This window comes from Acetobacter sp. AC2005 (assembly GCF_037901235.1).
Lineage (GTDB): Bacteria > Pseudomonadota > Alphaproteobacteria > Acetobacterales > Acetobacteraceae > Acetobacter > Acetobacter oryzoeni.
Genome location: NZ_CP149625.1, coordinates 56,571 through 113,520 on the forward strand (window position 1 = coordinate 56,571; position 56,950 = coordinate 113,520).

Genomic DNA, 56,950 nt, shown 5'->3' on the forward strand with positions numbered 1-56,950 from the left:
TGGGCATCGTCGGACCTCTGGGTCTGGGCGTTGAAAACGTATGGTCACGTCTGATTGCAGGCGAAAGCGGGATTGGTAGAATCACGCAGTTCGACCCAAGCGATCTGCCGGCCCATGTGGCTGGGGAAGTGCCGGAAGGGCCGACCGCAGAAGGAAAGCTTACACTTTCCGAGTGGATTTCCCCCAAAGACCAGCGCAAAATGGACCGCTTCATTCACATGGGGCTGGTGGCAGCAACGGAAGCGGTTGAGGATTCCGGTTGGAAACCCGAAACCGAAGAAGATAAATGCCGCACCGGTGTGATGATTGGCTCTGGCATTGGTGGTTTGCAAACCATCTATGATGCCTCCATTACCGTGCATGAAGGTCGGGCACGGCGTCTTTCGCCGTTCTTTATCCCGTCCGCTCTCATCAATCTGGTTTCTGGCCATGTTTCCATCAAATATGGTTTTCAGGGGCCAAATCATTCAGTTGTGACAGCTTGCGCCACCGGTGTGCATGCCATTGGTGATGCCGCGCGCATTATCATGTTTGGTGATGCCGATGTAATGGTGGCAGGTGGTGCAGAAGCAACCGTTTGCCCATTGGGTATTGCTGGTTTCTGTTCAGCCCGCGCGCTGTCCACCGGCTTTAATGACACACCCGGAAAAGCCTCCCGCCCATGGGATAAAGACCGTGATGGTTTTGTAATGGGTGAAGGTTCCGGCGTTGTGGTGCTGGAAGAATACGAACACGCCAAAGCTCGTGGCGCCAAGATTTACGGCGAAATTATCGGCTACGGCATGTCTGGTGATGCATACCACATTACCGCACCGGCAGAAGGCCATTACGGGGCATACCGCGCCATGCGCGCTGCACTGAAAAGTGCAGACCTTACCCCGGCAGATATCAACTACGTTAATGCTCACGGCACCTCCACCATGGCGGATGATCTTGAGCTGGAAGCTGTTGAACGTCTGTTTGGTGATGATGCCCGTAAGCTGGCCATGTCTTCCACCAAATCTGCAACAGGCCATTTGCTTGGCGCAGCTGGTGCAGTGGAAGCCATTTTCTCCATTCTGGCTATTCGGGATAACGTGGCACCGCCTACGCTGAACCTGGATAATCCATCGCGTGAAAGCGTGATTGACCGCATTGCCCACACGGCGCAGCAACGGGAAATCAACGTGGCTCTTTCCAACAGCTTTGGATTTGGCGGCACAAATGCCAGCCTGATTGTGCGTGGCGTCTAAACCGAAAAAGAAGCCTGCAAAACAGCCTGCCAAAAAAGGCCGTGCTGCCCTGAAATGGCTAGGGGGCCTGTTTCTTCTTTCTGCTTTAGCAGGGGGAGGAACAGGTTTTTTTGCATGGTATAACTATACAAAACCGGGGCCTCTGCCAGTAGCTACGGATGTTGTGGTGCCACATGGTGGCTACGCCAGCACGATAAGCGCGCTACAACAAGCACAGGTTCTACCTTCTGGCTGGTTTACAGATAAGCTGTTTGTAACAGCTATTTCTCTTACGCGTAAAAGTGGCCAGCTACACGCAGCAGAACTGCATTTTCCACAACATGTTTCCATGCAGAATGTGCTGTTTATTCTGCGGCACGGCAAACCTGTTTTACATAAGCTGACCATTCCTGAAGGGCTTTCTGCCCACCAGATTCAGGCCATTATTGCCTCTGCCCCTTTTTTGGAAGGCGAGGCGCCTCTGCCAGCAGAAGGCAGCACATTACCGCAAACCTATAATTATCTGCGAAATAGCCAGCGTGCGGATATTGTAAAGCGTGCACAAAACGCCATGCAAACAGCACTGGATACTATCTGGCAAAAGCATGATCCGGCTTTGGATGGCACCATATCCTCACCGCAGGTTCTGCTTGTACTGGCTTCCCTGATAGAAAAAGAAACAGCCTTACCCGCAGAAAGGCCCATGGTTGCGCGTGTTTTTCTAAACCGCCTGCAAAAGGGCATGAAACTGCAAACAGACCCAACCGTGATTTATGCCATAACACATGGCAATCCACCGCTGGGGCGCGCACTTACACACACAGATCTCGCTACGCCAGATCCGTATAATACGTATGCTGTTACGGGGTTACCTCCCGGGCCTATTTGCTCACCCGGCATGTCTTCATTAGAAGCAGCGGCACATCCAGCCAGTGGGGATGCTCTTTTCTTTGTGGCAAACGGCAATGGTGGGCATAATTTTTCCACCACTCTGGCCGAACATAATCGGAATGTTTCTGCTTTTCGGCAGCATAATACGCATTAAGCACTTTCCACCCTCACAGGTAAAAAGCGCTTAATACTTCACCATAAAAAAAACTTATCTAGAGGGGCTCAGGCTTTCCTGCTTGATGCCACCACCGCCAGATGCCCCAACCGTATCTGCTGCCAGAGCATCTGCATCGCTCTGAGAAACCGTGTTGCTGTTAGATGCGCGTGAGGATGTAGAAGACGCGCTGACATTTTTTGCCATAGCGGCATAACGCATCAGCACACTCCGCAGGGGGTCTGCATCCGGGTTGTTCACACGCATGCTCACCACAATATCTTCCGGCCCAACGCTCTGCTTGTAGTATTCACGGTTGGCATCACTGTTCACGGTCAGCTTGCTGCCGCCCAAGGAAGCTCCGGCAAACACACCCTGAGATTTCTGGGCAATCAGAATATCCGTATTGCGTGCGCCCGCATTTCCCTTAGCAACTGCCGTGCTCATGCTGGCAAAAGAGGCCCCAGCATTAGAAGAAAACTGGAACTGGCTATCAAGCAGGGCCTGCAAGCCGCGATCTGTCATGACAAAGAAAACAATCTCGGAACTCTGCACCCCAAACTGCAAACCAAAGGATGCGGTGCTAAGGGTGTAAAATGCCGGGTCAGACCATGAACCACGCGCATCGCGCGCCAGCAGCAGGCAGCCACCATGCGCGCCACCAAATGCAATAGACATGCGGAACATATCTGGGCACACCATCACGGCACGCGCCTTGGCCAAATTGGTTACCATCGGACTTTGGCCGGTTGCGCCTACAAAAACATCCTGTACGCTCAGGGCAGCCTTATCAACCAGCGCCTGCGGCTTATCAGCCGCCTGAGCCGGTGCCGCAACGCACAGAGAAAACGCAGCAGCCAAAGCCAGAGAAGCAGAAGAGAGGTGAGTAACCAGACGCATGCCGGAATTCTCCACAATAAGCCGGTAAATATGATCTGCTAGAAAGCACGCTTTTGTGGCCGCAGAAAGGCCCAGCGTGCATGTTTTTTATTTATGCCAGCGGAATGGACACAGCCTCGGAAAGAGCCTGCGCAATATGCGGGTTTGCAGCCATAATTGTAGCTGGCCCCGTAAGCCCACCTTCCTGCAAAAAGGGTGAAACACGCGCGCCAGCTTCTGCCAGCAAGGGCAGGGCTGCGGCTACATCCCACAGGTTGATAACGATTTCGATATAGCCATCCAGCCGCCCGCTTGCCACATCAGCCAGCGCCAGCGCACCACAACCGCCAGAACGGGGCATGGTGCCCATTGCCATAATGGCATCCATTTTTTCCATGAATACAGGTTTGGGCACTCTGTTGCTCCAACCCATTTCAATCATGGAACTGGCGGGGTCCTTTACCGGAGAGGCCTGAATACGCTTGCCATTTAAAAATGCGCCATATCCACGCAGGGCAGTGTAAACTTCACCCAATGCTGGGGCATCAATCACACCGGCCACGGGTTCATCCCCATCTAGCAGGCCGAGTGAAATACACCACCGACAACGGCCACGGGCATAGTTGGATGTGCCATCAATAGGGTCCACCACCCAACGCAGGCTACCTGTACGGGCCACGCCACCTTCTTCACCCTGAAAGCCATCATCAGGGAAAAGAGCTTTCATGCGGTTGGCAATAAAGGCTTCTACCGCGCCATCTGTTTCTGTCAGCCAATCCTGCGCAGATTTTTGCGAGGCCTGCGGCCCCCCCGGTGGCGGACGCATGGCCATGGCCATTTGTGCGGCATCATGCACCACAGCCCGCGCGGCTTCCAAACGTGTGGCAAGGGCTGGGCTAGGTGAAGACATATTGCTGTAACTCCTGATAAAATAAGGCATTAAAGACTGAGCGCATCATACGCCTTTACGTGTGGCAAGACGAGCGCGCAGGCCTGCATTCGGCCCATGCCTTACATGCACACACCCAAAAAACTAGGCCTTGCGCTTATAAAGTTCCTTGGGCCAACGCCGGTGTAACCACAGCCAGCTTTCTGGCTTGCGCCTTATCCATGTTTCAAGGCGATCATTGATCATCTGCGCCAATGTGTGCAGATCTTGCTTGCGGTCTCCCGTATCCGGCAAATCCAGCGGTGGCTCAACCACAATACGCAAACGGGCAGGGCCAAGGCGTTCCACATAGCCAGGAATAACCGGGCAGCGATAACGCAACGCCATGGCGGCAAGGGCAGGAGCTGTCATGGCTGGGCGACCAAAGAATGAGACCTCAATGCCGTCATTCATTTTCTGGTCAACCAGCATACCCAGCCTGCCTCCCTTGGAGACATAAGAGAGTGCCTCACGCGCACCTTTGGCGCCTTTGGCAAACAATGGCACAGGCGTGTTGCCCATGGCTTTATCACGCAAACGGCGGATCATGCCATCTATCAGCGGATTGCCTGCGGCCCGGTAGAAAGAGGCAAAAGGCGTGCCATGCCGGGCTACTCCGGGGGGCAGCATTTCCCAATTTCCGATATGGCCAGATACAAACAGAACAGACCCACCCTTGCGCGCCTGCTCCTCCAGATACTCAGCTCCCTGAACCTCAAACCCCGGGCCAGAAGGTGTGTTTTCCTGCAAGGCCGCAATATGAGGCAGTTCCCCCACCGTGCGGCCCAGATTTTCCCACACACCATGCACAATCTGGCGGCGCTGCTGAGGGCTGAGCTCTGGCATAGCGAGTTCCAGATTGCGATATGCCACATTAGAAACCGGCAGTTTAGGGCCAATAAAACGGCAGACATTCCCCGCAACATTGGATGCGGTGGCAGGGCCAAGCCATGTCAGAAACTTCAGCAAACCGCTTGCTAAAAGAGCCTCTGCCTGCAGCAAGGCAGCGGTGAGGGCTTTGCTGCTCATTCTGCTGCCCCGTTCAAAAACTGGTCCAGCAAGACTTCTGGTGCAGCAGGGTCCTGCCATACCAGTTCTACACCTACGGTTATCACTTTCTGGCGGAAGTATTCAGGCAAACGCACGGCATCCTTGGGTGTTGTCACCAAACGCGCCTGCAGAGAAACAGCCATGTCTGCCAGACGCGCCAAATCCTGTTGTTTATAAAAATAATGATCAGGAAAGGCTACGGTCTGCGCTAATGCAACATTGCAGTTTTTAAGCCCTTCAAAAAACTTTTCTGGCCGCCCCAACCCGGCAAACGCCACACAACGCTGCCCTTGCAACATTCTAACCGTATCAGACTGCCGAAGTTCTGCCCGCATAAGATGCGGTGCCATTTTGCCAAATCGTTCCTGAAAGCCTGTTTTATCCGGCCCGATCAAAACTGTAGCCTGTGCCCGCGCAAAGGCCTGCACTGGCTGCTCCCTTAACGGGCCGGCTGGCAAAACATGGCCATTACCCAAGCCAACACCACCATCCACCACCAGCAAGGAGAGATTTTTGTGAAGGGATGGATTTTGAAAGCCATCATCCATCAACAGGCAATCCGCGCCAGCAGCCACAGCCATACGCGCAGAAGCTGCACGGTCTGCCCCAACCCATACAGGGCAAAGCTGTGCCAGCAACAAGGGTTCATCCCCCACATCCTGCGCGGTGTGTTGTGCAGGGTTTACCTGTGTTGTGGTGCGTAGGCGCCCACCGTATCCGCGCGTGAGGATGTGAGGGGTTTTGCCCCGCTGGAGCAGGCGAGATGCCAGATCCAGCACCACCGTAGTTTTACCTGTGCCGCCTACAGAAATATTCCCGCAACACAACACGGGCACCGGTGCCGCCCAGCCCATCTGGCGCTGTTTACGTGCGGTTATTGCCGCCACAATGGCAGAAAAAGGAGATAACAGGAGCGGCCTTATTTTGGCAGAAGGCTGGCTCCAAAACGCAGGGGCACGCAGCCTTACCATATCTGCGCTAGAATATGCTTTGCCAGACGTTCTGGCAGATCTGCATTGGCCGTAGCAATGCGCTGCACATTATCTGCAAGCTGCTGCCGTTTGCCAGGATTTGTGAACATATCTCGCACCCATGCAGCCAGTTCCTGCGCAGTGCTTACAATTGTAATGCCTGTGGCCATGTGCGCAAAGGCATCTACAAAGTTCTGCACCAATGGGCCAGATGCAATGGCACATCCTAACCGAGCAGGCTCGTACGGATTATGTCCGCCACCACCACCCAATACACCGGGCAGACTGTTGCCAATAAACACGCACGATGCCAGACGGAAAAACAGCCCCAATTCACCCAGCGTATCGCACACCCAAAGCAGATCATCTTCTGTAGGCATTTGCCCGGCACCACGGCGCGGTACATAGCCCAGCATCACACTTAAATCTGCCCCGCGCTCTGGATGGCGCGGAATAACCAGAACCAGCACATCCGGGTAATCTCGCCGGATCAGCTTGGCAGCCTGCGCAATCTGCTGTTCTTCACCCTGATGGGTGGAAACCGCAGCAAAAATCCTGCGGCCTGCCAAACGTTCTTTCAGACGCGCCAATTCAGCCTCATCCACCGGCAAAGAGGGGGCTGCGGTTTTCAGGTCTCCCGTTTCAAGCAGCTTGGTGGCGCCCAGTTGTTTCAGGCGCTGGGCATCTTCATCCGAGCGCGCGGAAACCCATGCAAAACGCTCCAGCATCCGCCGCGCCACACGCCCCATACGCTGCCACCCCTTAAAGGAAGATGCAGACATACGGCCATTAACCAGCATGACGGGAATATTACGCGTATGGCACAGCCCCAGCATGTTGGGCCATAATTCGCTTTCCGTAAAAACAGCGGCTTTTGGCTGCCAGTAATCTAAAAAGCGCTTGCCCCAACGCGGTACGTCCAGCGGCATGAACTGATGTACCACACGCGGGTGCGTAAGACGCTGCGCCAATAGCCGCGCAGCCGTAACCGTGCCAGTTGTAACCAGCACTTGAAAATCTGTTTTCTGCGCCAGACATGCGCAAACAAGTGGCAGGATAGAAACGGTTTCTCCCACACTGGCGGCGTGGAACCATATCAGATTAGCGTTACCCCGAGAGCGTGAAGGAAAACCCATTTTTTCCCGCACGCGGGATGGAATTTCCTTTCCCTTGGTTTGCCGCCATCTCAGAAAAAAGGGCAGAGCAGGGGAAAGAACCGTAGCCGCCACCTGCCACACGCGCGAAGGCATAAGGGAAAGCGGGCTAAGGGCCACCTTTTCCTGCGAGTAGCCTGCAGGAGAAGACATGCTGGAAGGCTGTTGCGCAAGATGCATCATGTTATCCAGCGCGTGTTCCAACTTTTGGGTAAATGTTTCGCCGCCGCTGCCTTCTTCCTGATTATGCCGCTGCATATCTATAGGAGGCGCACAGGCCATGGTGCCGTGCCCAAAAGGCAAGGGGAAAATCATCTTATCCCATGTTTTCAGCCGTATGCCTGTGCATGTTGCACCCACCAGCACAATCGGTTTGCCTGCCAGTTTGGCAAGGGCCAGCGTGCCCTGCTGCGCCTGCCGGCGCGGGCCACGCGGGCCATCGGGCGTAATGGCAACAAGGGTGGCATTGCGCAAGCTTGCGCGCATCCGCCTGAGAGCTGCGGCCCCACCTTTGTTTTTTCCTTTGGAATCTGATGATCCGGCAATGGACCAGATACGCCACGGGGCCACCACATCTGCAATCATGCGGCCATCACGGTTGCGGCTTATCAGCACACGTAGGCGGATATGGGGGTTTTGAGGTTCAGCCCACCACCACAAGGCTGGTGTAAGGGGCAATATTTCGTGCCAGAAAGCTACAACCGCTGTTTGCCCGTTCTGGCTGGTTAACAGCGGCCATGCCTGTTCGTTTACCCGAAATGTCCATCGCGTTGTTTTAAGGGCAAACCCCAAGTACTGGCGTAAACTCCATACGCCAGCCTTGCGGGCCATATTTTTGCAATCTGTCTTCAGGACGCGCAGCATAATCACGCAGCCTGATTAGGAGAGAAATCTCCTGAACGCAAAGCCTTCCGGCTTTTCGTTCAACACAGAAGGCTGATAGGCGATGGTGAAGCGATGATGCGCTTTTTCCCACACATCAATCTTGCTGCCTTCAGGAATAACCACCTGATCAACCCCGCAACGCAGCAGGAATTCGTATTGATCGGGCAGGAAATGCCCGGTTACACGAATTTTTCCCGCATAATGCAGATGTTCACGTAAGCTGCGCGCCTGCGTGAAGGCCCGTCCATCACGGAAAATGGGGAATGTCAGGCACACAACATCAAGCCGGGGCAGGGCGGCTTTCAGGTCTTCCACCTGTTCATCCTGCTTGAGCAGAACGCCCAGACGCCCATTGCCATTACGGCCCAAACCTTCTGCCAGACGCGCCAGCGGCACCAGCACATCACCTTCCGGCAATGGCTGATCATCCTGTGCGATCAGCCATGTATCTTCAATAATCTGGCCGTTTTCAAACAGGGGCATAAGCTGCATCCTTGAAGGGGGCTGTGCCAAGACGGCGGCACGTATCAATAAACCGTTCTCCGGCCTCACGCTGGGCCAGATATGTATCTATGATCCGCGCCACGGCATCAACCGTTTCATCTTCAGAAAGTGCAGAGCCCAGAATCTGCCCGACAGAGGCATCTTCCATCGCGCTGCCACCCAGAGTGATCTGGAATGCTTCCTCACCCCGTTTATCAACCCCCAGAATACCGATATGGCCCGCATGATGGTGCCCGCAGGCATTGATGCAGCCAGAGATATTCAAACGCAGGTTGCCAATTTCCTGCTGGAGTGTGGCATCTCCAAAGCGTTCGCTTAGCTTTTGCGCAATGGGAATGGAACGCGCATTGGCCAGTGCGCAATAATCCAGACCGGGGCAGGCAATAATGTCTGTCACCATCTCGATATTGGCCGTGCCCAGCCCGTTTGCCTTAAGGATCTGCCACAATTCATGCAGCGCATCCTGGCGCACATGGCCCAGAACCACATTCTGCAAATGCGTAATGCGCAGTTCACCAAAGCTGTATTTATCTGCCAGATCAGCCAGCAGATCCATCTGGGCAGATGTTACATCCCCCGGAATTCCGCCAACCGGCTTGCAGGATATGGTAACGCATGCGTAGCCGGGCTGTTTGTGAGCATGCGTGTTGGTGCGCACCCATGCATCAAATTGCGCATCGGCTTTCTGTTGGGCAGCCAAAGCATCTGCCGCGCCATTTTCTGCCTGAAACTCTGGCGTGCCAAAACGGGCCTGAATGGCCGCAACAATTTCTGCTGGCAGGCGATAGCGCGCCCGATCCATAGCCGCAAATTCTGCGTTTACCTTGGCCAGAAAAGCCTCTGCGCCCAAAGCCTGCACCAGTATCTTGATACGGGCCTTGTACATATTATCGCGCCGGCCGTATTCGTTATAAACACGCAGCACGGCTTCCAGATACGCAATCAGGTCTTCTTCTGGCAGGTCATCACGCAGCTTTACACCCACAATAGGGGTGCGGCCCAAGCCACCGCCAACGTACACTTCAAACACGGCACGACCGTTTTCACCCTTACGGGCCAGCAGGCCGATATCATGAAAGCGTGCAGCAACGCGGTCCTGCTTGCTGCCAGAAATGGCAATCTTGAACTTACGCGGCAGGAACGTGAATTCCGGGTGCAGGGTGGACCACTGACGCAAGATTTCAGCATGCACGCGCGGATCCAGCACCTCATCCGCCGCAGCGCCAGCAAACTGGTCTGACGTAACATTACGGATGCAGTTACCGCTGGTTTGAATGGCGTGCATTTCTGCATCAGCCAGCACGTTCAGGATATCGGGCGTATCTTCCAGCTTGATCCAGTTGAACTGGATATTCTGCCGTGTGGTAAAGTGCCCGTAATCCCGATCATACGTTCTGGCGATATGTGCCAAGGCGCGCATCTGGGAAGAGCTGAGCGTGCCATAGGGAATGGCCACACGCAGCATATAGGCATGCAACTGAAGGTACAGGCCGTTCATCAACCGCAGGGGTTTGAACTCTTCTTCGGTCAACTCCCCAGCGATACGACGCTGAACCTGATCCCGAAACTGCTCAACACGCTGCTTGAGAAACGTACGATCAACATCATCATACGCGTAACGGCCAACCGGAAGGGCAGGCTGGGTGGAATAAGACATGGCTTTAACTGTGTCCGTCTTGCTCTGCTGGTATCAGGCGCTGGCGTGTTGCGCAGCCTGCCATGCAGGTGTGAATTCGGCATGAACGCTTGGCCCAAGGGCACGAATACGCTCCCGCGTGGTTATGGGCAGCAGGCCAGACGATGTTTGCTCGACCTGTACACCATACACCCCAACCACTTCATCCGCGGCAGCTTTTGCGTTCTGGCGGGCCAGAACCTGTTCCATTTCCGCATTGGGGAAAGGATGCGCCTGCTGGATAAAAAGCTGCCACTTACCTTGCGCATCCAACCATACAATACGCCCATCAAGCAGACGGTTGGCTGTAACAACGCTCAGCCCCTGTTCATCCCGCCGATTATTTCTCCGATCCAACGCTTATCCCTTTCTGCCCCGTGTGCAGGTTCAGAATTACACAACAGATGCGAGAATATCAATATACCACGAATCAAAAACGTATCTTGAAGCACCCCCGGCACCTCAAGATACACATATGCTCTTAACAACCACCTGCAAGGGCAAATAAGGCGGGTATTTTACACCCGCCTTATCAAACCAGAACGCAATCAGGACTGCGCGCGAGCACCCGTTTTGTTACGCACGGTGTCTTCTACAAAAGTCACTAGCGTTTTTGTGGCTGCTTCTACGCTATCCTTACCTGTTACCAGCCGCAGAGCAGGTGCGGCAGGGGCTTCATACGGGGCATCAATGCCCGTAAAGCCGCTGATTTTTCCTGCACGGGCGGCTGCATACAGGCCTTTGGGGTCACGCTGTTCGCAGGTGCCAAGATCGGCATCTACAAACACTTCCTCAAACCCGTCCCCAATAATCTGGCGGGCCAGATCGCGATCAGAACGCAGTGGGGAGATCAGAGCCACAATCACAACCTGACCAGCATCACGCAGCAGGCGTGCCACTTCCGCAGCCCGGCGCACGTTTTCTGTCCGATCCGCTTCAGAAAAGCCCAGATCCTTGCACAGCCCAGCACGTAGCGTATCACCATCCAGCACGGTCACATCCACACCATCTGCAAACAGGCGGGTTTCTGCCGCACGGGCCAGCGTGCTTTTGCCAGAGCCAGACAGGCCTGTCAGCCAGAACACAGAGCCTTTATGGCCCTTGGCGCGTTCACGGTCCTGCACGGTAACGGTGCTGGCACTTGGGTGAATAACCTTTTCACCATCTGCAATGCTGGCTGGGCCAATAATGGGCGCACCACCCACAATACGCTGCTGGCGGTCAACCAACACACCGCGGCCATCCGTTGTACCGGGGGTGAACGGGTCAAACTGAATGTTTTCTGCCGCAGACAGCACGATTTCCGCAAAGCCTTCGGGCGGAACTTCGGTGCCGGGATGTTCTGTCAGATCATCCAGATCTACCACTTTATCAATAGCCGTCACGGTAACGGCATGTTCTGCCGTGGCCAGACGCAGGCGGAAATGCTCACCCACACGCAGCGGTTCCTGACGCAGCCAGAACAGACGCACCCGCACGCGGGAGGCTTCCATAGGCGCAGCATCGGCATGGTGCAACAAGTCACCACGATCGGGAATAACGTCTGGTTCCAGCGTTACTGCAATGGACTGCCCGGCAGAGGCAGACACATGCGGTGCCGTATGCCAGCTTTCAATCGAAGCAATGCGGGCAGGGGTTTTTTGCGTGCCGATAATAACCGTATCGCCCACACGTACACGGCCACGCTCAACACGGCCAGCCACATAGCGGGTGTTATCAAAACGATACACATCCTGCACGGGCAGGCGCAGCGCCAGTTCGGAACGGGAAGCGGGTGAGGGCACGCTGGCCAGAGCTTCTGTGAGCGTAGGGCCTTTATACCACGGAGAGCGTTCTGAGCGGCTGGCAATGTTATCACCATCACGCGCAGAAGCCGGAACAAACAGAGCAGCTTCTAGCCCCAGCTTGTTCAGCAGTTCCGTTACGGATTTTTCGACCGCTTCCACCTTGGCCTGATCGAAATCAAGCAGATCCACCTTGTTCAGCAGCACAATAACGTGGCGAATGCCGATAAGGTGCAAAAGCATGGCATGGCGGCGTGTCTGTTCACGCGCACCTTCCTGCGCATCCACCACCAGCACGGCGGCTTCTGCATCGGCGGCTCCTGTAATCATGTTACGCAGGAACTGGCGGTGTCCCGGTGCATCCACAATGACAAATTCGCGCTGGCCCAAACGGAACGGAATACGGGTGGAATCAACCGTAACGCCCTGATCGCGCTCGATCTGAAGGGAGTCCAGCAGGAAGCTCCACTCAATCTTCAGGCCACGCTTTTTGGATGATTCAATAATCTGGGCAACCTTGCCATCCTGAAGGCTGTCCGTATCGTGCAGCAAACGCCCAATAAGGGTGGATTTGCCGTGGTCAACATGCCCCACAATCACGATTGGCGTGGCGGCATCCTGAGATGAATAAACTTTTTCGCTCATGATATTCTATTTCCAGTCCACGCCGTAATCAGAGGTAACCCGCCACACGCAGGCGTTCAAAAGCATCTTCGGATTCATGATCCATTGCGCGGCCTGCGCGTTCAGATGTTTTGGTTGTTTCCAGTTCTTCAATCACTTCCGCCAGAGTGGAAGCGTTGCTTTCTACCGGGAAGGTGATGTCTGAATCACCCAAGGAGCGGTAACGCTTGCCGTTTTTAGCGAAATACAGATCAACCAGCGGAATGCCTTCACGCTCGATATAGCGCCAGATATCGATTTCACGCCAAGCCAGCAGCGGATGCACGCGAATGTGCATGCCTTCTTCGTGCGGCGTTGCGTACTGATCCCAGAATTCGGGCGGCTGGTTGCGGATATCCCATTTATGGCTAGCACCACGCGGGCTGAAAACACGTTCCTTGGCGCGTGTGCCCTGCTCATCACGGCGGATACCGGCAATAACGCCCTGCAACTTGTGCTTTTCGATCATGGCGGCAAGACCTGCCGTTTTACGGGCAGCAGAACGGGCAGCAGGAGGCAGGGAGGGGTCCATATCTTCTACCGGCGGGCACTCGCCCAGCAGTAGGTTGAGGTCCCACTTTTTGGCGTATTCATCGCGGAATTTGTACATTTCCGGGAACTTCTTGCCGGTATCAACATGCATGACAGGGAAGGGAACCCGGCCCAGAAACGCCTTTTTGGCCAGCCAGACCATCACATTGGAATCTTTACCCAAAGACCACAGCATGGCCAGAGGTTTGAGCTTTCTGTACGCTTCTCTCAGAATGAAAACGCTCTGAGCTTCGAGTTGATCAAGATGATCCATGTTTCCGTTTCCGTAACCCTGTGTATGACACGATGCGGCTGAGGGTAAAATCAGCCAAAACCCGTTAGTGTTTGATGTGGATACCGCATTCGGTTTTGTTCAACCCGGCCCAGCGTCCGGCCCGTGCATCCTGCTCACCATTGACGGGTTGCGTGCACGGGGCGCAGCCGATGGAAAGATAGCCTTCCGCCACCAACGGGTGAGGAGGCAGCCCCCGGCGCTGCATTTCCTGCGTAATGTCTTCCGCACTCCAAAATGCAAGAGGGTTAAGCCGTAGCTGCCCATCTTCTCGTAATTCCACAATTTCCAGCGTAGATCTTGTAACGGCCTGCCCACGCTTACGCCCGGTCACCAATGCCTCATAGGGCAGAGAGGCCACTTTTAGGGGCTCCACCTTGCGCAAGGCGCAGCAGGCATCAGGATCAAACGCCCATAATTCCCCGGTAGGATCTCGATTTTCGACCTGCTGGGGCTGGGGCGCTACATCCTGAACGTTGGAAAGATGCAGAAAATCCGCCAAATTCCGCCGATATTCGAGGGTTTGCGGGAAGTGTTTTCCGGTATTCAGAAATAGCACTTTCATGGCCGGATCGGCCTCTGCCACCATTGCCAGAAGCAGCGCAGATTCCGCCCCGAAAGAGGAGAGAACAGCCAATCTGTCTCCCAAAAGCTCACTTGCCTTGCGCAGCAGCAGAACTGGGTTCTCCTGCACAGGCACAAGCTGCTTTGCTATGGTCGCTGTATCATCAGAAAGAGCGGTCACTACACACAAACCCGTATGACAGAAAATGTAATTAACGACGTGATACAGATATAATAAGGAACCCACAACCCAAAATTCAACGCATCAATGGTCACATTCCCAAATTAACCATCATAATGAATAGTTATATAAGCGATCCCTCACGCACTCATGTTTTATAGTGCGTTTTGTTGGCATAATATATCTTATACAATTTATGGCCGTTTCGAAAATACTCCGGTCGATCCATCATATCCACACCGCATGCTTTCACACGCTCATTCTAACGCCCTAAAATCCTGAAATTGATCCACCCTATTGCCTAAAGCGCTCAAAATACCCGATGCAAAGCCCCCTCACGGGTCAAAACGCTCTGCATCGGGCCAAAAATCATGTTCGATCGATCAGATCACTTTTTGGGCGCTGGATTGTCCCTGCGGAACAGTTCCCATTCTTCCATCACGCTGCCGTCTGGCAGATGGCAGTAGCTGATCTGCCCCTTGTCTGTGCTTTCGGTGCTCAGCGTGCCGCCTTTCTTGATACAATAGACTGCAGCCGGATTTGGCATCCGCAACGGCCGTACCGCACGGTTGGCATTTTCTTCATGCTGTTCATGACAACCACCCAGAAGTCCGGTAATTGCAACAGCAAGAACCGCGCCGGAAACGCCTTTTTTTGCAGACATTTTGTTCTCCTTCATTCCAGCCGCATCATGACAAGCTGAATTATAAACATTTAGTATGGCGTATAGCCCTGAATATGTCTTTAACACGCAACGTGAAAACTGGCCTTACTGCGATAAAAAGGCTATAAATCACTTTCCTTCTCTATAAATCTGGTTCGGTTTGCACTCCATGCCTGATGGTTCTTCCCCGCTCGCTCACTCTTCTGTCACCTCCTCTTCGGAAGTCCGCCATGATTGGACGGTCGCAGAAGTTCAGGCTCTGCTTAACCTGCCGTTTCCTGAACTGATGTTTCGAGCGCAAACCCTGCATCGCGCTACGTTTGACCCCACGGAAATCCAGATTTCCACGCTACTTTCCATCAAAACGGGTGGCTGCCCGGAAGATTGCGCCTACTGCCCACAAAGCGCCAAGCATGAACAAGGCGTAAAGGCAGATAAGCTGATGGCTGTTGAAGCCGTGTTGACCGAAGCCAAAAAAGCCAAGGCCGCTGGGGCCAGCCGTTTTTGCATGGGTGCGGCCTGGCGCTCCCCCAAGGAGCGTGATCTGGATACCGTGTGCGCCATGATTGAAGGCGTAAAGCAACTGGGCATGGAAACCTGTGTCACGCTAGGCATGCTGGATAATGCGCAGGCCCATAAATTGCATGATGCCGGGCTGGATTACTACAACCACAATCTGGATACTTCCCCCGAATATTATGGGGAAATCATCAGCACCCGTACCTATCAGGAACGGCTGGATACGCTTTCCAACGTGCGGGATGCTGGCATCAATGTGTGCTGCGGCGGCATTGTGGGGTTGGGTGAAAATGAATCGGATCGCGCTGGTCTGATTACCGCCCTCGCCACCCTGCCCGCACATCCTGAAAGCGTGCCGATCAATCTGCTGGTTAAGGTGGAAGGCACACCACTGGCCAAAGCGGACGAAGTAGAACCGCTTGATTTTGTGCGCATGATTGCCGCTGCACGCATTACCATGCCCAAAAGCCGTGTGCGCCTTGCCGCTGGCCGTGAAAACATGAGTGATGAAACACAGGCACTCTGCTTTTTGGCTGGCGCCAACTCCATCTTCTATGGTGAACGCCTGCTGACCACCCCCAACCCACAGGCCACGCGTGACAGAGCCCTGCTGGATAAGCTTGGTATGCACACAACAGGCATTAGCCTGCCTTCTGCATAATTCATGACATATTCGGTTAAAGAAATTTTCCTTACCCTTCAGGGTGAAGGTGGACAGGCTGGTCGTACGGCTGTTTTCTGCCGTTTTACGGGCTGCAACCTCTGGTCTGGGCGGGAGGAAGATCGGGCTAAAGCCATCTGTCAATTTTGCGATACCGATTTTATCGGCACAGATGGCGTAAACGGCGGCAAGTTTGAAAATGCGGCCGAACTGGCAGCAACCATTGCCAGTTTCTGGCCGCAGCCTACGCAGGATGCAAAAGCAACCGGTCAAAAACTGGTTGTTTTTACAGGGGGTGAACCCCTGCTCCAGCTTGATACCGCCTTGATAGACGCCATGCATGCCCAAGGCTTTAGCATTGCAGTGGAAAGCAACGGCACAGTAACCGCGCCCGCAGGCATAGACTGGCTATGCATCAGCCCCAAAGCCGGAGCTGAGCTGGTGCAAAAAACGGGAACTGAGTTGAAGCTCGTATTCCCGCAGCCGGGCATTGACCCTGCCACTCTGGAAAATCTTGATTTCCAACATTTCTGGCTTCAGCCTATGGATGGGCCGCAACAGGCCGCCAACACGCAGGCCGCTATTGAATACTGTCTGGCGCACCCTTTATGGGGGCTTTCACTGCAGACCCACAAGCTTATCGGAATACCCTAATCATGCCCCTTCCTGCCCGTGATAAACAGGAATCTGCCCTTGTTCTTTTCTCTGGTGGCCAAGATTCTGCAACCTGTCTGGCATGGGCGCTGGAACGCTATGGGCGCGTAGAAACACTGGGGTTTGATTACGGCCAGCGCCATGCGGTTGAGCTGGAATGCCGTGCCAGTATTCGCCAAGGGCTTGCGCGACAGAATCCCGTCTGGGCTGAACGCTTGGGAGAAGACCACACCCTGCCCTTGCACGCGCTGGGCGAGGTTTCTGAAACATCCTTAACGCGAGATGCTGAAATCAGCATGGCAGAAAACGGCCTGCCCAATACATTTGTGCCGGGCCGAAATCTGATTTTTCTCACTTTTGCGGCTGCTTTGGCGGCACGGCGTGGCATTAAGCACATTGTTACCGGCGTGTGCGAAACTGATTATTCGGGCTACCCGGATTGCCGGGATGATACCATCAAGGCCCTACAGGTTGCGCTCAACCTTGGCATGGAATCCCGCTACGTTCTGCACACTCCCTTGATGTGGCTGGATAAAGCCGAGACATGGGAACTGGCGGAAGAGCTTGGCGGGCAACCGCTTGTTGAGCTGATCAACAAAGAAAGCCACACCTGTTATTTGGGAGAGCGCGGCACATTGCATGCATGGGGGCATGGGTGCGGCACCTGCCCCGCCTGCCAACTGCGCAAATCTGGGTGGGATGACTACGCAGCCCACAAAAAAGGCACACAGACACATGCCTGATCTTGTTTTTACCCGCCGTTTTTCCATGGGCCATCGGCTTATTCATGGTGCGAGTGAAAGCTGCGCCCTGCCCCACGGCCATAATGAGTTTGTAACCGTACGCCTGAAACCCACATCTTTTGCGCCGCTGGATGGCAAAGGCAACATGCCGGTTTCCTTCCAGAAAGCCAAAAGCACATGGCATCGGTTTGTAGATGAAAAGCTGGATCACGCCCTACAACTTGCAGAGGATGATCCATTGCTGGCGTGGTTTCAAACCAACGAGCCAGCCCGCGCGGCCCGTATTGTCATTACGCCGGGAGACCCCACCACAGAATTGATGGTCTGCCTGCTTATGGCCAAGATCAACGCCTTTCTGGCAGCAGAAGGCGGCCTGCTATGGTGTTCTGAACTGAGTATTCAGGAAACACCCACCAACACAGTCTCTTTTTCCGGTAATCCGGCAGAGTTTATCCCTGCCCCACGACCGCCAGAAAATTGCTGGTGGAACCGGGCGGATATGAGCATATCCGACACCAATAGCCCGGTTACCTTTATCTGATAAAACGCAATAAGAGCCTGCCGTAATCACTGGCAGGCTCTATGCAGTATCAGGCTTCTTTCAGCCCCAGAACACTGGTGGTTTTATCAAATAGCTGCGCACAGAGTGTCGGATTATCTGCCAGTTTCTGGTCGTAAGATGGGATAATCTGCTTCAGCTTTTCTTCCCACTCAGGCAGCTTGCTGGCAAAGCACTTTTTCAGAACTGTCAGCATAATTGGGGCGGCAGTTGATGCACCCGGAGAAGCTCCCAGAAGTGCAGCTACAGATCCATCTGCGCTGGAAATAACTTCCGTACCAAATTGCAGAACACCGCCTTTTTTGGCGTCTTTCTTGATAATCTGCACGCGCTGGCCAGCCACAACCAGTTCCCAATCCTTGGCCTGCGCATCGGGAATAAAGTCCCGCAGCGCCTTGATCCGATCATTGTGGGACTGCATGACCTGTTCGATCAGATACTTGGTAAGCGGCCAGTTATCACGGGCCACAGCCAGCATGGCGCTGATGTTGCTTGCCCGAATGGAACGCGGCAGATCCATTAAGGAACCATTTTTCAGGAACCGGGTAGAAAAGCCCGCATATGGGCCAAACAGCAGCGCTGGGGTGCCGTCTATCATGCGTGTATCCAGATGCGGAACAGACATGGGCGGTGCACCAACAGAAGCCTTACCGTAAATCTTGGCATGGTGCTGTGCAATCAGGTCCGGGTTGGTGCAACGCAGGAACTGCCCGCTAACCGGGAAGCCACCCACACCGCGAGATTCCGGGATACCCGTTTTCTGCAACAGCGGCAGAGCACCACCACCACCACCGATAAAGACAAACCGCGCCTTAACCTCACGTTCCGTATTCAGGCGCGTATCCTGTACCTTGATAACCCAGCGGCCATCTGCATCACGGCGGATATCATGCACCTCGTGCTTGGTGTGCAATGTGCAGGCTGGCGTGCTGACCAGATAGGTAAACAGCAAGCGCGTGAGTGCACCAAAGTTTACATCCGTGCCGCGCAGGCTGCGCGTGACAGCCAGATTTTGCCCCGCGGGGCGGTTGCGCATAATCAGTGGCGCCCACTGCGCAATCTGTGCCTGATCCTGCGTAAACTCCATGCCGGAAAACAGCGGGTGCTCACTCAGCGCCTTATAACGCGCTTGCAGGAAGGATACGTTTTTATCCCCCCACACAAAGCTCATATGTGGCACAGGGGTCAGAAAATCTCGCGCAGAAGCCAGAATGTTCTGCTCAACCAGATACGTCCAGAACTGGCGGGAAACCTGAAACTGCTCGTTTACGTTGATAGCCTTGGAGATATCAACGCTGCCATCTGCCTGCTGTGGCGTGTAGTTTAGCTCACACAAAGCAGAATGGCCTGTGCCGGCGTTGTTCCAGGCGTTGGAGCTTTCTTCCGCCACGCTATCCAGGCGTTCAAAAATGCTGATGCTCCAGTCCGGCTGAAGCTGCCGCAGCAGGGTTCCCAGCGTGGCGCTCATGACGCCCCCACCGATCAGGACGACATCAACAGAAGAAGCGGTATCGGTCGTGGTGGAACTCATCGTGGTCTCCGCATTGTCAGCCGTATCTGCCTTTTGCACCTTACATGCTGGCAGGGCTGGATCCATACCTGCACATGCCCCCAACTTCTTTTGCATGCAAGAAAGAAGTATGCGCGCGCGGCAGGCCTTTAACTGGAAAGCATTATAGGCACATCGTTGCGCTCTCGCCTGCTCATCTCTGCGAGAGCATGGCTGCTTTTCCTGAACCATTCCCCCGTAAGAGCGTTTGGGCTGCTAACCGTTAGGATGGTTTTCTAACATTCACACATAAATGAAAAGGTTTGGGTATGAGCATTATCAAATACGGTTCCGCACATTGGGAAGGTTCCATCAAGGAAGGTAAAGGCACAATTTCCACCGAAAGTGGAGCCTTAAAAGACCAACCTTACGGCTTTAACACCCGCTTTGAAGGCAAGCCCGGTTCCAACCCGGAAGAGCTTTTGGGCGCTGCCCATGCCGCCTGTTTTTCCATGGCTTTTTCGCTCATTCTGGGTGAAGCGGGGCTGACTGCTTCTGCCATTGATACACGCGCAGACGTGAGCCTGAACAAAAAGGATGGTGGGTTTGAAATAGATAAAGTCAACCTCACCCTTAAGGCGCGTATTCCGGGCGCAACCGCGGATCAGTTTGAAAAACTGGCTACAAAAGCCAAGGAAGGCTGCCCGGTTTCCAAACTGTTCAAAGGGGCCTCCATTACCTTGGAAGCCACTCTGCTAGACTAAAAGGTGGATGGGTGGGCTTTTAGCCCACCTGTGCCCGGTGGCGCATTAGATGGTCTGCCAACACGCAGGCCATCATGGCTTCACCCACTGGTACGGCACGAATACCCACACATGGGTCATGCCGGCCTTTGGTAATCACTTCCGTTTCCTTGCCATCGGTTGTGATGGATGGAACCGGCGTGAGCATGGAGCTGGTTGGCTTAACCGCAAAGCGGGCCACAATAGGCTGGCCGCTGGAAATACCGCCCAAAATACCACCTGCGTGGTTGGCTCCAAAAGTCAGCTTGCCATCTCGCATATACAACGGATCTGCATTTTCCTGCCCCGTGAGGGATGCAGAAGCAAAGCCATCTCCAATTTCAACACCTTTTACGGCATTGATGCTCATAAGAGCAGCAGCCAGATCTGAATCCAGCTTGCCATAAACGGGGGCACCCAAACCGGCGGGCACACCCTCAGCCACAACCTCAATCACGGCACCAATGGAAGATCCCGCCTTGCGAATACCCGCAAGATATTCTTCCCATTCCGCCACCACACCGGCATCTGGGCAGAAAAAGGGGTTGCGGTTTACCTCTTCCCAATCCCAACGCGTGCGGTCGATATCATGCGGGCCAAGCTGCACCAGCGCGGCACGAATACGCACGCCATCGCCCAAAATCTTGCGGGCCACAGCGCCTGCGGCCACACGGCAAGCCGTTTCACGCGCAGAGGAACGTCCGCCACCACGGTAATCACGGATGCCGTATTTCAGATCATACGTCAGATCAGCATGGCCGGGGCGATATGTGCGGGCAATATCGCCGTAATCGCGCGAGCGCTGATCTGTGTTTTCGATCATCAGAGAGATAGGCGTGCCTGTTGTCTGCCCTTCGAACACGCCAGACAGAATACGCACCTGATCCGGCTCTTTACGCTGCGTGGTAAAAGCGGATTGCCCCGGCTTGCGCTTATCCAGAAACGGCTGAATATCTGCTTCTGTAAGCGCCAGACGTGGCGGGCATCCATCCACAACACAGCCAATGGCCGGGCCGTGGCTTTCACCCCAAGTGGTTACACGGAAAAGCTGTCCGAAGGTATTGTAAGACACGGCGCGCCCTCAGTCCCCAGCTACAGAAATATCAGGAGCAGTTGGGTTTTTCATGCCCACAACATGGTAGCCGCAATCCACATGGTGCACTTCACCCGTTACGCCGGATGAAAGATCAGACACCATATACAGGCCAGCGCCACCCACTTCTTCCAACGCCACGTTGCGTTCGAGCGGTGAGTTGTACTGGTTCCACTTCAGAATGTAGCGGAAATCCCCAATGCCGTTGGCGGCAAGGGTTTTGATCGGACCTGCGGAAATAGCGTTTACGCGGATGCCATCACGCCCCAGATCTGTTGCCATATACCGCACAGAAGCTTCCAACGCAGCCTTGGCAATGCCCATCACGTTGTAATGCGGCATCACCCGTTCTGCACCGAGATAGCTCAGGGTCAGCAAGGAGCCGCCATTTTTCATCAGCTTGGAAGCGCGCTGCGCAACAGCCGTGAAGGAATAGCAGGAAATATCCAGCGCCTTCAAAAACGCTTCACGCGGGGTATCAACATAGCGCCCACGCAGGAACTGTTTGTCTGCCCAACCAATGGCGTGCACCACAAAGTCCAGCTCACCCCATTCTTTTTCAATGGTGGCAAAAGCAGCATCAATGGCGGCGTCATCTGTAACATCGCAAGGCAGAACCAGGCTGGAGCCTACGCTTTCTGCCAAAGGCTGCACGCGCTTGCCCAGAGCTTCGCCCTGATATGTAAACGCAAGCTCCCCACCCTGTGCCGCAACGGCGGAGGCAATGCCCCATGCAATGGAACGATCATTAGCGACACCCATTACCAGACCCTTCTTGCCCTTCATGAGCGTTCCCTGAGCAGGCAATGTGGCGTTGGGAGAAGACATGCGTGACCTCAACCTATTTTCTGTTGTTCAAATATCCGAATGTTCGCTGGTTGGTCGCATACACGCGCTATTGAAACAAGAGCAAAGCGACACACATGCTTCAAACCCGGTGAACGTAGGAGTATGATAACAGGCGTCAAGCTGCAATGCCGCAGCTTGACGTAAACGAACACGAATTGAGTCCGAGCATGACGGAAACCTCACCTTCTCCCGCAGCCCTCCCATTAGACAGCCAGCCTCTGATTGATCTGGCAGCCAACCCGTTTACGCTGTTTGAAACATGGATGAAGGAGGCGGAAAAGACAGAGGTGAACGACCCCAACGCCATGGTGCTGGCCACCGCCACGCGGGATGGCAGACCATCGGCCCGCATTGTGTTGCTTAAAGGGGCAGACCATAAAGGGTTTGTGTTTTATACCAACACGCACAGCCGCAAGGGGCGTGAGCTGGAAGAAAACCCGCACGTAGCCCTGCTGTTTCACTGGAAAAGTTTGCGCCGCCAGATTCGGATTGAAGGGGCTGTTACCCCCGTAACACCGGAAGAAGCCGATGCATATTTTGCGAGTCGGAGCCGTGTTTCCCGCCTCGGTGCTGTGGCATCGGATCAATCCCGCCCGCTGGCAGACCGCGCCGTATTTGAAGAACGCCTGAAACAGGCGGAAGAAGCATACCCGCAAGACCCTATTCCCCGCCCGGCCAACTGGTCTGGCTACCGGGTAAACCCGGAATATTTTGAGTTCTGGCAGGAACGGCGCTTCCGCTTGCATGATCGCGCTGTATGGGCACGTAATGGAAACGATTGGGATGTTACGCGTTTATATCCGTAAGCGCACAGCCACTTGAAACGTATTATTTTAAAAGACAGCGGAGAAAAATAAGAATGAAAGATGTTCGTAAAATTCTGCTGCCGCTTCCCAGCACATCCAATGCTGAAGCCGCACTGATCCGAGGCTATAACTTTGCCCGCCGCTTTGGCGCTCATCTGGCTGTGCTGCACATTCGCCCAGATGGGCGGGAAATGGCGCCGCTGGCTGGTGAAGGCCTTTCCGGCGCTATGGTGGAAGACCTGATGCGCTCTGCCGAGCACGAAGGCGCACGCCATGCGCATGAAGTGCACGCCCTGTTTGAACGCTTTGTGGCAGCGCATCCAGATATTCAGGTGGTGCCACCACGCGGCCCCTTCCCGATGGATACGCCAACCATCAGCTTTAACATTCTACGCGGTGCGGAAAGTGAAATTGTGCCTGCGCAGGCACGCTTGTCTGACTTCACGCTTGTGCCGCACCCCGATTCAGGTGATGCTGTTTCATCTTCCGAAACCCTGCATGCCGTTCTGTTTGATAGCGGACGCCCGGTGGTTATTGCCCCGCGCACACCGCCCAAAGGGCTTATCAAGCGTGTTTGCATTGCATGGAACGGCACGGCAGAGGCCTCGTCCGCTCTGCGTGGCGCTCTGGCATGGGCATTAACCGCAGATGCCGTACGCGTGCTGCACTGTGGAGATTACCAGCGCCGCGGCCCCACCGCGCAGGACGTGGTGGATTATCTGGCCATTCACGGCATTACGGCGGATTGTGTGGAGTTCCCACCCGTGGACCGAGATGTGGGCAAGGGGCTGGAAGCTGCGTGTAAAGACTTTAATGCCGACATGCTGGCCATGGGTGCTTATTCGCACTCTCGCCTACGCCAGCTCATTCTGGGGGGTGTTACCCGTTATACGCTGGAACATGCCGACATTACGGTGCTGATGAGCCGCTAAGGCCCAAAACGTGCAGAGGGTTTGCCAAAACAAACCCTCTCTCGGTTTCTTTTAGGGGTCAGCAACCTCAAACACAGCGCCATCCCATGCCGGTTCCATACCTGCAGGAAGATGGTCCTGCATCCACTGCCAATCCATATCCGGGCCCATATGGGTGAGTATTATGCGGCGTGGATTGATAGCCTGCTGCCATTCCAGCACGCGTTCCAACCAAGCATGTGCACTATGGGGCTGGCGTTGGAAGCAATCCACCATCCACGTATCTACCCCACGCAGAACTTCCACAGAGTCTTCGGGAAACTCCATCACATCGGTGCTGTAAACAAAGTCTCCGCACCGCACACCTGTCGAGCCAACACGGCCATGCACCTGATCAAACAGGGTAAACTCCGTACCGCTTATGGTAACAGGCTGCCCCATTTTTACCGGGTGTGCTTCCACCACAGCACGGAAAAAGTTTGGTGGTGTCCACGGTTTGAACACATAATCAAACCGCCGCTGAATATCTTCCAGCGTTTGCGCCGCTCCATAAGCGTGTAGAGGCTTTTCAATCACGCGGTTAATGGCGCGCACTTCATCCAACCCGGCAATATGATCCGCATGGGCGTGGGTGAAGATAATGGATTCAAAATCCCTAATGCCATTCGCCAAAAGCTGGGTACGCAAATCCGGCCCCGTATCCACCAATACGCCAGCACCGTTTTTTAACCGCAGCAGAATGGAGGAGCGTGTGCGGGTGTTCCGGGGTTCCTTCGGGTTACACGCGCCCCAGATTCCGTGGCCATCGGCACCACCAACCATGGGCACACCAGCAGAGCCACCACACCCCAGAACTGTAATTTTCATACCCGTTTCTCCCGCATTCTCTTGGCAACCATCACACTGCCTTGCGGAATAACCGATAGAAGTTTTCTGTGGTCATACGTGTGAAATCTGGCAGTTCCATGCCGCGTTCCTGTGCAATCCGGGCTGCCGTATGCGCCACAAAAGCCGGCTGATTGCGCTTGCCGCGCTTTGGCACGGGAGCGAGGTAGGGAGAATCCGTTTCCACCACAATGCGATCTGCCGGAAGATTGCGCGCAACAGCCCGGATTTCATCGCATTTCGGAAATGTGGCGATACCTGAAAAACTGACATATCCGCCCAGATTAACCACACGCTGCGCCAGTTCCGGGCCAGAGGCAAAACAATGCAGCAAAATGGGAAAAGCCCCTTTTGCGTGTTCTTCCTCTAAAATTGTGGCCACATCTTCATCTGCCTGGCGGGCATGGATAATAACCGGCACATCCAGTTCCCGCGCGGCACGAATATGCTGGCGAAAATACTCATGCTGGAGCGGGCGCACATCCTCCTTGCCGTGGAAGTAATCCAGCCCGGTTTCACCAATGCCAATCACTTCGGGCACATCTGCAATGGCCACAATATCCGCCACAGTGGGCAAAGGTTCTTCCTCCACATGGTCTGGATGTGTGCCAACGGTGCACCATACGCGCATATCTGGCGTATCCAGCTTGGCCAGCGCCTTTTGTTGCGGTGCACGGGCCAAGCGGGTACCGATGGTAACCATCCCGCTCAAGCCCGCCTCTTTGGCGGCCTCAAGCAGTTCTGGCATTTCCTCGGCTGAAAAATGATCAAGATGGCAGTGAGAATCTATTAACCCTGCCAGCTTTGTAACGTCCTCTGTCATCATTATGCCTGTTCGGGCTCAACATAGCGGGGGAAGATACCCTGCGGCGCTGGAAGCTGACGCCCACCGGGCAACGGTGTTTCCAATGCGGCAAAGCTGCGCTCTTCTGCCGTAACGGCAAGCTGATCCAGCATGCGCTCCATGCTCTGCGGCATGAAAGGCTGAAGCATGGTGGCAATACCACGCAGGGCATCCACCAACACGCGCAGAACATCCTTCATGCGTTCGGGATCTGTTTTGCGCAGCGCCCACGGGGCCTGATGATCGATATACGCGTTGCAGGCGCGGATAACCTTCCACACATCTTCCAGCGCATCTGTCAGAGCGCACCGCTCGATCTGAGATTTCAGCAGATCTGGCAGCACCATCACCTGCCCCAGCAGATGTGTATCTTCCTCTGTCAGCTCACGCCGTTCTGGCAGAATGCCGCCGCAGTTACGCGCTACCAGAGAAAGCGTGCGCTGGGCCAGATTGCCCAGATCATTCGCCAGTTCCACATTGTTGCGCATGATCAGCGCCTTGCGGGAAAGATCACTATCCCCACCAAAAGGCACTTCGCGCAGCAGGAAGAAGCGAACCGCATCCAGCCCGAATTCCTTTACCAGATCACGCGGGTCCACCACATTGCCCAGAGATTTGCTCATCTTCTGGCCTTCAATGGTCCACCAACCATTGGCAAACACCTTGCGCGGCAATTCAATACCAGCAGCCATAAGGAAAGCTGGCCAGTAAACGGCATGGAAGCGTGCAATATCCTTACCAACCAGATGCAGGTTGGCAGGCCAGAATGCCATGCGCGGCGCGTTGGTATCCGGGTAGCCCAGAGCGCTCAGATAGTTAGCGAGCGCATCAAACCACACATACATAACGTGCTTATCATCACCCGGAACAGGAATGCCCCATTTGAAGCTGGTGCGGCTGATGGAAAGATCGCGCAGACCTTGTTTGACAAAGCTGACAATCTCGTTTCGTGCGCCATGTGGGCCTAGAAAATCCGGATTATTTTCATACAGCTCCAGCAGCCGATCCTGATACTCGGATAGCTTGAAGAAGTAAGAGGGTTCCTTCACCCATTCTACCGGCGCACCTGTGGGGGCAACTTTTTTGCCATCCGGGCCGGGCACCAGTTCATCTTCACCGTAAAAGCATTCATCACGCAGGGCATACCAGCCCTCATACGCGCCCAGATAAATGGCCCCGTTATCCGCCACCTTCTTCCACAATGCCTGCGTGCTGGTAATGTGGCGTGGTTCTGTGGTGCGGATGAAATCATCATAAGAGATGTTCATGGCATCGGCCATGTTGCGGAAATCAGCCGAAACCTTATCTGCAAAACTTTTGGCATCCGTGCCGTTGGCCTGCGCGGCCTGCTCCACCTTCTGGCCGTGCTCATCAGTGCCTGTCAGAAAGAAGACCTCATCCCCTGCCAGACGATGAAAGCGGGCCATCACATCCGCAGCAATAGACGTGTAAGCGTGGCCGATATGGGGCGCTCCGTTCACGTAATAGATGGGCGTAGTTACATAGAAACGACGGGTCATTCTCGGCTCGCAATCGTCATAGCTTCAAGCAGGGCTTCCTGTTTATCCAGATTAAAGCGTTCCGTCTCGGCGTGCTTGCGCATGGTGGCTTCCCACGCATTGGCCAAGGCCACACATTGCGGGTTGCCCTGCCGCGCCGCCTGACGGGCCTGTATCTGGAGTGTGTCTGATAACAGGCTGAAAAACAGACTGAAACCATAATCCCTGCGCAAAATGGTTTCTGCAACCTCATAGCTGCGTAATGGCGTAATACCCTGCACCACTTCGTGCACAAGGCTGGCAATTTCACCACCCTTATCTGCCAGCAAAGCCAGAGCACGCCCCGGCGCGCCGTGGGCCTCTGCCATAACGCGCTGTATTTCTGTATCCGAAGCCTCTGGAGCCTGCGCACGCAGCACGGCAGACATATCTGCTGCATCCAGCGGGGCAAGTTCCAGCTTGCGGCATCGGCTACGGATGGTGGGCAAAAGCCGCCCCGGAGCAGAACAGGTTAACAGCAATACCGTAGCGGGTGGAGGCTCTTCCAGAATTTTCAGCACGGCGTTGGCTGCGCTACGGTTCATGTATTCCGCACCATCCACAATCACAACGCGCCACCCCCCTTCTGCCGCTGTGCGCCGCAAAAAGGAGTTAATGGGGCGCACGTCATCCGCCACAATCTCGCTGCGATATTTCTGACGTTTTTCATCAAACCCGCGGGCAACCACCAGCAAATCTGCATGGGTAGCGGCAGAAACGCGCCGCCCAGCGGGGCTTAGTTCATCCTCCCCACCCAGCAAAATACGTGCCAGCCGGAACGCGAATGTAGCCTTGCCAATGCCCGGTGGCCCCGTAATTAACCACGCATGAGGCAAACGCCCACCCTGCATGGCCTGCCGAAACGCCTGCAAAACGGCCTGATGCCCACACAGTTGCAAAGATGCCAAACGAGGTTCCTGCACGCCCTTAGCCCCCGGCATGGGCCAGATGGGTCTGGATATCTTTCAGAATCTGGGCGTTCACCTGCTCTGCCGAATGGACGGAGGTATCCACCACCACCACCCGTTGCGGCTCGGCCTTGGCAATATGTGCAAACCCATCTGCCAAACGGGCATGAAAATCCTCGTCCGCCTGTTCATACCTGTCTGTTGGCGCACCACGTGCAGCCAGACGTTGGCGGGAGATGGCACGCGGCGCTTGCAGCAGAAAGGTTATATCTGGCTGCAAACCAAGCTGTTTTTGCAGTGTTTCAATCAGGCTTAAAATAGCCGGATCACCATTGGCGCGCCCGTAACCCTGATACGCCATGGTGGAATCGGTAAAGCGATCACACAGCACAATCTGCCCGGCCTTGAGGGCGGGCAGAATGACCTGATCAACATGATCATACCGTGCCGCAAAATGGGTGAGAATTTCTGCCCGAGCAGAGAGCGGATTTTTACCAAAAAGCAAAAGCTGGCGCAGATCTTCCGCCCCGGCAGAACCTCCCGGCTCACGCGTGGCCAGAACTTGCTGGCCCTGCGCTTCCAGATTTTCCTTCAAAAGCCGCAGTTGGGTGGATTTTCCCACCCCTTCTGCGCCTTCCAGCGTTATGAACATGCCACAAGCCATGGATTACAGGTGCAGCCGACGTGCAGCTCGCCCCAAAAAGCCCAGTGCAGGCACGCTCTGCCCGGCTTGCACCGGAATACTGGCCTGCCGCCCACCGGGGAGCGACACTGTAAGTTGCCCCACAACCTGCCCGGCCTGCACAGGCGCAATAATCGGGCCGTTATAGTCCAGCGCCAGATGCGTGCCATTGCGCCAGCCATGTGGCAGAAGGATTTTGAAATCCTGCGCAGCCACCAGCGGCACTGTCTGGGTTACGCCCATCCATACCGGGGCCTGCTCCAGCACATCGCCTTTGCTGACAATCTGTGCGGTTTCAAAATTGGCAAAAGCCCAGCCCATCAGGCGCTCCGCTTCACGTCCACGTGCTGCGGAAGATGGCAGGCCGTTAACAGCCAGCACAACACGCCGCCCTTCACGCTCGGAAGATGCACACAGGCCAAAACCACCTGCATCTGTGTGGCCGGTTTTCAGGCCATCGGCCAGACCTTTAACCACCAGAGAGTTCCGGTTTTCCTGCCGGATTTTATTGAACAGGAACTCTTTTTCCGAGAAGAAGTGGTAGTATTCCGGGAAATCATGGATCAGACGCAGGGCCAGATAGGCCACATCCCGCGCAGACATGTAATGATTTTCTGCCGGCCAGCCGGTTGCATTCATGAAGTGTGAATTGGTCAGCCCCAGCTTGGTGGCTGTATCATTCATCAGCGCCACAAACTGCTCTTCCGAGCCGGAAATGCCTTCTGCAATCACAATACAGGCATCATTACCGGACTGGATGACCATACCCTGAATAAGATCCTGCACGCTCACGCTCTGCCCCAAGGGCACAAACATGCGTGAACCCTGCATACGCCATGCGCGTTCACTTACGGGCAACATCTGGTCCAGCTTCAGGCGGCCAGATTTGAGCATGCCAAATGTTACGTACGCCGTCATCATCTTGGTAAGGGATGATGGGGGCATGCGCTCATCTGCATTTTTCTCAAGCAGTGTGGCACCGCTATTGTAATCCAGAATGCAGGCCCAGCGTGCCTGTGTGTCCACCGGCCCCACGGGCGTGGTGGCGGGTGTATCCGCCCCCGGCACAGCAGGCTGGGCCACCGCAGGTGCTGCACCTTTGGCCGCCGCGCCGTGGTGGCGAGGCCGTGCCATGGCATCAAGCGCATAGGCACCAGAGAAAAGGGCAGCGCCCCCTGCGAGTAAGAACCGTCGAGTCTGCAACATTTTTCCCTATTCGACGACGATATGAGATCCGGTTAAACCAGTAGCAAGTGCCCGCTTAAGGGCGGCATCTGCTTCGCTTATAGTCGCAAAAGGCCCGTAGCGCACAGCCCACATGGTGCTGTGCCCCAAAAACACAGGCCGAACGCTGGCACCTTGTGCCGCCGCCTGCCGCATGGCGGCCAAGCGAGATGTAAAATCCATGGTTTCCACCCACAGCATGCTGGACACAGACGCGCCCTGCATAACAGTGGCTGGCAGATCTGCCAGCACCACCTTGCCCGGCGCAGGTGTTTCCTGCGTGGTGTTATCTGCCAGAACTGTAAGGCCCTGCCTATCCACTGGCGCGTTACCTAATGCCGTTTGTTGCACTTTTTCCAGCGGGGCCGCACTAATCTGCAACATGGGGCCGCCGGGCAGCACCTCGGCAAACTGCCTGCTGGCCATTTCATCTTCCACCACCTGCACACGTGCAGGCTCCTTACCCACGCCAAGCAAATCTGCGGCACGTGGGGAAAGGCCGATCATGCGCCCCGGATCATTCGGGCCACGATCATTCAGGCGGATCACAATCTGCCGCCCGTTATCCAGATTGGTCACGCGCACCACGGCGGGCAGCTGTAATGTCTGATGGCTACCTGTCATGCTGGCAGCGTGCCAGACCTCACCATCCGCTGTCAGATGTCCTTCTGCCTGCGCAGGTTCCCTTACAGCCAGGCCTGTGCCTTGCCATGCAAAGTCTTCGCGCGGGTAAAACCACTTGCCGCCTGCTTGCCAGGCCGGCCCAACTGTATAATGCAGATCCTGCTGTGCCACGGGCTGCGGGCGCGAACAGGCCAGCACTGCCAGGCACCCTACAAGGGCGAGTTTTTTCACGTTATTGCATCACCAAGAAGCCCTACACCCAGCGCGTAGAAATCGGAGGGGTTGTAGCGGCGGATCACGTTGAAATTATGATAGACGATAAAGGCTTCGCCCCCCACCCCATCCGGGCGGATAATCGCACCTTCCTGCACGGCGGTTGAAAACTGCCCCGCGCGTGGCCGCACACCCTGCTGCGCCCACCATGAAATGGGATGCACAGCCGTACGGCCAATTTGTGCCTGCGTTATGGTATCCGGCAGCAATACTTCCTCACCCCACGGCTGGCCGGGCAGCCAATGGCACTTGGCCAGATAATTGGCGATAGAGGCAAAAACATCGGCTTCATTATGCCAGATATCGCGCCGCCCCCCATCCGGGTAGCTGGCCGCGTAACGCAGATAGGCGCTGGGCATGAACTGCGGCTGCCCCATGGCCCCTGCATAGCTGCCCAGCATACCTGCTGGTGTGATATCACCCTGCCCCAGAATGCTCAGCGCCTTCATGAGTTCTGAACGGAAAAAGGCCGAACGCCGGCCATCATAAGCCAGAGTCGCCAAAGCATCGATCACATGGAACGTGCCCATGCGTGTGCCATAAGCAGATTCCAACCCCCAGATCCCCGCAATGGCCCCTTTATCAACACCATATGTGGAACTGATACGGTTGAGCAGCGCTGTACGTTGGCCCACAGCCGCAAGCCCATCGGAAATTTTCTTTTCCGTAAGAACCCGATCTTTGTATTGCGCCCATGTCAGGGTGAATTCTGGCTGATGCCGGTCTGCCTTCAGCACCTTGGCGTTTGGCTGGGTGGTGAGTGCAAGGGCCTGATCTACCACAGCGGCAGAAATACCCTGCCCTATGGCTTCACGCCGCACGCCTGCCAGAAAGGTGGCATAACTGGATGAGGCTGCAGGGTGTGGGAGAGTTGCCGCCGTTGTGCGGGCCAATACAGGTGTGGCGAACAGAGCAGAAGCCCCACCAACAAGAAGTTTTCTTCGTAGCATTAAGGCTTCACGCTTCTGATCTGTGTAACATTCACTGCCATAGAATATAGTGGAATAAGGCCTTTGTCAGGCCATCTTCTTTATTCCCTTATTTTGGGCGCAAACACGTGCACCAATAGGCCCCACGCCCTCTTGACAATACTGTCACAAAAGAGCCTGTTGGAGCCCTGCTGATACTCTTAAAACCTTCAAGACCGTGCTGTTCTGGCCGGAGAGAGATACCCTTCTTTGCTGGATCAGTTTCTGGAACTTACCGCCGCTTACCCTTTTGCGCAGGTTGTTATCGTTATTCTGGCTACATTTGTGCTGGAAGATGCGGCCACGGTTATTACGGCCATTCAGGTTAACCTCCACACACTCTCACCCATTACAGCGCTTATTGCTTTGTATATTGGCATTGTAACTGGCGATGTGGGGCTTTACGGCTTGGGCTATCTGGCTGCACGCTGGAAGCCCGCCCAAAAATGGGTGAACACATCACAAATGGAAAACCAAAAAGTCTGGCTTTCCAAAAACCTGTTCTGGGTTGTATTTGTCAGCCGCTTTATTCCGGGCACCCGGTTGCCGCTTTACACGGCAAGCGGTTTTTTTAACGCGGGTTTGCCTGTATTTACCGCCGCCACATTTCTGGCCACACTTATCTGGACAACCGCATTATTTGCGCTTTCGCTCCATGTTGGTGGGTTTATCCTAGATCATCTTGGCGCATGGCGCTGGGCTGGGCTGGCCGGGTTTGTGTTGGTTATTTTCTTTATGGGCCGTTTGATTGCCCGAGCACAGAAACAGAAGACATGACACAGGCCGAAAAACAGCCTTCTCCTCTCTCCCTTTTTGAATTCTGGCCTGGTTGGGTTTTTTACACCCCCGTTGTGGCATACTGGATTCTGCTGGGCCTGCGCTATGGGGATGTTACCCTGCCCACAGCCGCCAACCCGCGCATTGAAACCGGCGGCCTGTGCGGTGAAAGCAAAAGCAGCATTCTGGATATGGCCGGTAATTATGCCAAACGCTGGATTGCACCTTATGTCACGCTCCCAACAGGCACGCATGACCTTGCGCGCGCTCACGCAGCCATGCAGGCCAAGGGGCTTACGCTACCTGTCGTGGTGAAGCCCGATATTGGGTGCAATGGCACCGGCGTAAAACTGGTGCGCACGGAAGAAGAACTGAAAGCAGCCCTTGCCGCCTTTCCACGCAAGATCAGGCTGGTGATACAAAAGCTGATTCCGTGGAAACACGAAGCCGGGCTGTTTTATATTCGTCACCCTGACAGCCCTATGGGGGAAATTTCATCCCTCACTTACAAGGATATTCCGGCCCTGCGCGGGAATGGGCGCGATACGGTGCTGCAATTGCTACAAAAAGATAGCCGCACCAGCAAAGTGCTGCACATCTACACACCGCGCCTGACCCACTGCCTGCACGAAGTTTTGCCAGATGGTGATGAGCTAGAGCTGGTTTTTGCGGGCAACCACTGTAAAGGGGCCATTTTCCGCAACGGCAAGGCCGACATTACGCCGGAACTCACACGCCAGATTGATGCCATTATGCAGGATATTCCCGATTTTCATTTCGGGCGTATTGATGTGAAGTTCCGTTCTGCTGAAGCGCTACGTGAAGGTAAGGATTTTGAGATTATCGAAATCAACGGCGTAGGCTCAGAAGCCATCCACATCTGGGACTCTCGCACCACACTGCGTGAAGCCTATGCAGCCCAGTTCCACCATTACCGGGAAAGCTTCCGCATTGGCGCCAAAAAGAAGAAGGCTGGCTGGTCTCCCACCAATTTGTGGGAAGGCGTGCGCCTGTGGCAGCGGCAGAAGCGACTTTTGGCTTCCTATCCGTTGAACGACTGATTATTTGGCTTTTTCGCGCTGTTCCCGCCCCAGGCGGGAATGGACGTGACCATAAAACCGATAGCTGGCCCACCCTATCCCGGCATAAGTAAGCAGCAACAACAAAGGGATAGGGTCTCCCTTATACAGGGCCAGCATCATATCCACGCAAAGCGGCGCCACCATGGTTGCGCAGAAGAAAATCCCCAAAAGCGGCACATAGCCCAACCAGATTCCGCGCACAGTAAAACCACCCCACGGCACACTGAAACGACGGGGAATTTCCGGCGCCTTGTTGCGCACCCAGATAACGGTAAAGCACACAATGCCAAACGCCACGGCTGTGCCGAGGCTGACCAGATCACCAATAATATCAATCGGCAACGTAGCGGTAGCCAGCGCCACACCAAGGCCCAGCACAATACTGCCGATCCATGGGGTTTGAAAACGCGGATGCAACTTGCTGAACATTGGCATCAGCAACCCATCTTCCGCCATGGCAAAAAAGATACGGCTTTGGGCATATAACAGCCCCATCAGCACGGAACACAGGCCAATAACGGCCCCCAGTTTTACAAACAAAGCCAGCCACGGCTGATGCATGGCGTTAACGGCTATAGCCAGCGGGTCTGCCACATCCAGCGTCTGCCACGGCACCACGCCTATCAGCACGGCAGCCACAATCATGTACACAACCGTGCAGATGATAAGTGAAAGCACAATGCCAACTGGCACATCGCGCCGGGGGTTTCGTGCCTCCCCAGCTGCAGTGGAAACAGCCTCAAACCCTACATACGCAAAAAAGATAACCGATGCGGCACGGAAAATACCGGGAAAGCCAAACCGAAAACCACCTTCGTATTTGGGAATAAACGGTGTCCAGTAAGAGGGATGCACCTCCCACACACCCAGCGCCACAAACAGCGCCAGAACACCCACTTTGAGAAAAACAATCAGCGCATTGATTTTGAAGGATTCACGCACCCCTAAAACCAGAAGCAAAGAAACCGCCAGAATAGAAAATGCGCCTACGGCATCCATGCGCCAGCCCGCAGCAACGTGACGGGATGCCCCTTCAAACGCAACTTGCAGCGTGGTGGTGGAAAGTGCCGATGGCACATGCACGCCAAAGTCCTGCAAAAGGCTGACAGCGTACCCCGAAAACCCAGCCGCCACCCCTGCGCAAGAAATGCCGTATTCCAGCAAAAGCAGCCACCCCACAGCCCATGCCCAACGTTCCCCCATGGAGACATAGGCATACGTGTAGGCAGAGCCAGAAACTGGCATGGAGGATGCCAGCTCCCCATAGGAAAGAGCCGTAAAAAGGCAGGCAACCCCTGCCACAATAAAGGACAGAAGAATAGAAGGCCCGGCATAATTGGCAGCGGCCGTGCCGGTCATGACATAAATGCCCGCACCAATAGTGGAACCCACACCCAACATGGTGAGCTGTAAGGGCCCCAATGTTCTGCTCAGGCGTTGAGTGCTGTTTTCCTTTTCAATACGCTGTAAGGACTTGCGCCGCGACGAACCAGAAAGATCTCCCATCAGATTATTTCTGGTTCAGTGCATAAAATGGAACAGAATGGTCGCAATACCGCCTACGCCCATGCAGTACCAAGCAAAGGGGGAAAGCGCCCATCTGTCATGATCACGGAAATACCGCATCAGAAAAGCGGTGCTGAACAGTGCAGTCAGGCCAGAAACAACGGCCGCCACCAAAGCAATGCGCATCTGGCCCGGTTGCAGCTCCAGATGCCGCATCTTGAAGGCCTCACGCACCGTGGCAGCCAAAATAACCGGCTGGGCCATCAAAAAGGAAAAGCGTGCTGCCGTATCATGATGCAAACCACGCAGCAGGCCACCGCAAATGGTTGCGCCAGAGCGCGAAAGCCCCGGGAAAAATGCAAGGCACTGAAACAGGCCGATAATCACCGCATCGCGCGATGTCATGCTGGCAACAGAGTTCACGTTTTTACGCACCATACTACTGCGCAACCGTTCCACCACTAGCAAAAGTAGGCCGTTCAAAAACAGAAAGATGGCTGCGGAAGAAGCTGAGCCAAACAGATTGCGCAGGAAGTGCTCAAACAATCCGCCCACCACAACAGCGGGAATGGTGGCCACAATCAGCAGCCACAGAATATGCAGGCTTTCCATTTGCATGCGCTGCCCGCAACTGCCACTGGCCCCCTTAAAAATGGCCAGCCAGTCTTTCCAGAAAAAAACCAGCAGCGCCACAGAGGTGCCCAGATGCAGCATAACCAGAAACGGCAAAAAAGCCGGATCATGCGGATCGTACGACCAATGGAACAGCGCCGGCAGAATAACAGCATGTCCAAGGCTACTTACGGGAAAGAGTTCTGTTGCTCCCTGAAGAAGAGCGATAATGATAGCCTGAAGAAACGACATATGCAGTTACAACCCACGCTGGCACAACTTTGCTGCCTGTCCTTGCACCATGCGCCACCATGCTGCAAGGATTCATGCTAAGTCTTGTACCACAACATCATTATTCAGGATGAAAACACACCCATGAGCAGGCAAAACCGTGCAGGCGCGTGTCTTTTTAGCGGAGCAGTTCTGGCAGCCACGCTGGGTTTTGCCGTTTATGCGCATGGCACCCAGAAATCTCCGGGCACAGATAGCTACGCCCTCTCTGCCCGCTTTGTTTCTGCCAACGGGCTGGAGCGTGGCGCGGATGTAGATATTGCAGGCGTAAAAGTTGGCCGCGTATCTTCCATCACGCTGGACCCAGCCACCCAGATGGCCTTTGTGCACTTTACACTAGATGGTGCCCTGCATTTACCGCAGGACAGCACCCTCACAATCAGCAGCGCCACGCTTTCATCTGAAAACGCGTTGATGATTGAACCTGGCACATCCTCCACCATAGTGCCGCCTAACGGAATGCTGACACATACGCTGGAGCCTACAAGCCTTGAGCAACAGGTGAGCAACTACATCTTTGGTGCCGGAAATCTGGGGCAGTAAGCCCGTATATTCTCTTATCTGATTATTTTTATAACAAAATACGCCAAACCGGGTTGACGACATTACGGAGAATCAGGTAGATCAGCGCCAACACAGTATGGCGGCGTAGCTCAGTGGTAGAGCAGGGGAATCATAATCCCTTGGTCGGAGGTTCAAATCCTTCCGCCGCTACCAATTCCCTTAAAAGACAACACACCCAACAAACACCAAGCCTAGCGCTTGCAGTGTTGTGTGTAGAATGTTGATGGCTTGAAACAGCCTTCAAACACATACAACCAGACCTCGCCTACCCCGCCTCCAGATACAGGAAGCAGGGCAGCAAGGGATCTGAAGATTTTTAGCCTTCGGAAAGTTCAGGCTGAGGTTCAGATTCTTCCCGAACGTCGGGCTGAGGATCCTGTTCCTGCCGGTCTTCACCTTCCTCATTTGCCTGTGCAGCAGCACGCTGCTGGCGGGCGGCAAGGCGCTCGGCGCGTTCTTGCTGGCTTTGCTGTGCAGCCTGCGCCATGGCATTCATGATACGGAAGTAATGTTCAGCATGCTGGAAGTAACCTTCCGCTGCCACGCGGTCTCCGCTGCCTGTAGAATCACGGCCAAGCTGGAGGTATTTTTCAAAAAGCTGCTGGGCTGTGCCACGTACGCGCACATCCGGGCCATGACTATCAAAAACATGATTCCTGTTCATCGGAATCTGTCCATTCAGTTGTCGGGAACTCCCATTGCTCCCGTTGGAACGATGGTGTCTTGTCCGCATCCGTTTTACGTTCATGGGTTTATCACAGCGCTTTCCTGTTCAGGGCACTTTGGCATAAAGAAACAGTCCTGTATTAAAAAGGTATGCTTCCTGAGTGAAGGCCGAATTGTTTTTTCGGAATGGGCTTTATGTAAGGCAACATATAAAGTGTTGCCAAATGAAAGGCCCCCTTGCTGCTTTAATTTCTGATGCAGTGATTTTAGATTTTTACATCTGCTACAGAAGCAAGCTTGAGCAGTGTAGCAACCCAGGCACATAAAGCCAAGTTATTTTTCACGCCTGTTTTTCCAGCACCACAGCGCGGGCAATGCCTGCCAGATCGGCTTTTACATCCACCACGCGCAAGGCATTGGCGCTTGCCAAGGTGCGTAAATCGGCCTCCTGCCCTATGCCAATTTCCAGCACAGCCAACCCACCATCAGCCAACAAAAATGGCAGACGGCTGCAAATATAGCGGTATGCCGCTAACCCATCACCCCCACCATCCAGCGCGCGTACGGGCTCATGCTCACGCACTTCCGGCATAAGGTCGGCCAAATCCGAAGTAGGAATATACGGTGGGTTGCTCAGCACCACATCAAAACGCATGCCTGGGGCCAAAGCAGCATCCCACTCCGCCACCATAAACAACGCGCGATCCTGCATACCGCAACGTTGGGCATTGCCATGCGCCAAAATGGCAGCCTGCGGGTTAATATCCACCCCCACCCCATGCGCCTTAGGGTATTCGGCCAAAGCTGCCAGCAGTAAACAGCCCGTGCCTGTGCCTAAATCCAGAATATTCAACGCTGATGCCTGATCCGAGCGATACTCCAGAAGGCTTGTAATAAGTGTTTCTGTATCTCCACGCGGCACAAGGCTTGCTGGCGATACGGCCAAATCCAAACTCCAGAACCCTTTGCTGCCCGTAATATAGGCAAAAGGCTCATGTGTTGCGCGGCGCTTTACGTAAGAAAAGAAAGGCTCACTTGGCACGTTTTCTGTTGGGGAGCGTGCCAGAAGTTGCTCTGGCGTAAGAGAAAGCGCATGAATAAGCAGTAATCGGGCTTCCCGCCGCGGGCCTTCAATACCGGCTTGCGCCAAAAGCTGCGTACCCTCACGCAACAGTTGCGCTATGGGTTGGCAGGGAACTTTTTTTTCTGCTGTATTCACGCACGCAACCTTGATGGATTGATCTGGTTAGACATCAATGCCCCAATTTTTCCGCCGCATCCAGCACACAACCACCTGCTTGCTCACCCTTTTGGCAATGCTGCCATTTTCGTACGCATATGCAGGTGAGTTTACGGTAACAGACGGCAAAGCTGATGCTGAAATTTCAGAAGTTTCACGCATCTATCTAGATGGCAAACTTGTCAGCGTGATCCGGCTGGATGACAAAAATCAGGAAAAAACGGTAAAAATCACCACCCCTATGGGTCGGTTAGACCACACCTATACCTTATGTGGTGAGATCACCATTCGCTCCCCCGAAGGGCGGGTGGAAACCCATGAGGTGGATAGCGATGGCACGCTCCACAACCCCGATGGCCACCATTTTTATGCCTTGGGTTCTGACAATTTTACCGAATTCTTTTTAACAGACCCCAATGCGCCAGAAGCGGCAGAGCATCATCCCGGCCGTTCTGGCGTATGTGCCGCACCTATTAGTTAAAAACCTTCAGCCGCCAGCAATGCTGCCTGTTCTTCCTGCGTGAGGGCATCCACAAACTCATCCAGTTCCCCCAACATGACACGATCAATTTTATAAAGTGTCAGGTTGATCCGATGGTCTGTGACACGCCCCTGCGGGAAGTTATAGGTACGAATACGCTCTGATCTATCACCCGTACCGACCTGAGAACGCCTGTCTGCCGCCCGGTTGGCATGCGCCTGCGCCCTTTCACGCTCATACAAACGCGCCCGCAAAATTTTCATGGCCTTGGCGCGGTTCTTATGCTGGCTTTTTTCTTCCTGCATGGAAACCACAATGCCACTGGGCATATGGGTAAGGCGTACGGCACTTTCCGTCTTATTCACGTGCTGCCCACCCGCGCCAGAAGCCCGAAACACATCTACCCGCAGGTCTGTTTCGTTAATATCTACATCCACTTCTTCGGCTTCCGGCAACACGGCTACCGTAACTGTGGATGTATGAATACGGCCCTGGCTTTCCGTAGCAGGCACACGCTGCACCCGGTGCACACCGGATTCATACTTCAACCGCGCAAACACGCCTTTGCCGTTAATTTCGGCAATGCCTTCACGCAAACCGCCCAGCTCACTTTCGTCATAATCCATAACGGTAAAGCGCCAGCCATTCAGATCGGCATAGCGGCGGTACATATCAAACAGCTCGGCAGCGAACAGGCCTGCTTCATCGCCCCCAGCTGCGGGGCGCACTTCCAGAATAGCACTGCGCGCATCTGCCACATCTTTTGGCAGCAGAGACAGGCGCACATCCTTTTGCAACTGCGGAAGTTGCTCACGCAATTCGGCCAGCTCAGCTTCTGCCAGTTCCTTCATTTCCGGATCTGCCAAAAGCTGTTCGGCTTGCTGAATGCCGTCTTCCACCCCGCGCAGGGCGTTGATACGCGCCACAACGGGTTCGATTTCAGCATACTCGCGTGAGGCCTGAGTAAAGGCCTCACCATTCAGACCACTTGCTAGCTGCGCTTCCAGTTCAAGCGCGCGGCTAACAATCTGGTCTAACCGTTCGTCAAACTTCATGCCGCAAATACGTCTTGCGCTTTAGAAAGCAGCGTATCGCGAGAGACTTCCTGCTCCGCCCCTGTTTCCATGTTTTTCACACGGAACAGACCTTTGGCCAGTTCATCTTCACCAAGGAAAAGCACGTGGCTGGCGTTCTGCTTGCCCGCACGCTCCATGCGTTTGCGCAGTGAGCCCTTATAGCCAATTTCTGTTCTCACGCCCTGCCTGCGCAAACCCTGCAAAATCTGCACAACTGCGCTTTCATCCGGCGTGCCAACGGGCACCAGCACAACCGAGCGCGGTGCTGCGGGCACCTGTTCCAGCAGCATGGACAGGCGCTCAATACCCGCAGCCCAGCCAATAGCTGGCACTTCCGGGCCGCCCATCTGTTTCACCAAGCCATCATACCGGCCACCAGCCAGCACTGTGCCCTGAGACCCCAAGCGGTTGGTTACAAACTCAAACGTGGTGTGGTTGTAGTAATCCAGCCCGCGCACAATGCTGGGGTTTACGGTGTAGGCAATGCCAAACACATCCAGCTTGTTGCGCAGATCATCCCAGAACGCACGTGCTTCTGGCGTAAGGAATTCCGCCATCATGGGCGCATCCGCCACCAGAACCTTGTCGCCCGCATCCTTGCTATCCAGAATACGCAGCGGGTTCTTTTCCAAGCGGGTCAGGCTGTCTTCGGACAGTTTGTCCTTATGAGCAGAAAAATACGCCACCAGAGCATCACGCCACGCATCACGGCTAGCGGCATCACCCAACGTATTCAGTTCAAGGGTAACGTAATCTGCAATACCGAGTGCCTTGAGCACTTCGTACCCCATGGCAATGGCTTCTGCATCTGCCAGAGGTTCTGCTGCGCCCAGAAGCTCTGCACCAATTTGGTGAAACTGGCGATACCGCCCTTTCTGGGGCCGTTCATGCCGGAACATGGGGCCAGCATAAAACACTTTTTGTGGGAGAGACTGCGTAAGCGCATTGGTCACCAAAGCGCGGCAAATGGCTGCCGTGCCTTCTGGTCGCAATGTCAGGCTTTCACCATCCCGATCGCTGAAGGAATACATTTCCTTGGAAACAACATCGGACGTATCCCCCAAGGAGCGGGAGAAAACCCGCGTATCTTCAAAAATCGGGGTTGCCCATTCATCAAACCCGTAAACACCTGCAATCCGGCGCGCTGTGTCTACCACATGCGCGTGGCGGCGCTGGTCTTCTCCAATAAGGTCGTGCGTTCCTCTTACGGGCTGAATGCTGCTCACGAATACATATTCCCACACCACGGCACCCGTCACCTTGGCTGGCGTGGTGTTTTTTGCTGTTTAAATGGCACGTCTGCCCCTGCCCGCACCTTTTGGCCCAAAGCAGGGGGAGAATGTTGAATGCTTAGTTGGCAGATGCCATGTCTGGCAGTTCCTGCGCCTTGCCTTCCTGCTTTTCCTTGGCTTCTTCTGCCTGAATAGCTGCAACGCGCTCTTCTACCAGTTCTACAACATGTTCGATCATGTCAGCCGCAGGCACGGTATGATCCTGCTTGCCGCCGGCATACACCATATGGCGGCCAGAACCACCGCCGGTTACGCCCAGATCTGTCAGCAGGGCTTCACCCGGGCCGTTCACCACGCACCCGATGATGGACAGGGTAAGCGGGGTTTTAATATGCGCCAGCCGGTCTTCCAGCGTCTGCACTGTTTCCACCACGTTAAAGCCCTGACGTGCGCAGGATGGGCAGGAAATAATCTTAACGCCACGGTGGCGCAGGCCGAGGGACTTCAGAATATCCCAGCCCACCAGCACTTCTTCTTCCGGTGCTGCAGAAAGAGAAACACGCATGGTGTCACCCACACCGGCCCACAGCAGATTGCCCAGACCAATGGAGGATTTTACAGTGCCGGCACGCTTGCTACCTGCCTCTGTAATACCGATGTGCAGCGGATAATCGCAGGCTTCTGCCAACTGCTGATAAGCCGCCACAGCCATGAAGACGTCCGATGCCTTCACGCTGATCTTAAATTCACGGAAGTCATGGTCTTCCAGAATTTTGGCGTGTTCCAGAGCGCTTTCTACCAGCGCATCGGGGTTTGGCTCACCGTATTTTTCAAGCAGATGCTTTTCCAGTGACCCGGCGTTTACACCAATACGGATGGAACAGCCGTAATCCTTGGCGGCCTTAACCACTTCACGCACACGCTCGGCGCTGCCGATATTGCCGGGGTTGATACGCAGGCAGGCGGCACCTGCTTTTGCAGCTTCAATAGCGCGTTTGTAGTGGAAGTGAATATCGGCCACGATAGGCACGTTCACTTCCTTTACAATTTCTTCCAGCGCTTTGGTGCTTTCTTCATCCGGGCAGGACACACGCACAATATCCACACCTGCCATTTCTGCACGGCGAATCTGCTCGATTGTGGCCTGTGCATCGGTGGTGAGGGTGTTGGTCATGGTCTGGACGGAAATCGGCGCATCACCACCGACGGCTACCTTGCCGACATGGATCTGCCGAGATTTCCGACGCTCGATATGCTGGTAAGGCCGGTAGCCGCTCATTTTACATCCTTTTGTCGAAAACGACAGTTGAGGGAAGCTGCCGTGTTCGGCCACACGGCGTTCTCCATTGCGTTTGGTGTTTTCCTGCCAAAATCAGGACCATTTGGCTACACATAATACGCGCGAGGGTGCCATTCTAGTGCGAACCCATGCCCTGAAGCTGGCGCGCATTCAAATCATCAGCGCTTGGTTCGGCTTGCACGGGTGCGGCCCGGCGGCGTGGCCGGGGTGCAGTTTCCTTGGGCTTAAGCGCCTGTTCCGAGGCTGCCAGATCTGTCTGCGCATCTGTTGTTGTTCCTAATACCGCATTGGGCACAGGGGCTGCAACATCTGCATGCGCAGGCAGTATGACAACATTATTTTGCGCAGCAGGTGCGGCCAATGTACCATCACGCACACCTTGTGGCGTGAGCACCATTTTGCGGCGTACGGCACCATTGCGCCCCAAAGGCGCTGTAACCAGTTCTCCCATACGCAAAACCACACCACCGGCATTGCCTACGGTAAGGCTATAAGGCCCACCCTCAACCGGCACATTCCATTCCTCATCGGGTTGCAGAATGTGGTCATACACAACCTTGCCGTTGGCATCCTTTACCTGCACCCAACTGGCGGCCAAGGCCTTCAGCACGATCTGATTATCTGCAACGGCAGTAGAAGGAACTTCTGGCGTTGCCGGAGGTGGCGTTTGCACATTGGGTTGCTGGGGAGCTTGCGCAACTGGCGTGCCAACATCCTCACCCGGCTGGTGTGTGTCGGGCGCTACGCCACTTTCAGGCGAAACACTTGTCGCACCTTGCGCATTCAATGCCTGTTCAGCACTGGGTAGCTTAGGCTGCGGAGATGGCGGCAAAGGTGCCGGAACAGCACTTTTATCGGGCAAAATGGAAGCCACTTGCGGAGAAGGCGCATTATGCGTCTGCTCACCGGGCAGAAGGCTTGCCACAGGCGGCACGCGCTCAGGCGCAGGGGGCGTGTGCCCCGTAAAATAATACCAGCCCACATAGCTGGCCAGAATAACCGCAAGCCCAAGAGAGATGGACACAGCCGGTGGAATACGCCGATCCGGCGGTGGATCTGGAAACACAAGTTCTGGCTGCCGAATGGCGTTGCGCGTTTCCAGCCTGTAACGCTCCACCATGGGGGTTGGATCAAACCCCAAAGCCTGCGCATAGGCCCGCAAAAACCCAAGCGTGTACACTTCCGCCGGAAGCACATCCGCTTTTCCGGTTTCCAGCGCATCCAGATACGCATCACGGATGCGCAGATACGCGGCAACATCCTCCAAGGACCAGCCAAGCTGTTCGCGGCGTTTGCGCAGCGCGCCCCCTACCCCGTATGTACCAACATCGGGGAGCGGAGGCAGAGCAGCCGGCTGCTCCTGTTCAGAACTTGGGGCGTTTTCAGCCATCAGCATCCATGCGGCGTTGTTGACGGATCAGCGCTATCACGGCCTGATCTATCAGGTCAGCAATAATCTGGGCCACTGGCTGCACGGATTTTACCATGCCAACAGATTGCCCGGCCATAACAGAGCCTTCTTCCACATCCCCTTCAATAACCGCACGCCGCAAAGCGCCAGCCCAGAAATGTTCGATTTCCAGCTGAGCATCTTCCCGCGTGAGATCACCGGCCTGAAAGCGGCGGATAACATCAGCCTGATGCGCCACAAATTTGCGCCCGCCCTCATTGCTGATGGCCCGCACCGGAATAACCGGAAAGCGCTCATCAAGCTGCACCGAGGTTGTGGCATCTCGCGCATTGGCCCGCACAAAAGCTTTTTTAAAGTTTTCGTGGGCAATGCTTTCCTCTGCCGCGGCAAAACGTGTGCCGAACTGACCACCAGCAGCGCCCTGCTCCAGATAGGAAACCAGCGCATCACCCCGGCCAAGGCCGCCAGCCACAAAAACCGGCACGTTCTGAATATGCGGCAGAATTTCCTGCGCCAGCACAGTCAGGGAAACGGGGCCGATATGGCCGCCTGCTTCTGCGCCTTCAATCACCAGCGCATCCACGCCCATCTTGATCAGCCGCTTGGCCAACACCAATGCAGGGGCAAAACCAATAACCTTGGCACCACCATCCTTGGCAGCCTTAATGGCTGAGCTGGGCGGAATACCACCTGCCAGCACAATATGGCCCACCTTGGCATCCAGACACACCTGCACCAGCTCATCCAGCTTGGGGTGCATGGTAATCAGGTTCACACCAAAAGGCCGGTCTGTCAGCGCACGGGTGGCGGCAATTTCCTCAGCCAGACGGGCTGGTTCCATCGCGCCACAGGCAATCACGCCAAACCCGCCTGCGTTGGAAATGGCGGATACAAGGTGGCGTTCACTCACCCAAGACATCGCCCCGGCCAGAATGGCGTAAGGCGTGCCCAGAAAATCCGTTCCACGCTGCCACAGCTTATCCAGCCGTGAGCGGGCGCGTTGCCATTCTTCTGATGTTGGCGCGGGGTTCAGGCTGCTTGCAATATCAGACATCATCAAGACCATAGGCCGTGTGCAGCGCACGCACTGCCAGTTCGGCATATTCTGCTGCCACCAGCACGGAAACCTTGATTTCGCTGGTGGAGATAGCCTGAATGTTGATGGAGCGTTCAGACAACGTGCGGAACATGGTGCTGGCCACACCTGCGTGAGAACGCATGCCGCTGCCAACTACGCTCACCTTCACGATATCCGGGTCTGTTTGCAGTTCTTCATACTGCACAGCGCCACGCACGCTTTCCAGAATGCTGATAGCACGCGGCAGATCGGTCTTGCTGGTGGTGAAGGTCATGTTCGTGGTGCCATCGGCACCCGTGCTCTGCACAATCATGTCCACATTCACGTTGGCTTCGCTCAGCGGGCCAAAAATTGCCGCCGCAATGCCCGGACGGTCAGGAATGCGCCGAACCGACAGCTTGGCTTCATCACGGGAGTAGGCAATGCCGGTGACCAGTTTCTTTTCCACGATTTCGTCCTCATCCACCACCATAGAGCCAGGAAGGTGACCTTCCATCACTGCGGGGCCATCTTCAAAGCTGGAAAGCACCTGCACACGCACGCGCTCACGCATGGCAAGGCCTACGCTGCGTGTTTGCAGCACCTTGGCGCCAACAGATGCCAGCTCCAGCATTTCTTCATACGTAATTTTGTCCAGCTTGCGCGCCTTGGGCACGATTCTGGGGTCTGTGGTGTAAATACCATCCACATCTGTGTAGATATCGCACCGATCCGCCTTAATGGCGGCAGCAAGCGCCACGGCAGATGTATCCGAGCCACCACGCCCCAGCGTGGTTACGCGGCCATCTGGCCCCACACCCTGAAAACCGGCCACAACAGGCACCATGCCTTCGGCCATGCTGCCCAGCAGGCGTGCGCCATCTATCGAATCGAGGCTGGCCTTGCCGTGCAGGGAATCCGTAAGAATGGGGACCTGCCATCCGGCAAAGGAGCGAGAGGGCACGCCAAGTTTTTGCAGGGCAATGGCCAGCAAACCGCTGGTAACCTGCTCACCCGTTGCCACAACGGCATCGTATTCGCGCGCATCATACAAAGGAGAAAGAGACTGACAGAACCCAACCAGACGGTTGGTTTCCCCTGCCATGGCTGAAACAACCACCAGCACATCGCAGCCTGCGTCTTTCTGTTTTTTGACGCGTTCGGCCACGGCTCTGATTCGGTCAAGATCCCCCACGGATGTCCCGCCGAATTTCATGACAATCCGGGGTGCGGAACCGGACATAGCTTTATTCTCCACCAAACAGGCCGTAAAACGCATTGCACCAGCCCTTCCCGCCACCTGCATAGCGGAAAAGACGCATGGGAACGGTTGCGCTGCTTCACAAGCCGCGTCACATACCTCTCCCGGCCCCCTTTCGTCCAGCGGGGAGACCAGCAGGAAAGGAATTTGTTGTATGCACGCCACCCGAGAGGAAGCGCCTTCCTCTGTTTCTTCCGAGGAAATTGCCCGCTTTAGCGCTCTGGCAGACAAGTGGTGGGATCCAACAGGCCCCATGCGCCCCCTACATGCCATGAACGGCCTGCGGATTGAATGGGCCAGCCGCCACCTGCCCCTGCGTGGCCGCAAATCACGCAAGCCGCATGTGCTGGATATTGGCTGCGGCGCCGGGCTGGCCAGTGAGGCTCTTGCAAAAGCCGGGTATGACGTATTGGGGCTGGATGCATCGGCCAATGGCATTGCCGCCGCGCAGGCGCATCTGGAAGCCAACCCGCTTCCTGCCGGTTCTGGCACGCTGCACTATCGTCAGGGCAGCGCAGAAGAACTGGTGGCCGAACATGCCAAGTTTGATGCCGTTATGGCTTTAGAAATTATAGAGCATGTCACTGATCCTGAAGCATTTATGATCATGCTGGCTCAGCTTGTAGATGCCAATGGCACGGTTATTGTTTCTACCATGAACCGCACCCTGCGCTCTTTGGCTGTGGGCAAGATTGGGGCGGAATATCTGCTGCGCCTGTTGCCTGTGGGCACGCATGAATGGCGTAAGTTTATCCAGCCTTCCGAACTGGGCCGCTATGCCCGCGCCGCTGGCCTGCGGATGGTCGCCATTTCTGGCATGGCACCCGGCATTGGTAGCTGGAAAGAAACGCGGGACTTGGGCATTAACTACATCGCAGCCTTCAAAAAAGACTGATATATAATTTAGTTTATTATCAGCATGTTTCTGACACTTTCTTACGCACAAAGTTAAGCAGGAAGTGTCAGAAACTCAAAGCAGGTTGGGCTTCCAATAGGGGTAAAATCCCACGTAAAGCCAATCTTGCCTGTGGTTTTATCTACCCGGAAAGATGTGATGGAATCACTCCGCTGATTGGCTACGAACAGATAGCTACCAGATGGATCAAATTTGAGCGCACGCCCGTAATCGGCATGAGTCCAGATTTCGTCCACCAATGTCAGACCACCATCTTTGGCCACCTGAAACACCGCAAGGGAATCGCCCAGGCGGTTGGAGACATAAAGGAAATGCTCATCGGGTGAGAACAGAATGCCCGCAGCCAACGTACTGCCTCGGAAATGAGCCGTCAGGCTGCTTACAGCCTGTTGCGGGGCGATATCCCCTGTTTTGGCATCAAAGTTCGCTACCACCACCTTGGAATCCTGCTCGCACAGAATGTACAGGCGCAAACCATCTGCAGAAAACTGAAAATGCCGCGGGGCTGAACCGGCTGTCATGGTGGTAAATGGCTTTTTGGCCGGGAACAGACGCCCCGCATCCAAATTGATGCCATATACATACATTCTGTCCAGACCAGCATCTGCCACCGCCACAAAGCGACCAGAAGGATCTGTGTGGATCATATGCGGGTGAGAGCCTGAATGATCGCTTATGGCAAAATTGCCCGGCGGATTATCCGATGCCCTATCAGGCATGCGTGGGCCAGTATTATGGATCAGGGTTGTCATTGCCCCTAAGGAACCATCTTTCTGCACACGCAGCAGCGCAAAGTTGCCCCCCGTATAGTTGGCAACCATAACGTATTTGCATGAGGGATGGACGCTCAGATGCGCCGGATCTGCCCCACCGGAAGAAACGGTATTCAGCTTTGTTAACGCGCCCGTACCATGATCTACCGAAAACGCCGTGACTGCCCCGGTATTTTTTCCTTCAAAATCATTGATTTCATTAACGGCGTAAAGAAAACGCTTATCTGGAGAAAACGCAATGAACGACGGGCTGGCAACATCTGTAAATGTATTCAGATGGTTGAGAGAGCCTGTTTTACGGTCCATTTCAAAAACCGTAATACCATCTCCATTGCCGCCCGGTGGCCCGTGCTGCGTATAACCGCCTACATAACATAAAATACGCTCTGGCTGCGGTGGCGTTGTGGCATCCTGCTTATCAGGCGCAGGCGTATTATCGTCTGCCCGTGCATAGGCGCTTCCTAAAAAACCACACGCCAGACTACCCAGCCCGAAAGCACGACGCGAAAACGAGCCGCTCATAATCCTGTTTTTCTCCTTGGTTCGCGTATGCTCAGGGCATCTTGCAGACAGACCCCATAGGCGGGCCGGAATAACGTGTCCATGTCTGGGTTTCACCAAAAATGGGCAGGCCCAGATAGCCGCGCAGCTTTAGAACACCAGATTGGGGAGACCAGATGCGCGCGTCATACTTATGGCCGCTATCGGGGTCCAGAATATTCCCCTCCCACTTGTTCTTTTCATCTTTTAGGGGGCGAAAATCCGTTAGCATCAACAGGTTGCACTCGGTTTTTCCGTCATGCCCCTTAGGCACATCCGTACCATCGTAACGCAACCCGATCAGCCGGCCACAAACGGTTTCCCCGCATTTTTCAATTTTAAAAACGCCGTCATGATCTTGGCTCAGCCAATAGCCCATCAGGCTATCTTCCCCACCCATGGCAGCAGAATCCGCCTTGGCAGGCTGAGAAAGTGCAGGAAGCAGCGCCGCAGATATGCCTAATACAGACGAAAGAAAAAAAGCCTTAATTCCAGTTTGAACGCCGCGCGTCATGAAGTTTTTCATGCTCTCTTTCTCCTTCGCCCAGCCCTGTTTCCAACATACACTTTTTTACATAACTGGCTGGCCTGCCCTGTTAATTTGGGCACCGTAAGCACTGCCTGCCACCCCTGGCACTGTTCCGACAACCCCGAAAAATCAGCTGTCGGTCTTGCGTACCCACGGAAGCGGCAGCACATCAACCCCTTCATCTTCCAGCATTTCGCGCTCTGATGCCGTCATATCCCCATAGATGCCGCGCTCTGGCGCTTCTCCATGATGAATACGCAGGGCCTCATCCGCAAAATTGGAACCTACGTTTTCGCAGTTTTCTTCCACCACGGCTCTGATCTGGCGCAAAGCGTTCATCAGATTATCTGGCGTTACAGGTTCTGGCTGTTGCGTTGCGGCAGGTGCTGCCGGTTGTTGCTGAGGCGTTGCTTCAGACTGCGAAGATTCCACTTTTTTCGGGCGCGAGCGCCCCTTTACAATAGCGGGCGCCATAAGGGCCTGTTCCACTTTGGACGAGCCACAGATGGCGCAGCTGAGCAAATTTTCCTGCTTTAAGCGTGCAAAAGCGGCGCTATCCCGGTACCAGCCTTCAAACGTATGTCCGTTTGCGCAACAGAGCTGATAACAGATCATCCGCTTTTACCTCCCGCCTTCAGTTTTCGCCCAAGCCCAAAGCGGCATCCAGCTTGCCTTGCCGCTCTAGTGACATCAGATCATCACATCCACCCAAGCACTTATCTCCTACAAAAACCTGAGGCACTGTTGTGCTGCCACCAGAACGGCGGATGGCATCTTCGCGTTCCTGCGTGCCGCGGGGTGCGTTAATTTCCTTAAACGGCACCTTTTTGCTTTCCAGCAGCGCAACAGCACGCACGCAAAAAGGGCATCCACGTTGTGTGTAAATTTCGATTTCAGGCATAAGCGTATTCCTTGTGCATGTTTGAAAGCCCGGTTCTGATACCGTGCATCTATTCTGGCAGGTTTATATCAACTTCTGGCCGCGCAGGCACCAGCCCCGCAACCAAAAGGCTAACATGACATACCCCCGCTTGCTTTAACGCCTGTACGCAGGCCGTAGCAGTGGCACCCGTTGTGAGCATATCATCCACCAATACAACAGAACGGCCCTGCAATTTTTGCTGCCATTTGGGCCTGAATGTAATGGCGCTTTGCATTTCCTGCTGCCGTTCCTTGCGAGAAAATCCAGCTAATTTTGTTGTTGCGCGCGTACGCATAAGGGCATCTGGCGCAACCTGTAAATGCTTTATGCGCGCCACTTCAGCCGCCAACAACGCCGCCTGATTATAACGGCGCCTCAGCAAGCGCCACCTATGCACTGGCACAGGAATTAACAACACATCTGGGGGCAGAATATCCTGCCCAATCTGGGCCATACGTTGCGCCAGAAACCGGGCATTTTCTGTTCTATCTGCATATTTAAGCTGTAAAATCAGATCTCTGGCGGCTGTTGTATAAACAAAAGCTGCCCGCGCCTGTTGCCATGCAGGATGGTGTTGCTCACACGCAGCGCACAAACCCGTCTGCCCCAAACTTTCCTGCGAGGGCTGAGGCGTTGCACAAGCATTGCAAAATGGACGGCTGATAGGCTGTAAGCGACCAAAGCAGGATGCGCAGGTCAGCCCATGCTGGGCCACATCTGCCCCACACAACACGCAACTTGGAGGATACAAAATATCCATCAAAGCTGTGCCCAGCTTGCGTATCTTCACCTGCATTTCTGGGGTTCACGCAAAATTTCCCGGCCTCTGTTCTTGGCAAACCACAGGGAAGCACGCACATGTTGCAAAATGGATGTGCCCGTAATTTTTGATCGCAAAGCTGTAAGACTGCACCGTGAGCGTGCTGCCCGCACCCAGCGCACCACTGCCCCTATACTGGAAGCCGCAGCGGATATTTTGTTAGATCGGCTGGATGATGTCATGCGTTCATTTTCTAGCGCGCTGGATATTGGTGGGCGGGGCATTATCTGCCAAGGGCTGAAAAATAGAAATATTCCAACCATTGCGTGTGACCTTTCTGAAGCACAGGCCCGTTGCGCCTCAACCCCAAGCATATGTGCAGATGAAGAGCGCCTGCCCTTTGCCCACGGCAGTTTTGACCTGGTGGTTGCCAGCCTTTCCCTGCATTGGGTGAATGATCTTCCAGGCCTGTTCCACCAAATCCGCTCTATCCTGCGTCCTGATGGGCTTTTTTTGGCCAGCATTCCCATTTTACCCACGCTGAGACCATTGCGACAGGCCTTGGAAATGGCCGAACTGGCTTTAAGCGATGGTGTTTCCCCCCGCGTATCACCGCTGCCCACACAGCAAAGCTGCGTTTCCCTGCTTCAGCGTGCCGGGTTTGCGCTGCCTGTGGTCGATACGGAAACATTGGAGCTACGTTACCGCTCCTTACGGGCATTGATGGCAGATTTACGCGCTGCGGGAGAAACGAACGCTCTTGCCTTACGCTCTCGTGCCATACCTCCTCGCCTGCTGTTTCCTGCGGCTGCGCATGAACTGGAGGATGAAAAGGCAGGAAGTTTCTGCATGCCATTACATATGGCAATACTTGCTGCGTGGTCTCCCTCTGGCAATCAGCCGCAACCGCTTACACCGGGGCAATTTACGCACTCACTACACGATGTGCTGCAACAGCAGCCACGCCCTTTAACCAAACAATAAGCAAATGGCTTTTTTAACCGCCCGTAACGCTCATATGCCGCTGTGGGCCGGAAACATCGGCTTCTGATGCGCCCAGCAGAAAATCATGCCCTTTGGGTTTGCGGGCAATGGCATCCTGAATAGCTCTTTCCAATGCGGCATCATCTGCGCCAGCCCGTATCAGACTGCGCAAATCGGCCCCATCTTCCTGCCCCAAGCAGGTATAAAGCCGCCCTGTGCAAGATAACCGCACCCGATTACACGTTGCGCAGAAATTATGGCTCATAGGGGTAATCAGCCCCAGCCTTCTGCCGGTTTCTCCTACGCGCAAATATCGGGCTGGGCCACCAGTAACATCTGGAATGGGCGTAAGTGTCCAGCGTTTGGATAAATCAGCCTTTACATCTAGCAATGGCAGATAGCGGGATGTGCGATCTTCCCCCGTATCTCCCATTGGCATGGTTTCAATCAGGCACAAATCTGCGCCTATTTCTCCGCACCATGCCAGCAGCGTATCAAATTCATCATCATTCACACCGGCCATGGCAACGGTGTTGATACGCAGTGCCAACCCGACATCCCGCGCGGCACGTATGCCTTCCAGCGTGGCAGCCAGCTTGCCCCTGCGCGTTATTTTGGCAAAACGTGCCTCATCCAACGTATCCAGGCTGACATTCACACGGCGCACACCGGCATCAAACAAGGTTTGCGCATACTGGGCCAAATGGCTGCCATTGGTTGTGAGAGTGAGTTCTTCCAACTGGCCGCGATTATCGGAATGTTTGAGCCATGAGCCCAGTTCCTGAAAAAACGGGCCAATATCACGGCGCACCAAAGGCTCTCCGCCTGTTATACGCAGGCGGCGCACACCGTGCTGCACAAACACACGGCATAGGCGCAGCAGTTCATCATAATCCAGAACATCTGAGCGCGGCAGAAAGGTCATGCGTTCGGCCATGCAGTATGTGCACCGCATGTCGCACCGGTCTGTTACCGATACACGCAGGTAAGAAATCCGCCGCCCGGCAGGGTCCGTTAAAGAGGACAACATTGGTTCTCTATATCAGAAACCAACCCCACATAAAACGACAGTTTGAAGGTTGGTAACGGAAAAACACATTGCTTGTGATAGCAAAGCGGACAGCCCCGAAGAGCCGTCCGCTTTACCTATAAGCCCAACCTAAAAACTTAGTGGCCAGAGCTGTTACCTGAAAAATCAGGACGCGGCAGACCAGAAAGTTCAAGCTGCTTCGCCAAAGCTTCCTTTAAGCGTTCCAGACACGCTTCTGTCGGACCTTCTGCACGCGCAACCAGAACGGCCTGCGTGTTAGAAGCCCGCAGCAGCCACCAGCCATCTGGCGTATTCACACGCACACCATCAATTTCGGAAACATCAGCACCTTCCTTACGCAGGCGTGCGGCAACTTCCTCAATCACTTTGAACTTGCGGTGGTCATCACACTCAAAACGTAATTCCGGGGTGGATACGGTTTTGGGCAATGCTTCACGAAAAGCAGAAAGCGGTGCATCCATCCGGGCAACAATATCCAGCACGCGCACACCGGCGTACAGGGCATCATCAAAGCCGTACCATTTATCTGCAAAGAAGATATGGCCCGACATTTCACCGGCCAGAGGTGAACCCGTTTCCGCCATTTTGGATTTGATAAGCGAATGGCCTGTACGCCACATCAATGGCTTGCCACCGGCTTTTGCCACTTCATCAAACAGCACCTGACTGGCCTTGGCATCCGCAATAATGGTGGCCCCGGAATGGGATTTTAACACATCGCGCGCCAGCAGAATAAGAAGCTGATCACCCCACAGAATGCCGCCTGTATTATCCACCACGCCAATGCGGTCTGCATCACCATCAAATGCAATACCCAAATCAGCCTGATGCTCACGCACAGAGGCGATAAGCTGTTCCAGATTTTTAGCAACCGTTGGGTCTGGATGATGCACGGGAAAAGTGCCGTCAATTTTGGCGTTCAGCACAATGTGCTCGCCCGGCAGCTTTTTTACCAACATTTCCAGAACTTCACCGGCGGAGCTGTTGCCGTTGTCCCAGACAACTTTCAGCTTGCGCTGTCCGCCAACGTAATCCCTTACAAGGCGTGCTACATAGTCTTCACGAATATCCACATCGCGCACGGCGCCTTTTTCTTCTGGCACCACATCGCCCTTGGCAGATAGATCCCCCAGCTCCCGAATCTGGGCCCCGAAGAAAGGCTTGCCAGCCAAGGTGATTTTAAAGCCGTTGTGATCTGGCGGATTATGGCTGCCTGTCACCATAACGGCGCCATCAGCCTTAAGAATAACAGACCCATAATATAGCAGAGGTGTGGGGCCACGCCCCACACGCACTACATTTAGCCCGCACGCTACGGCACCTTGCACCAATGCCTTCTCCAATGCAGGAGAAGACAGGCGGCCATCATAGCCCACAACCAGCGTTTTACCGCCATTGCGGCGCACAAGGCTACCAAAGGTGCGGCCTATGGCAAACGCATCATCGGTTGAAAGGGTTTTACCAACAATGCCGCGAATATCGTATTCGCGCAGGCTGGTAGATTCAAACCTATGCGCAAAAGACATCAGATTTTATCTGTGTATTTTTTCAGAAATTCCTTCACGCCATCAGCAAGATCAGGCCGTTCCAGAGCAAAGGCCACCTGTGCTTCAAGGAAGCCAAGCTTGTTGCCGCAATCATAGCGGGTGCCTTCATAACGCAAGCCGTGAAAAGGCACCTGACCAATGGTTTTTGCCATGGCATCTGTAAGCTGCACTTCACCACCTGCACCTTTTTCCAGCTTGGAAAGATACGGCATAACTTCTGGTGTCAACACATAACGGCCAATGATGGACAGGTTGGAAGGCGCATCTTCCGGCTTTGGCTTTTCAACCAGGCCCTTCACTTCAACAAGGCGGCCATCATCCTTGCCTGTATCCAGAATACCGTAACGGTTTGTCTGTTCACGTGGCACTTCTGTCACCGCCACAACGCTGCCGCCTGTTTCATTATAGGCATCGGCCAGCTGCTTCAGGCAGCCCTTGCCGGGTGCGGCTTGCACAATATCATCGGGCAGCAGGATAGCGAACGGATCATCCCCAATAAAGGAGCGCGCGCACCAGATGGCGTGCCCAAGGCCCAGCGGTTCCTGCTGACGCACAGCAATAAGAGAACCTGCTTCAATAGAGCTGGGTTCCAGTGCTTTCAGGCAATCAAGCTTGTGACGCTCTCTGAGCGTGTCTTCCAGCTCATAAGCAATATCAAAGTAATCAATAAGGGAGTCCTTACCGCGGCCTGTAATCAGGCAGAACTCTTCAATCCCGGCTTCACGCGCTTCATCAATCGCATACTGAATCAGCGGCCTGTCAACAACAGGCAGCATTTCTTTTGGCATGGCCTTGGTTGCGGGCAGAAAGCGCGTTCCCAATCCCGCAACAGGCAGGACTGCTTTACGTAAAGGCTTGGGTTTGGACACGAATACAACACCTTAAAAAACGGGTTAAACCTCAACCATCAGAACCACCTTGTCCGCAGAGAGCACCCTGCCCACAACACGGCTCATCAAGAATGCAACAAAACCCGCCCAACGCGCAAAAACGCGTGTGCGTGTTTTAGGCCACACTCTACATGGCTTTTATTTTACACATCTAAAACCATGCGCCTATTCTAAAAACCGGAAAAGAGAGGCGTGAATATGACAATTCATGCACAAAAATGCAGAATTATACTCTAGCAGAACAGATATGCGCCCAACAGGCAGAAGCTTCTGCTGCTGTTTACTGCTCTGATTTTATTTTGTTTTTGAAGAAATATGGTGCGGCCGAGAAGACTCGAACTTCCACGGGGTATTCCCCCACAAGCACCTCAAGCTTGCGCGTCTACCATTCCGCCACGGCCGCACGTGACAATCGGTACCAGAAGAGCGATACCGTTGGTGAACAGCCCTATAGCCGAAGCAGGAACGTGCGGCAATGACAAAAGAACAAATTTTATGGGAAATCAGCAAAAAACTGGTTCCGTACCCTCAAGCACTCAGTCGCATGGAAAGCATGGCCCGCTGCATTCGTGCAGATGAAGCTACAGAACGGGTGTGGTTACTGGAGCATCCACCCCTTTATACTTCAGGCACATCCGCCAAGGCAGAAGATCTTTTTAACCCAGCACATTACCCCACCTATCACGCAGGCCGCGGTGGGCAGTGGACATATCATGGCCCGGGACAAAGAACCGCTTACGTGATGCTAGACCTGCAACGCGCCCACGGCCCCGTACCGGGAAGAGACCTGCGGGCTTATGTACATGCTTTAGAATCGTGGGTGATTGGTGCTTTGGCCCATTTTGGCATTCATGGTGAAGTGCGCGAAGGCCGTGTGGGGGTATGGGTAGCAGACCCCAAAACCGGTAAAGAGGAAAAAATTGCCGCCATTGGGGTGCGTGTTTCCCGCTGGGTGAGCTGGCACGGTGTTGCCATCAACCTAGACCCCAACATGGCGGATTTTGAAGGCATTGTACCCTGCGGAATTAGGGAATACGGCGTTACCAGCTTTCGCAAGCTGGGGCTTTCCACCACCCTGCAGGAACTGGATCAGGCACTGGCCCAATCCTGGGCCAACACATTTGGCAGCGTGCCTTCTCCTTTACAGGAAGTGGCCGTTACACAGGGTCCAGACTGATGGTGATAACGTGCCTGCGTTCATCCACAATCTGGATGGAAGAAAGCGCAAGCCTGTTTGCCACATCATGAAAAACCAGCGTGACCAACCCCTGTGATGGATTATCCGTGCGTGTGAGCGAAAGCTGCAACACGCCGGGTTGCTTTTGCACGTTGGTAACAGTAACGGCGCCAGACAGCACAACAGGGTTATCCAACAGCAAACCCAGCGGGTTATGCGCCAGACCAATACGGGTTTGGGAACCCTGCTGGGCATCTGTAAACACGGCATGATGGCCAGAAGCCCGAAGCTCCATTTCATGCGGTGCCGTAT

Annotated in this window: 58 protein-coding genes and 2 tRNA genes (2 of these 60 only partly in view); 17 read left to right on the plus strand and 43 right to left on the minus strand. The window is 54.6% G+C overall.

The genetic code is table 11. The annotated features are described in order from the left end of the window. Both fabF and mltG read left to right on the plus strand, forming a co-directional pair. A protein-coding gene (gene fabF / locus QQM41_RS00290) for a beta-ketoacyl-ACP synthase II (RefSeq protein ID WP_006115244.1) crosses the window boundary here: on the plus strand, positions 1-1,232 show its 3' portion. 79 nt of this gene lie to the left of the window's left edge; the window shows 1,232 of its 1,311 coding nt (coding positions 80-1,311); its start codon lies beyond the left edge, outside the window; it ends in the stop codon at positions 1,230-1,232. Next, positions 1,222-2,256 carry an endolytic transglycosylase MltG gene (gene mltG / locus QQM41_RS00295; protein ID WP_339077419.1) on the plus strand — a complete coding sequence of 345 codons (1,035 nt, stop codon included), beginning with the start codon at positions 1,222-1,224 and terminating at the stop codon, positions 2,254-2,256. Before fabF ends, mltG begins: the two co-directional genes overlap by 11 nt. Before the next feature lie 54 nt (positions 2,257-2,310). Here mltG and QQM41_RS00300 read toward each other — a convergent pair whose 3' ends face one another. The 12 genes from QQM41_RS00300 to QQM41_RS00355 all read right to left on the minus strand — a co-directional run bounded on the left by QQM41_RS00300 (position 2,311) and on the right by QQM41_RS00355 (position 14,981). Then, the gene (locus QQM41_RS00300) at positions 2,311-3,156 is read right to left on the minus strand and encodes a lipid-binding SYLF domain-containing protein (protein WP_004449106.1); all 846 of its coding nucleotides are present in this window, start codon (positions 3,154-3,156) and stop codon (positions 2,311-2,313) included. Positions 3,157-3,247: 91 nt separating this feature from the next. Then, positions 3,248-4,075, minus strand: a complete 828-nt coding sequence (locus tag QQM41_RS00305; protein WP_006115241.1) for an inositol monophosphatase family protein — start codon at positions 4,073-4,075, stop codon at positions 3,248-3,250. A 93-nt stretch (positions 4,076-4,168) separates the two neighbouring features. Further along, positions 4,169-5,092, minus strand: a complete 924-nt coding sequence (locus QQM41_RS00310) for a lauroyl acyltransferase (protein ID WP_339077420.1) — start codon at positions 5,090-5,092, stop codon at positions 4,169-4,171. Continuing rightward, positions 5,089-6,084: a tetraacyldisaccharide 4'-kinase gene (gene lpxK, locus QQM41_RS00315; protein ID WP_339077421.1), complete on the minus strand. Its 996-nt coding sequence runs from the start codon at positions 6,082-6,084 to the stop codon at positions 5,089-5,091. Before lpxK ends, QQM41_RS00310 begins: the two co-directional genes overlap by 4 nt. After that, positions 6,078-8,102, minus strand: coding sequence for a glycosyltransferase N-terminal domain-containing protein (locus QQM41_RS00320; protein ID WP_339077422.1), 2,025 nt, complete (start codon positions 8,100-8,102; stop codon positions 6,078-6,080). The genes lpxK and QQM41_RS00320 overlap by 7 nt, the downstream gene beginning before the upstream one ends. A 15-nt stretch (positions 8,103-8,117) precedes the next feature. Beyond that, the gene (locus QQM41_RS00325) at positions 8,118-8,606 is read right to left on the minus strand and encodes a DUF934 domain-containing protein (RefSeq protein ID WP_012812882.1); all 489 of its coding nucleotides are present in this window, start codon (positions 8,604-8,606) and stop codon (positions 8,118-8,120) included. Further along, the gene (locus tag QQM41_RS00330; protein WP_124295353.1) at positions 8,593-10,284 is read right to left on the minus strand and encodes a nitrite/sulfite reductase; all 1,692 of its coding nucleotides are present in this window, start codon (positions 10,282-10,284) and stop codon (positions 8,593-8,595) included. The genes QQM41_RS00325 and QQM41_RS00330 overlap by 14 nt, the downstream gene beginning before the upstream one ends. A gap of 33 nt (positions 10,285-10,317) precedes the next feature. Next, positions 10,318-10,659, minus strand: coding sequence for a DUF2849 domain-containing protein (locus QQM41_RS00335; protein WP_003628795.1), 342 nt, complete (start codon positions 10,657-10,659; stop codon positions 10,318-10,320). A gap of 191 nt (positions 10,660-10,850) precedes the next feature. Continuing rightward, the gene (gene cysC / locus QQM41_RS00340) at positions 10,851-12,731 is read right to left on the minus strand and encodes an adenylyl-sulfate kinase (protein WP_050819712.1); all 1,881 of its coding nucleotides are present in this window, start codon (positions 12,729-12,731) and stop codon (positions 10,851-10,853) included. Between the two features lie 28 nt (positions 12,732-12,759). Further along, positions 12,760-13,554 carry a sulfate adenylyltransferase subunit CysD gene (gene cysD / locus QQM41_RS00345; RefSeq protein ID WP_050819711.1) on the minus strand — a complete coding sequence of 265 codons (795 nt, stop codon included), beginning with the start codon at positions 13,552-13,554 and terminating at the stop codon, positions 12,760-12,762. A 64-nt stretch (positions 13,555-13,618) separates the two neighbouring features. Continuing rightward, a complete protein-coding gene (locus tag QQM41_RS00350; protein ID WP_339077423.1) occupies positions 13,619-14,383 on the minus strand; it encodes a phosphoadenylyl-sulfate reductase in 765 nt (254 codons plus the stop codon). Positions 14,384-14,705: 322 nt separating this feature from the next. Then, positions 14,706-14,981: a DUF333 domain-containing protein gene (locus QQM41_RS00355; protein ID WP_087651354.1), complete on the minus strand. Its 276-nt coding sequence runs from the start codon at positions 14,979-14,981 to the stop codon at positions 14,706-14,708. Positions 14,982-15,150: 169 nt separating this feature from the next. Between QQM41_RS00355 and bioB the strand changes: the two genes are divergently transcribed. Genes bioB through QQM41_RS00375 form a run of 4 tightly spaced genes read left to right on the plus strand, consistent with a single transcriptional unit; the run spans position 15,151 to position 18,099 of the window. Further along, entirely contained in the window at positions 15,151-16,161 is a 1,011-nt protein-coding gene (gene bioB / locus QQM41_RS00360; RefSeq protein WP_339077424.1) for a biotin synthase BioB, read from the plus strand. 3 nt (positions 16,162-16,164) lie between these two features. After that, positions 16,165-16,815, plus strand: a complete 651-nt coding sequence (gene queE, locus QQM41_RS00365; protein ID WP_339077425.1) for a 7-carboxy-7-deazaguanine synthase — start codon at positions 16,165-16,167, stop codon at positions 16,813-16,815. Between the two features lie 2 nt (positions 16,816-16,817). Beyond that, positions 16,818-17,558 (plus strand): 7-cyano-7-deazaguanine synthase QueC, encoded by a 741-nt coding sequence (gene queC / locus QQM41_RS00370; protein ID WP_339077426.1) that lies wholly within the window; start codon positions 16,818-16,820, stop codon positions 17,556-17,558. Further along, positions 17,551-18,099 carry a 6-carboxytetrahydropterin synthase gene (locus QQM41_RS00375; RefSeq protein ID WP_339077427.1) on the plus strand — a complete coding sequence of 183 codons (549 nt, stop codon included), beginning with the start codon at positions 17,551-17,553 and terminating at the stop codon, positions 18,097-18,099. Before queC ends, QQM41_RS00375 begins: the two co-directional genes overlap by 8 nt. Before the next feature lie 49 nt (positions 18,100-18,148). On the opposite strand, the gene QQM41_RS00380 is transcribed toward QQM41_RS00375, so the two are convergent. Beyond that, positions 18,149-19,648 (minus strand): malate:quinone oxidoreductase, encoded by a 1,500-nt coding sequence (locus QQM41_RS00380; RefSeq protein ID WP_408874568.1) that lies wholly within the window; start codon positions 19,646-19,648, stop codon positions 18,149-18,151. Between the two features lie 287 nt (positions 19,649-19,935). Between QQM41_RS00380 and QQM41_RS00385 the strand changes: the two genes are divergently transcribed. Continuing rightward, positions 19,936-20,370, plus strand: a complete 435-nt coding sequence (locus tag QQM41_RS00385) for an OsmC family protein (RefSeq protein WP_003623526.1) — start codon at positions 19,936-19,938, stop codon at positions 20,368-20,370. A gap of 19 nt (positions 20,371-20,389) precedes the next feature. Here the strand turns inward: QQM41_RS00385 and aroC are convergent, their stop codons facing one another. Both aroC and fabI read right to left on the minus strand, forming a co-directional pair. Continuing rightward, positions 20,390-21,460, minus strand: coding sequence for a chorismate synthase (gene aroC, locus QQM41_RS00390; protein ID WP_003623525.1), 1,071 nt, complete (start codon positions 21,458-21,460; stop codon positions 20,390-20,392). Between the two features lie 9 nt (positions 21,461-21,469). After that, entirely contained in the window at positions 21,470-22,309 is an 840-nt protein-coding gene (fabI, locus tag QQM41_RS00395; RefSeq protein WP_003623523.1) for an enoyl-ACP reductase FabI, read from the minus strand. 146 nt (positions 22,310-22,455) lie between these two features. Between fabI and pdxH the strand changes: the two genes are divergently transcribed. Beyond that, entirely contained in the window at positions 22,456-23,136 is a 681-nt protein-coding gene (gene pdxH, locus QQM41_RS00400) for a pyridoxamine 5'-phosphate oxidase (protein WP_196332546.1), read from the plus strand. A gap of 53 nt (positions 23,137-23,189) precedes the next feature. Next, a complete protein-coding gene (locus tag QQM41_RS00405) occupies positions 23,190-24,068 on the plus strand; it encodes a universal stress protein (RefSeq protein WP_087651355.1) in 879 nt (292 codons plus the stop codon). A 51-nt stretch (positions 24,069-24,119) separates the two neighbouring features. Here QQM41_RS00405 and QQM41_RS00410 read toward each other — a convergent pair whose 3' ends face one another. The 8 genes from QQM41_RS00410 to QQM41_RS00445 are packed head-to-tail and all read right to left on the minus strand — an operon-like array spanning position 24,120 to position 31,975. Continuing rightward, a complete protein-coding gene (locus QQM41_RS00410) occupies positions 24,120-24,914 on the minus strand; it encodes an MBL fold metallo-hydrolase (protein ID WP_339077429.1) in 795 nt (264 codons plus the stop codon). 31 nt (positions 24,915-24,945) lie between these two features. Further along, positions 24,946-25,758, minus strand: coding sequence for a TatD family hydrolase (locus tag QQM41_RS00415; RefSeq protein WP_339077430.1), 813 nt, complete (start codon positions 25,756-25,758; stop codon positions 24,946-24,948). Next, on the minus strand, positions 25,758-27,296 hold the full coding sequence (gene metG / locus QQM41_RS00420) for a methionine--tRNA ligase (RefSeq protein WP_050819701.1): 1,539 nt from the start codon (positions 27,294-27,296) through the stop codon (positions 25,758-25,760). Before metG ends, QQM41_RS00415 begins: the two co-directional genes overlap by 1 nt. Next, positions 27,293-28,237, minus strand: coding sequence for a DNA polymerase III subunit delta' (locus tag QQM41_RS00425; protein WP_339077431.1), 945 nt, complete (start codon positions 28,235-28,237; stop codon positions 27,293-27,295). Before QQM41_RS00425 ends, metG begins: the two co-directional genes overlap by 4 nt. A 4-nt stretch (positions 28,238-28,241) precedes the next feature. Next, positions 28,242-28,886, minus strand: a complete 645-nt coding sequence (gene tmk / locus QQM41_RS00430) for a dTMP kinase (RefSeq protein WP_339077432.1) — start codon at positions 28,884-28,886, stop codon at positions 28,242-28,244. Between the two features lie 3 nt (positions 28,887-28,889). Then, complete coding sequence (locus tag QQM41_RS00435; RefSeq protein ID WP_339077433.1) at positions 28,890-30,110, minus strand: D-alanyl-D-alanine carboxypeptidase family protein; 1,221 nt, start codon at positions 30,108-30,110, stop codon at positions 28,890-28,892. Between the two features lie 6 nt (positions 30,111-30,116). Then, the gene (locus QQM41_RS00440) at positions 30,117-30,983 is read right to left on the minus strand and encodes an RlpA-like double-psi beta-barrel domain-containing protein (RefSeq protein ID WP_339077434.1); all 867 of its coding nucleotides are present in this window, start codon (positions 30,981-30,983) and stop codon (positions 30,117-30,119) included. After that, positions 30,980-31,975 carry a lytic murein transglycosylase gene (locus QQM41_RS00445; RefSeq protein ID WP_339077435.1) on the minus strand — a complete coding sequence of 332 codons (996 nt, stop codon included), beginning with the start codon at positions 31,973-31,975 and terminating at the stop codon, positions 30,980-30,982. Before QQM41_RS00445 ends, QQM41_RS00440 begins: the two co-directional genes overlap by 4 nt. A gap of 228 nt (positions 31,976-32,203) precedes the next feature. On the opposite strand from QQM41_RS00445, the gene QQM41_RS00450 reads away from it, so the two are divergent. Beyond that, the gene (locus QQM41_RS00450) at positions 32,204-32,770 is read left to right on the plus strand and encodes a VTT domain-containing protein (protein ID WP_339077436.1); all 567 of its coding nucleotides are present in this window, start codon (positions 32,204-32,206) and stop codon (positions 32,768-32,770) included. After that, complete coding sequence (locus QQM41_RS00455) at positions 32,767-33,831, plus strand: D-alanine--D-alanine ligase (RefSeq protein ID WP_339077437.1); 1,065 nt, start codon at positions 32,767-32,769, stop codon at positions 33,829-33,831. The genes QQM41_RS00450 and QQM41_RS00455 overlap by 4 nt, the downstream gene beginning before the upstream one ends. Here the strand turns inward: QQM41_RS00455 and QQM41_RS00460 are convergent, their stop codons facing one another. Both QQM41_RS00460 and QQM41_RS00465 read right to left on the minus strand, forming a co-directional pair. After that, entirely contained in the window at positions 33,832-35,358 is a 1,527-nt protein-coding gene (locus QQM41_RS00460; protein WP_128105230.1) for an amino acid permease, read from the minus strand. A gap of 15 nt (positions 35,359-35,373) precedes the next feature. Beyond that, on the minus strand, positions 35,374-36,222 hold the full coding sequence (locus tag QQM41_RS00465; RefSeq protein ID WP_339077439.1) for an undecaprenyl-diphosphate phosphatase: 849 nt from the start codon (positions 36,220-36,222) through the stop codon (positions 35,374-35,376). Between the two features lie 123 nt (positions 36,223-36,345). On the opposite strand from QQM41_RS00465, the gene QQM41_RS00470 reads away from it, so the two are divergent. Continuing rightward, positions 36,346-36,804, plus strand: coding sequence for an MlaD family protein (locus tag QQM41_RS00470; protein ID WP_339077440.1), 459 nt, complete (start codon positions 36,346-36,348; stop codon positions 36,802-36,804). A 99-nt stretch (positions 36,805-36,903) separates the two neighbouring features. Continuing rightward, a tRNA-Met gene (locus tag QQM41_RS00475) sits at positions 36,904-36,978 on the plus strand. Between the two features lie 163 nt (positions 36,979-37,141). Here QQM41_RS00475 and QQM41_RS00480 read toward each other — a convergent pair. Together QQM41_RS00480 and prmC are read right to left on the minus strand one after the other, a co-directional pair. Then, entirely contained in the window at positions 37,142-37,573 is a 432-nt protein-coding gene (locus tag QQM41_RS00480; protein WP_050819693.1) for a DUF4167 domain-containing protein, read from the minus strand. 258 nt (positions 37,574-37,831) lie between these two features. Next, positions 37,832-38,710 (minus strand): peptide chain release factor N(5)-glutamine methyltransferase, encoded by an 879-nt coding sequence (gene prmC / locus QQM41_RS00485; protein ID WP_339077441.1) that lies wholly within the window; start codon positions 38,708-38,710, stop codon positions 37,832-37,834. Between the two features lie 37 nt (positions 38,711-38,747). Between prmC and QQM41_RS00490 the strand changes: the two genes are divergently transcribed. Continuing rightward, positions 38,748-39,212 carry a hypothetical protein gene (locus QQM41_RS00490; RefSeq protein ID WP_339077442.1) on the plus strand — a complete coding sequence of 155 codons (465 nt, stop codon included), beginning with the start codon at positions 38,748-38,750 and terminating at the stop codon, positions 39,210-39,212. On the opposite strand, the gene prfA is transcribed toward QQM41_RS00490, so the two are convergent. The 6 genes from prfA to QQM41_RS00520 form a co-directional block, all read right to left on the minus strand. Beyond that, a complete protein-coding gene (gene prfA / locus QQM41_RS00495) occupies positions 39,209-40,267 on the minus strand; it encodes a peptide chain release factor 1 (RefSeq protein ID WP_003628752.1) in 1,059 nt (352 codons plus the stop codon). The two genes, QQM41_RS00490 and prfA, sit on opposite strands and share 4 nt — an antisense overlap. After that, the gene (gene hisS, locus QQM41_RS00500) at positions 40,264-41,514 is read right to left on the minus strand and encodes a histidine--tRNA ligase (protein ID WP_339077443.1); all 1,251 of its coding nucleotides are present in this window, start codon (positions 41,512-41,514) and stop codon (positions 40,264-40,266) included. The genes prfA and hisS overlap by 4 nt, the downstream gene beginning before the upstream one ends. Positions 41,515-41,638: 124 nt before the next feature. After that, entirely contained in the window at positions 41,639-42,799 is a 1,161-nt protein-coding gene (gene ispG / locus QQM41_RS00505; protein WP_050819690.1) for a flavodoxin-dependent (E)-4-hydroxy-3-methylbut-2-enyl-diphosphate synthase, read from the minus strand. A 136-nt stretch (positions 42,800-42,935) separates the two neighbouring features. Further along, positions 42,936-44,210, minus strand: a complete 1,275-nt coding sequence (locus QQM41_RS00510) for a RodZ domain-containing protein (RefSeq protein ID WP_339077444.1) — start codon at positions 44,208-44,210, stop codon at positions 42,936-42,938. Then, a complete protein-coding gene (locus QQM41_RS00515) occupies positions 44,203-45,285 on the minus strand; it encodes a nitronate monooxygenase family protein (RefSeq protein ID WP_339078130.1) in 1,083 nt (360 codons plus the stop codon). Before QQM41_RS00515 ends, QQM41_RS00510 begins: the two co-directional genes overlap by 8 nt. Further along, positions 45,278-46,531, minus strand: a complete 1,254-nt coding sequence (locus tag QQM41_RS00520; protein WP_035362166.1) for an aspartate kinase — start codon at positions 46,529-46,531, stop codon at positions 45,278-45,280. Before QQM41_RS00520 ends, QQM41_RS00515 begins: the two co-directional genes overlap by 8 nt. A gap of 172 nt (positions 46,532-46,703) precedes the next feature. Between QQM41_RS00520 and ubiG the strand changes: the two genes are divergently transcribed. Further along, a complete protein-coding gene (ubiG, locus tag QQM41_RS00525; protein WP_050819688.1) occupies positions 46,704-47,444 on the plus strand; it encodes a bifunctional 2-polyprenyl-6-hydroxyphenol methylase/3-demethylubiquinol 3-O-methyltransferase UbiG in 741 nt (246 codons plus the stop codon). 53 nt (positions 47,445-47,497) lie between these two features. On the opposite strand, the gene QQM41_RS00530 is transcribed toward ubiG, so the two are convergent. The 5 genes from QQM41_RS00530 to QQM41_RS00550 all read right to left on the minus strand — a co-directional run bounded on the left by QQM41_RS00530 (position 47,498) and on the right by QQM41_RS00550 (position 51,025). Then, complete coding sequence (locus tag QQM41_RS00530; protein ID WP_339077445.1) at positions 47,498-48,760, minus strand: lactonase family protein; 1,263 nt, start codon at positions 48,758-48,760, stop codon at positions 47,498-47,500. Positions 48,761-48,791: 31 nt separating this feature from the next. Beyond that, entirely contained in the window at positions 48,792-49,304 is a 513-nt protein-coding gene (locus tag QQM41_RS00535; RefSeq protein WP_339077446.1) for a DUF2147 domain-containing protein, read from the minus strand. A gap of 132 nt (positions 49,305-49,436) precedes the next feature. Continuing rightward, positions 49,437-49,922, minus strand: a complete 486-nt coding sequence (locus QQM41_RS00540; RefSeq protein ID WP_339077447.1) for a DUF1178 family protein — start codon at positions 49,920-49,922, stop codon at positions 49,437-49,439. A 19-nt stretch (positions 49,923-49,941) separates the two neighbouring features. Next, complete coding sequence (gene grxC, locus QQM41_RS00545) at positions 49,942-50,208, minus strand: glutaredoxin 3 (protein ID WP_050819684.1); 267 nt, start codon at positions 50,206-50,208, stop codon at positions 49,942-49,944. A 49-nt stretch (positions 50,209-50,257) separates the two neighbouring features. Beyond that, the gene (locus QQM41_RS00550) at positions 50,258-51,025 is read right to left on the minus strand and encodes a ComF family protein (RefSeq protein ID WP_339077448.1); all 768 of its coding nucleotides are present in this window, start codon (positions 51,023-51,025) and stop codon (positions 50,258-50,260) included. Between the two features lie 72 nt (positions 51,026-51,097). Here QQM41_RS00550 and QQM41_RS00555 point away from each other — a divergent pair, with 72 nt between their 5' ends. After that, positions 51,098-51,973 carry a methyltransferase domain-containing protein gene (locus tag QQM41_RS00555; protein WP_339077449.1) on the plus strand — a complete coding sequence of 292 codons (876 nt, stop codon included), beginning with the start codon at positions 51,098-51,100 and terminating at the stop codon, positions 51,971-51,973. A 13-nt stretch (positions 51,974-51,986) separates the two neighbouring features. Here the strand turns inward: QQM41_RS00555 and moaA are convergent, their stop codons facing one another. From moaA to QQM41_RS00575, 4 genes are all read right to left on the minus strand, one after another. Next, positions 51,987-53,003 (minus strand): GTP 3',8-cyclase MoaA, encoded by a 1,017-nt coding sequence (moaA, locus tag QQM41_RS00560; RefSeq protein ID WP_339077450.1) that lies wholly within the window; start codon positions 53,001-53,003, stop codon positions 51,987-51,989. 137 nt (positions 53,004-53,140) lie between these two features. Next, a complete protein-coding gene (gene pgmG / locus QQM41_RS00565) occupies positions 53,141-54,550 on the minus strand; it encodes a phosphoglucomutase/phosphomannomutase PgmG (protein ID WP_339077451.1) in 1,410 nt (469 codons plus the stop codon). Next, positions 54,550-55,440: a UTP--glucose-1-phosphate uridylyltransferase GalU gene (galU, locus tag QQM41_RS00570; protein ID WP_339077452.1), complete on the minus strand. Its 891-nt coding sequence runs from the start codon at positions 55,438-55,440 to the stop codon at positions 54,550-54,552. Before galU ends, pgmG begins: the two co-directional genes overlap by 1 nt. Before the next feature lie 337 nt (positions 55,441-55,777). After that, positions 55,778-55,864 (minus strand) — tRNA-Leu (locus QQM41_RS00575). Positions 55,865-55,936: 72 nt separating this feature from the next. On the opposite strand from QQM41_RS00575, the gene lipB reads away from it, so the two are divergent. After that, entirely contained in the window at positions 55,937-56,638 is a 702-nt protein-coding gene (gene lipB / locus QQM41_RS00580) for a lipoyl(octanoyl) transferase LipB (RefSeq protein WP_339077453.1), read from the plus strand. On the opposite strand, the gene QQM41_RS00585 is transcribed toward lipB, so the two are convergent. Then, positions 56,619-56,950, minus strand: the 3' portion of a protein-coding gene (locus QQM41_RS00585) for an outer-membrane lipoprotein carrier protein LolA (RefSeq protein ID WP_339077454.1). 241 nt of this gene lie beyond the right edge of the window; the window shows 332 of its 573 coding nt (coding positions 242-573); the start codon falls outside the window, past its right edge; the stop codon is at positions 56,619-56,621. The genes lipB and QQM41_RS00585 overlap by 20 nt on opposite strands.

Excerpts from the sequence above, each read along its gene's own strand:
- QQM41_RS00445 (WP_339077435.1), bottom strand. The coding sequence starts at position 31,975 with ATGCTACGAAGAAAACTTCTTGTTGGTGGGGCTTCTGCTCTGTTCGCC.
- queC (WP_339077426.1), top strand. The coding sequence starts at position 16,818 with ATGCCCCTTCCTGCCCGTGATAAACAGGAATCTGCCCTTGTTCTTTTC.
- cysC (WP_050819712.1), bottom strand. The coding sequence starts at position 12,731 with ATGAGCGAAAAAGTTTATTCATCTCAGGATGCCGCCACGCCAATCGTG.
- QQM41_RS00405 (WP_087651355.1), top strand. The coding sequence starts at position 23,190 with ATGAAAGATGTTCGTAAAATTCTGCTGCCGCTTCCCAGCACATCCAAT.
- queE (WP_339077425.1), top strand. The coding sequence starts at position 16,165 with ATGACATATTCGGTTAAAGAAATTTTCCTTACCCTTCAGGGTGAAGGT.
- QQM41_RS00435 (WP_339077433.1), bottom strand. The coding sequence starts at position 30,110 with ATGTTGCAGACTCGACGGTTCTTACTCGCAGGGGGCGCTGCCCTTTTC.
- QQM41_RS00550 (WP_339077448.1), bottom strand. The coding sequence starts at position 51,025 with ATGCAGGTGAAGATACGCAAGCTGGGCACAGCTTTGATGGATATTTTG.
- QQM41_RS00510 (WP_339077444.1), bottom strand. The coding sequence starts at position 44,210 with ATGGCTGAAAACGCCCCAAGTTCTGAACAGGAGCAGCCGGCTGCTCTG.
- QQM41_RS00415 (WP_339077430.1), bottom strand. The coding sequence starts at position 25,758 with ATGATGACAGAGGACGTTACAAAGCTGGCAGGGTTAATAGATTCTCAC.
- prfA (WP_003628752.1), bottom strand. The coding sequence starts at position 40,267 with ATGAAGTTTGACGAACGGTTAGACCAGATTGTTAGCCGCGCGCTTGAA.
- bioB (WP_339077424.1), top strand. The coding sequence starts at position 15,151 with ATGCCTGATGGTTCTTCCCCGCTCGCTCACTCTTCTGTCACCTCCTCT.
- ubiG (WP_050819688.1), top strand. The coding sequence starts at position 46,704 with ATGCACGCCACCCGAGAGGAAGCGCCTTCCTCTGTTTCTTCCGAGGAA.
- QQM41_RS00490 (WP_339077442.1), top strand. The coding sequence starts at position 38,748 with ATGCCCCAATTTTTCCGCCGCATCCAGCACACAACCACCTGCTTGCTC.
- QQM41_RS00470 (WP_339077440.1), top strand. The coding sequence starts at position 36,346 with ATGAGCAGGCAAAACCGTGCAGGCGCGTGTCTTTTTAGCGGAGCAGTT.
- QQM41_RS00320 (WP_339077422.1), bottom strand. The coding sequence starts at position 8,102 with ATGCTGCGCGTCCTGAAGACAGATTGCAAAAATATGGCCCGCAAGGCT.
- QQM41_RS00515 (WP_339078130.1), bottom strand. The coding sequence starts at position 45,285 with ATGTCTGATATTGCAAGCAGCCTGAACCCCGCGCCAACATCAGAAGAA.
- cysD (WP_050819711.1), bottom strand. The coding sequence starts at position 13,554 with ATGGATCATCTTGATCAACTCGAAGCTCAGAGCGTTTTCATTCTGAGA.
- QQM41_RS00380 (WP_408874568.1), bottom strand. The coding sequence starts at position 19,648 with ATGAGTTCCACCACGACCGATACCGCTTCTTCTGTTGATGTCGTCCTG.
- QQM41_RS00520 (WP_035362166.1), bottom strand. The coding sequence starts at position 46,531 with ATGTCCGGTTCCGCACCCCGGATTGTCATGAAATTCGGCGGGACATCC.
- QQM41_RS00310 (WP_339077420.1), bottom strand. The coding sequence starts at position 5,092 with ATGAGCAGCAAAGCCCTCACCGCTGCCTTGCTGCAGGCAGAGGCTCTT.
- QQM41_RS00460 (WP_128105230.1), bottom strand. The coding sequence starts at position 35,358 with ATGGGAGATCTTTCTGGTTCGTCGCGGCGCAAGTCCTTACAGCGTATT.
- QQM41_RS00375 (WP_339077427.1), top strand. The coding sequence starts at position 17,551 with ATGCCTGATCTTGTTTTTACCCGCCGTTTTTCCATGGGCCATCGGCTT.
- QQM41_RS00480 (WP_050819693.1), bottom strand. The coding sequence starts at position 37,573 with ATGAACGTAAAACGGATGCGGACAAGACACCATCGTTCCAACGGGAGC.
- QQM41_RS00455 (WP_339077437.1), top strand. The coding sequence starts at position 32,767 with ATGACACAGGCCGAAAAACAGCCTTCTCCTCTCTCCCTTTTTGAATTC.
- QQM41_RS00325 (WP_012812882.1), bottom strand. The coding sequence starts at position 8,606 with ATGCCCCTGTTTGAAAACGGCCAGATTATTGAAGATACATGGCTGATC.
- fabI (WP_003623523.1), bottom strand. The coding sequence starts at position 22,309 with ATGTCTTCTCCCAACGCCACATTGCCTGCTCAGGGAACGCTCATGAAG.
- QQM41_RS00465 (WP_339077439.1), bottom strand. The coding sequence starts at position 36,222 with ATGTCGTTTCTTCAGGCTATCATTATCGCTCTTCTTCAGGGAGCAACA.
- metG (WP_050819701.1), bottom strand. The coding sequence starts at position 27,296 with ATGACCCGTCGTTTCTATGTAACTACGCCCATCTATTACGTGAACGGA.
- QQM41_RS00540 (WP_339077447.1), bottom strand. The coding sequence starts at position 49,922 with ATGATCTGTTATCAGCTCTGTTGCGCAAACGGACATACGTTTGAAGGC.
- QQM41_RS00300 (WP_004449106.1), bottom strand. The coding sequence starts at position 3,156 with ATGCGTCTGGTTACTCACCTCTCTTCTGCTTCTCTGGCTTTGGCTGCT.
- grxC (WP_050819684.1), bottom strand. The coding sequence starts at position 50,208 with ATGCCTGAAATCGAAATTTACACACAACGTGGATGCCCTTTTTGCGTG.
- moaA (WP_339077450.1), bottom strand. The coding sequence starts at position 53,003 with ATGTTGTCCTCTTTAACGGACCCTGCCGGGCGGCGGATTTCTTACCTG.
- pdxH (WP_196332546.1), top strand. The coding sequence starts at position 22,456 with ATGCCGCAGCTTGACGTAAACGAACACGAATTGAGTCCGAGCATGACG.
- QQM41_RS00410 (WP_339077429.1), bottom strand. The coding sequence starts at position 24,914 with ATGAAAATTACAGTTCTGGGGTGTGGTGGCTCTGCTGGTGTGCCCATG.
- QQM41_RS00535 (WP_339077446.1), bottom strand. The coding sequence starts at position 49,304 with ATGAAAAACTTCATGACGCGCGGCGTTCAAACTGGAATTAAGGCTTTT.
- lipB (WP_339077453.1), top strand. The coding sequence starts at position 55,937 with ATGACAAAAGAACAAATTTTATGGGAAATCAGCAAAAAACTGGTTCCG.
- QQM41_RS00305 (WP_006115241.1), bottom strand. The coding sequence starts at position 4,075 with ATGCCTTATTTTATCAGGAGTTACAGCAATATGTCTTCACCTAGCCCA.
- ispG (WP_050819690.1), bottom strand. The coding sequence starts at position 42,799 with ATGAGCGGCTACCGGCCTTACCAGCATATCGAGCGTCGGAAATCTCGG.
- tmk (WP_339077432.1), bottom strand. The coding sequence starts at position 28,886 with ATGGCTTGTGGCATGTTCATAACGCTGGAAGGCGCAGAAGGGGTGGGA.
- QQM41_RS00355 (WP_087651354.1), bottom strand. The coding sequence starts at position 14,981 with ATGTCTGCAAAAAAAGGCGTTTCCGGCGCGGTTCTTGCTGTTGCAATT.
- QQM41_RS00555 (WP_339077449.1), top strand. The coding sequence starts at position 51,098 with ATGGATGTGCCCGTAATTTTTGATCGCAAAGCTGTAAGACTGCACCGT.
- QQM41_RS00530 (WP_339077445.1), bottom strand. The coding sequence starts at position 48,760 with ATGAGCGGCTCGTTTTCGCGTCGTGCTTTCGGGCTGGGTAGTCTGGCG.
- QQM41_RS00385 (WP_003623526.1), top strand. The coding sequence starts at position 19,936 with ATGAGCATTATCAAATACGGTTCCGCACATTGGGAAGGTTCCATCAAG.
- pgmG (WP_339077451.1), bottom strand. The coding sequence starts at position 54,550 with ATGTCTTTTGCGCATAGGTTTGAATCTACCAGCCTGCGCGAATACGAT.
- lpxK (WP_339077421.1), bottom strand. The coding sequence starts at position 6,084 with ATGGTAAGGCTGCGTGCCCCTGCGTTTTGGAGCCAGCCTTCTGCCAAA.
- QQM41_RS00330 (WP_124295353.1), bottom strand. The coding sequence starts at position 10,284 with ATGTCTTATTCCACCCAGCCTGCCCTTCCGGTTGGCCGTTACGCGTAT.